Annotated in this window: 52 protein-coding genes, 1 tRNA gene and 1 pseudogene (1 of these 54 running past the window's edge); 31 read left to right on the plus strand and 23 right to left on the minus strand. The window is 71.6% G+C overall.

What is annotated here, in order from left to right:
* Positions 1 to 35 precede the first annotated feature (35 nt).
* Entirely contained in the window at positions 36 to 1,223 is a 1,188-nt protein-coding gene (locus tag M3B01_RS04480) for a hypothetical protein (protein WP_259789737.1), read from the minus strand.
* A gap of 121 nt (positions 1,224 to 1,344) precedes the next feature.
* Entirely contained in the window at positions 1,345 to 4,305 is a 2,961-nt protein-coding gene (gene leuS, locus M3B01_RS04485) for a leucine--tRNA ligase (protein WP_259789738.1), read from the minus strand.
* 412 nt (positions 4,306 to 4,717) lie between these two features.
* On the opposite strand from leuS, the gene M3B01_RS04490 reads away from it, so the two are divergent.
* Positions 4,718 to 5,812, plus strand: a complete 1,095-nt coding sequence (locus M3B01_RS04490) for an ROK family protein (protein WP_259789740.1) — start codon at positions 4,718 to 4,720, stop codon at positions 5,810 to 5,812.
* 87 nt (positions 5,813 to 5,899) lie between these two features.
* Here M3B01_RS04490 and M3B01_RS04495 read toward each other — a convergent pair whose 3' ends face one another.
* Both M3B01_RS04495 and panD read right to left on the minus strand, forming a co-directional pair.
* A complete protein-coding gene (locus M3B01_RS04495) occupies positions 5,900 to 6,826 on the minus strand; it encodes an AEC family transporter (RefSeq protein WP_259789742.1) in 927 nt (308 codons plus the stop codon).
* Positions 6,827 to 6,852: 26 nt separating this feature from the next.
* Positions 6,853 to 7,260, minus strand: a complete 408-nt coding sequence (gene panD / locus M3B01_RS04500) for an aspartate 1-decarboxylase (protein ID WP_259789744.1) — start codon at positions 7,258 to 7,260, stop codon at positions 6,853 to 6,855.
* Positions 7,261 to 7,317: 57 nt separating this feature from the next.
* On the opposite strand from panD, the gene M3B01_RS04505 reads away from it, so the two are divergent.
* Together M3B01_RS04505 and M3B01_RS04510 are read left to right on the plus strand one after the other, a co-directional pair.
* Entirely contained in the window at positions 7,318 to 8,955 is a 1,638-nt protein-coding gene (locus M3B01_RS04505; protein ID WP_259789746.1) for a DEAD/DEAH box helicase, read from the plus strand.
* Entirely contained in the window at positions 8,952 to 10,346 is a 1,395-nt protein-coding gene (locus M3B01_RS04510; RefSeq protein WP_259789749.1) for an L-serine ammonia-lyase, read from the plus strand. Before M3B01_RS04505 ends, M3B01_RS04510 begins: the two co-directional genes overlap by 4 nt.
* On the opposite strand, the gene M3B01_RS04515 is transcribed toward M3B01_RS04510, so the two are convergent.
* Genes M3B01_RS04515 through M3B01_RS04525 form a run of 3 tightly spaced genes read right to left on the minus strand, consistent with a single transcriptional unit; the run spans position 10,327 to position 13,380 of the window.
* Positions 10,327 to 11,451 (minus strand): AMP-binding protein, encoded by a 1,125-nt coding sequence (locus M3B01_RS04515; RefSeq protein ID WP_259789750.1) that lies wholly within the window; start codon positions 11,449 to 11,451, stop codon positions 10,327 to 10,329. The genes M3B01_RS04510 and M3B01_RS04515 overlap by 20 nt on opposite strands.
* Positions 11,448 to 12,272, minus strand: a complete 825-nt coding sequence (locus M3B01_RS04520) for an SDR family oxidoreductase (protein ID WP_259789753.1) — start codon at positions 12,270 to 12,272, stop codon at positions 11,448 to 11,450. Before M3B01_RS04520 ends, M3B01_RS04515 begins: the two co-directional genes overlap by 4 nt.
* A 46-nt stretch (positions 12,273 to 12,318) precedes the next feature.
* Positions 12,319 to 13,380, minus strand: a complete 1,062-nt coding sequence (locus M3B01_RS04525; protein ID WP_259789829.1) for an NADH:flavin oxidoreductase/NADH oxidase — start codon at positions 13,378 to 13,380, stop codon at positions 12,319 to 12,321.
* 233 nt (positions 13,381 to 13,613) lie between these two features.
* Between M3B01_RS04525 and M3B01_RS04530 the strand changes: the two genes are divergently transcribed.
* Both M3B01_RS04530 and acs read left to right on the plus strand, forming a co-directional pair.
* A complete protein-coding gene (locus tag M3B01_RS04530; protein ID WP_259789754.1) occupies positions 13,614 to 13,991 on the plus strand; it encodes a hypothetical protein in 378 nt (125 codons plus the stop codon).
* Positions 13,992 to 14,124: 133 nt separating this feature from the next.
* A complete protein-coding gene (gene acs, locus M3B01_RS04535; RefSeq protein WP_259789756.1) occupies positions 14,125 to 16,110 on the plus strand; it encodes an acetate--CoA ligase in 1,986 nt (661 codons plus the stop codon).
* Here acs and M3B01_RS04540 read toward each other — a convergent pair.
* From M3B01_RS04540 to M3B01_RS04550, 3 genes are read right to left on the minus strand one after another with little or no spacing between them, the layout of a single operon-like run.
* A complete protein-coding gene (locus tag M3B01_RS04540) occupies positions 16,094 to 17,044 on the minus strand; it encodes a DUF4097 domain-containing protein (RefSeq protein WP_259789758.1) in 951 nt (316 codons plus the stop codon). The two genes, acs and M3B01_RS04540, sit on opposite strands and share 17 nt — an antisense overlap.
* The gene (locus M3B01_RS04545; protein WP_259789760.1) at positions 17,044 to 17,697 is read right to left on the minus strand and encodes a response regulator transcription factor; all 654 of its coding nucleotides are present in this window, start codon (positions 17,695 to 17,697) and stop codon (positions 17,044 to 17,046) included. The genes M3B01_RS04540 and M3B01_RS04545 overlap by 1 nt, the downstream gene beginning before the upstream one ends.
* Positions 17,694 to 19,046 carry a sensor histidine kinase gene (locus M3B01_RS04550; RefSeq protein WP_259789762.1) on the minus strand — a complete coding sequence of 451 codons (1,353 nt, stop codon included), beginning with the start codon at positions 19,044 to 19,046 and terminating at the stop codon, positions 17,694 to 17,696. The genes M3B01_RS04545 and M3B01_RS04550 overlap by 4 nt, the downstream gene beginning before the upstream one ends.
* 113 nt (positions 19,047 to 19,159) lie before the next feature.
* Between M3B01_RS04550 and M3B01_RS04555 the strand changes: the two genes are divergently transcribed.
* The 4 genes from M3B01_RS04555 (at position 19,160) to rlmB (ending at position 23,481) form a co-directional block, all read left to right on the plus strand.
* Positions 19,160 to 20,368, plus strand: a complete 1,209-nt coding sequence (locus M3B01_RS04555) for a LacI family DNA-binding transcriptional regulator (protein ID WP_259789763.1) — start codon at positions 19,160 to 19,162, stop codon at positions 20,366 to 20,368.
* An 89-nt stretch (positions 20,369 to 20,457) separates the two neighbouring features.
* Complete coding sequence (locus M3B01_RS04560; RefSeq protein ID WP_259789765.1) at positions 20,458 to 20,940, plus strand: phage holin family protein; 483 nt, start codon at positions 20,458 to 20,460, stop codon at positions 20,938 to 20,940.
* A 64-nt stretch (positions 20,941 to 21,004) separates the two neighbouring features.
* Entirely contained in the window at positions 21,005 to 22,459 is a 1,455-nt protein-coding gene (gene cysS, locus M3B01_RS04565) for a cysteine--tRNA ligase (RefSeq protein ID WP_259789767.1), read from the plus strand.
* Positions 22,460 to 22,485: 26 nt separating this feature from the next.
* Entirely contained in the window at positions 22,486 to 23,481 is a 996-nt protein-coding gene (rlmB, locus tag M3B01_RS04570) for a 23S rRNA (guanosine(2251)-2'-O)-methyltransferase RlmB (RefSeq protein WP_259789768.1), read from the plus strand.
* Here rlmB and M3B01_RS04575 read toward each other — a convergent pair.
* The 3 genes from M3B01_RS04575 to M3B01_RS04585 form a co-directional block, all read right to left on the minus strand.
* Positions 23,408 to 24,199, minus strand: a complete 792-nt coding sequence (locus M3B01_RS04575; RefSeq protein ID WP_259789769.1) for a YitT family protein — start codon at positions 24,197 to 24,199, stop codon at positions 23,408 to 23,410. The genes rlmB and M3B01_RS04575 overlap by 74 nt on opposite strands.
* Entirely contained in the window at positions 24,196 to 25,449 is a 1,254-nt protein-coding gene (locus M3B01_RS04580) for a DUF4032 domain-containing protein (protein WP_259789770.1), read from the minus strand. The genes M3B01_RS04575 and M3B01_RS04580 overlap by 4 nt, the downstream gene beginning before the upstream one ends.
* Before the next feature lie 91 nt (positions 25,450 to 25,540).
* Positions 25,541 to 26,626, minus strand: coding sequence for an ABC transporter ATP-binding protein (locus M3B01_RS04585; protein WP_193866065.1), 1,086 nt, complete (start codon positions 26,624 to 26,626; stop codon positions 25,541 to 25,543).
* A 189-nt stretch (positions 26,627 to 26,815) separates the two neighbouring features.
* Here M3B01_RS04585 and M3B01_RS04590 point away from each other — a divergent pair, with 189 nt between their 5' ends.
* Together M3B01_RS04590 and M3B01_RS04595 are read left to right on the plus strand one after the other, a co-directional pair.
* Complete coding sequence (locus M3B01_RS04590) at positions 26,816 to 27,550, plus strand: peptide deformylase (protein ID WP_259789771.1); 735 nt, start codon at positions 26,816 to 26,818, stop codon at positions 27,548 to 27,550.
* Between the two features lie 39 nt (positions 27,551 to 27,589).
* The gene (locus tag M3B01_RS04595; protein WP_259789773.1) at positions 27,590 to 28,324 is read left to right on the plus strand and encodes a hypothetical protein; all 735 of its coding nucleotides are present in this window, start codon (positions 27,590 to 27,592) and stop codon (positions 28,322 to 28,324) included.
* Between the two features lie 95 nt (positions 28,325 to 28,419).
* Here M3B01_RS04595 and M3B01_RS04600 read toward each other — a convergent pair whose 3' ends face one another.
* The 4 genes and pseudogenes from M3B01_RS04600 to M3B01_RS04615 all read right to left on the minus strand — a co-directional run bounded on the left by M3B01_RS04600 (position 28,420) and on the right by M3B01_RS04615 (position 33,861).
* Positions 28,420 to 29,163 carry an MIP/aquaporin family protein gene (locus M3B01_RS04600; RefSeq protein ID WP_259789775.1) on the minus strand — a complete coding sequence of 248 codons (744 nt, stop codon included), beginning with the start codon at positions 29,161 to 29,163 and terminating at the stop codon, positions 28,420 to 28,422.
* Between the two features lie 287 nt (positions 29,164 to 29,450).
* A pseudogene (sucB, locus tag M3B01_RS04605) lies at positions 29,451 to 30,845 on the minus strand (2-oxoglutarate dehydrogenase, E2 component, dihydrolipoamide succinyltransferase); the annotation flags it as partial.
* Positions 30,846 to 30,878: 33 nt separating this feature from the next.
* The gene (gene lpdA / locus M3B01_RS04610; protein ID WP_259789777.1) at positions 30,879 to 32,282 is read right to left on the minus strand and encodes a dihydrolipoyl dehydrogenase; all 1,404 of its coding nucleotides are present in this window, start codon (positions 32,280 to 32,282) and stop codon (positions 30,879 to 30,881) included.
* 121 nt (positions 32,283 to 32,403) lie between these two features.
* Positions 32,404 to 33,861: a leucyl aminopeptidase gene (locus M3B01_RS04615; protein WP_259789779.1), complete on the minus strand. Its 1,458-nt coding sequence runs from the start codon at positions 33,859 to 33,861 to the stop codon at positions 32,404 to 32,406.
* 129 nt (positions 33,862 to 33,990) lie between these two features.
* Here M3B01_RS04615 and M3B01_RS04620 point away from each other — a divergent pair, with 129 nt between their 5' ends.
* From M3B01_RS04620 to M3B01_RS04630, 3 genes are all read left to right on the plus strand, one after another.
* Positions 33,991 to 34,353, plus strand: a complete 363-nt coding sequence (locus M3B01_RS04620; protein WP_259789781.1) for a hypothetical protein — start codon at positions 33,991 to 33,993, stop codon at positions 34,351 to 34,353.
* Positions 34,350 to 34,763, plus strand: coding sequence for a hypothetical protein (locus M3B01_RS04625; RefSeq protein WP_259789783.1), 414 nt, complete (start codon positions 34,350 to 34,352; stop codon positions 34,761 to 34,763). Before M3B01_RS04620 ends, M3B01_RS04625 begins: the two co-directional genes overlap by 4 nt.
* Before the next feature lie 156 nt (positions 34,764 to 34,919).
* Positions 34,920 to 35,996 (plus strand): quinone-dependent dihydroorotate dehydrogenase, encoded by a 1,077-nt coding sequence (locus M3B01_RS04630; protein WP_396123335.1) that lies wholly within the window; start codon positions 34,920 to 34,922, stop codon positions 35,994 to 35,996.
* Here the strand turns inward: M3B01_RS04630 and M3B01_RS04635 are convergent.
* Genes M3B01_RS04635 through M3B01_RS04645 form a run of 3 tightly spaced genes read right to left on the minus strand, consistent with a single transcriptional unit; the run spans position 35,980 to position 37,670 of the window.
* A complete protein-coding gene (locus M3B01_RS04635) occupies positions 35,980 to 37,023 on the minus strand; it encodes an L-idonate 5-dehydrogenase (RefSeq protein ID WP_259789787.1) in 1,044 nt (347 codons plus the stop codon). The two genes, M3B01_RS04630 and M3B01_RS04635, sit on opposite strands and share 17 nt — an antisense overlap.
* A gap of 12 nt (positions 37,024 to 37,035) precedes the next feature.
* Entirely contained in the window at positions 37,036 to 37,359 is a 324-nt protein-coding gene (locus M3B01_RS04640; RefSeq protein WP_259789789.1) for a hypothetical protein, read from the minus strand.
* Entirely contained in the window at positions 37,359 to 37,670 is a 312-nt protein-coding gene (locus tag M3B01_RS04645) for an Nramp family divalent metal transporter (RefSeq protein WP_259789790.1), read from the minus strand. The genes M3B01_RS04640 and M3B01_RS04645 overlap by 1 nt, the downstream gene beginning before the upstream one ends.
* A gap of 205 nt (positions 37,671 to 37,875) precedes the next feature.
* Between M3B01_RS04645 and M3B01_RS04650 the strand changes: the two genes are divergently transcribed.
* The 10 genes from M3B01_RS04650 (at position 37,876) to M3B01_RS04695 (ending at position 47,529) form a co-directional block, all read left to right on the plus strand.
* Entirely contained in the window at positions 37,876 to 39,246 is a 1,371-nt protein-coding gene (locus tag M3B01_RS04650; RefSeq protein ID WP_259789791.1) for a replication-associated recombination protein A, read from the plus strand.
* 133 nt (positions 39,247 to 39,379) lie between these two features.
* Positions 39,380 to 40,006: a 30S ribosomal protein S4 gene (gene rpsD, locus M3B01_RS04655; RefSeq protein WP_259789792.1), complete on the plus strand. Its 627-nt coding sequence runs from the start codon at positions 39,380 to 39,382 to the stop codon at positions 40,004 to 40,006.
* A gap of 147 nt (positions 40,007 to 40,153) precedes the next feature.
* Entirely contained in the window at positions 40,154 to 42,856 is a 2,703-nt protein-coding gene (gene alaS / locus M3B01_RS04660) for an alanine--tRNA ligase (protein WP_259789794.1), read from the plus strand.
* Positions 42,853 to 43,392: a Holliday junction resolvase RuvX gene (ruvX, locus tag M3B01_RS04665; RefSeq protein WP_259789796.1), complete on the plus strand. Its 540-nt coding sequence runs from the start codon at positions 42,853 to 42,855 to the stop codon at positions 43,390 to 43,392. Before alaS ends, ruvX begins: the two co-directional genes overlap by 4 nt.
* Positions 43,389 to 44,549: an endolytic transglycosylase MltG gene (gene mltG, locus M3B01_RS04670; RefSeq protein ID WP_259789798.1), complete on the plus strand. Its 1,161-nt coding sequence runs from the start codon at positions 43,389 to 43,391 to the stop codon at positions 44,547 to 44,549. Before ruvX ends, mltG begins: the two co-directional genes overlap by 4 nt.
* 23 nt (positions 44,550 to 44,572) lie before the next feature.
* Entirely contained in the window at positions 44,573 to 45,397 is an 825-nt protein-coding gene (locus tag M3B01_RS04675) for a shikimate dehydrogenase (protein WP_259789800.1), read from the plus strand.
* Positions 45,398 to 45,560: 163 nt separating this feature from the next.
* Entirely contained in the window at positions 45,561 to 45,941 is a 381-nt protein-coding gene (locus tag M3B01_RS04680; RefSeq protein ID WP_259789801.1) for a hypothetical protein, read from the plus strand.
* Between the two features lie 103 nt (positions 45,942 to 46,044).
* Positions 46,045 to 46,130: transfer RNA gene (locus tag M3B01_RS04685), tRNA-Leu, on the plus strand.
* Positions 46,131 to 46,189: 59 nt separating this feature from the next.
* On the plus strand, positions 46,190 to 46,657 hold the full coding sequence (locus tag M3B01_RS04690) for a tRNA (cytidine(34)-2'-O)-methyltransferase (RefSeq protein WP_259789803.1): 468 nt from the start codon (positions 46,190 to 46,192) through the stop codon (positions 46,655 to 46,657).
* Entirely contained in the window at positions 46,654 to 47,529 is an 876-nt protein-coding gene (locus M3B01_RS04695; RefSeq protein ID WP_259789805.1) for an RNA methyltransferase, read from the plus strand. The genes M3B01_RS04690 and M3B01_RS04695 overlap by 4 nt, the downstream gene beginning before the upstream one ends.
* Before the next feature lie 7 nt (positions 47,530 to 47,536).
* Here M3B01_RS04695 and M3B01_RS04700 read toward each other — a convergent pair whose 3' ends face one another.
* Positions 47,537 to 48,052: a hypothetical protein gene (locus tag M3B01_RS04700; protein WP_259789807.1), complete on the minus strand. Its 516-nt coding sequence runs from the start codon at positions 48,050 to 48,052 to the stop codon at positions 47,537 to 47,539.
* Positions 48,053 to 48,122: 70 nt separating this feature from the next.
* Positions 48,123 to 48,419, minus strand: coding sequence for a DUF5703 family protein (locus M3B01_RS04705; RefSeq protein WP_259789808.1), 297 nt, complete (start codon positions 48,417 to 48,419; stop codon positions 48,123 to 48,125).
* A gap of 71 nt (positions 48,420 to 48,490) precedes the next feature.
* On the opposite strand from M3B01_RS04705, the gene M3B01_RS04710 reads away from it, so the two are divergent.
* The 3 genes from M3B01_RS04710 (at position 48,491) to mshC (ending at position 51,271) form a co-directional block, all read left to right on the plus strand.
* On the plus strand, positions 48,491 to 48,889 hold the full coding sequence (locus M3B01_RS04710) for a DNA primase (RefSeq protein ID WP_259789810.1): 399 nt from the start codon (positions 48,491 to 48,493) through the stop codon (positions 48,887 to 48,889).
* A gap of 221 nt (positions 48,890 to 49,110) precedes the next feature.
* On the plus strand, positions 49,111 to 49,983 hold the full coding sequence (locus tag M3B01_RS04715) for an undecaprenyl-diphosphate phosphatase (protein ID WP_259789812.1): 873 nt from the start codon (positions 49,111 to 49,113) through the stop codon (positions 49,981 to 49,983).
* Between the two features lie 34 nt (positions 49,984 to 50,017).
* Complete coding sequence (gene mshC / locus M3B01_RS04720; RefSeq protein WP_259789814.1) at positions 50,018 to 51,271, plus strand: cysteine--1-D-myo-inosityl 2-amino-2-deoxy-alpha-D-glucopyranoside ligase; 1,254 nt, start codon at positions 50,018 to 50,020, stop codon at positions 51,269 to 51,271.
* Positions 51,272 to 51,307: 36 nt separating this feature from the next.
* On the opposite strand, the gene M3B01_RS04725 is transcribed toward mshC, so the two are convergent.
* Positions 51,308 to 52,117 carry a PAC2 family protein gene (locus tag M3B01_RS04725; RefSeq protein ID WP_259789815.1) on the minus strand — a complete coding sequence of 270 codons (810 nt, stop codon included), beginning with the start codon at positions 52,115 to 52,117 and terminating at the stop codon, positions 51,308 to 51,310.
* A 34-nt stretch (positions 52,118 to 52,151) separates the two neighbouring features.
* Between M3B01_RS04725 and M3B01_RS04730 the strand changes: the two genes are divergently transcribed.
* The 4 genes in view from M3B01_RS04730 to dop are tightly spaced (at most 44 nt apart) and all read left to right on the plus strand, a layout consistent with a single transcriptional unit that may run on beyond the window.
* Positions 52,152 to 53,297 (plus strand): M50 family metallopeptidase, encoded by a 1,146-nt coding sequence (locus tag M3B01_RS04730; protein WP_259789816.1) that lies wholly within the window; start codon positions 52,152 to 52,154, stop codon positions 53,295 to 53,297.
* A gap of 44 nt (positions 53,298 to 53,341) precedes the next feature.
* Positions 53,342 to 54,454 (plus strand): tRNA (adenine-N1)-methyltransferase, encoded by a 1,113-nt coding sequence (locus M3B01_RS04735; protein WP_259789818.1) that lies wholly within the window; start codon positions 53,342 to 53,344, stop codon positions 54,452 to 54,454.
* Between the two features lie 19 nt (positions 54,455 to 54,473).
* Positions 54,474 to 56,030: a proteasome ATPase gene (gene arc / locus M3B01_RS04740; protein WP_259789830.1), complete on the plus strand. Its 1,557-nt coding sequence runs from the start codon at positions 54,474 to 54,476 to the stop codon at positions 56,028 to 56,030.
* Positions 56,027 to 56,414, plus strand: partial view of a depupylase/deamidase Dop gene (dop, locus tag M3B01_RS04745; protein ID WP_259789820.1) — the 5' end (the start) only. Its footprint extends 1,337 nt past the window's final position; the window shows 388 of its 1,725 coding nt (coding positions 1-388); the start codon lies at positions 56,027 to 56,029; the stop codon falls past the right edge of the window. The genes arc and dop overlap by 4 nt, the downstream gene beginning before the upstream one ends.

Genomic DNA, 56,414 nt, shown 5'->3' on the forward strand with positions numbered 1-56,414 from the left:
GTGCCGGGCGACGGCGGCGGTGCCCGGGAGGCGGATCAGGCCGGCTGATCCCACGGGGTCGGCAGATACCGGTAGCGCAGGTCCAGGAACCGCTGGGCCGAGGTGGCCTCGTCCCAGGCCTCCACATGGGAGTCGATCGTCTCCGCCGTGCCGCGCAGCGAGTCGCTGACGGCCGGCGGGGCGATCGGGTCCAGTGCGTCCGCAGTGGCCTCCAGACTGGTGGAGGCGAAGCCCGCCATGCTTCGCAGCGGCGTGGCCGTGACGATGTCGATCTGGGACTCGGCGTGGCGCATCAGGCCCATCTCTGCCTCTCGCGCAGCGCCCAGCACATCACCCTCCTGCAGGGCCCCGCCGACTGCGCCGGCGGTGTGGAACGTGTTCCCGATCTGCGCATCCACCCCGCCCAGCACCTGACCGAGCACGGAGTCCTCCCCGAGCACCACACCGGAGGAGGCGTGCATGATCTTCACCGGGGCGAGTGCTCCCGTGTAGCGGCCGTAGCCGGCATCGATCATGCCCTGCTCGGCCCAGCCGATCACCTCACCGACAGCCTCGTGGCCTCGCATGGCCGTCTGCAGGTGCTGGAGCACGGGCACCTGCCCGATGACCGAGGATCGCACGGGCTGGCCGTCCGCAGTGATGGAGATGTCCGGAGCGGTGGCGCCGGAGGGCTCCGGGAAGCGGGGCACGGGCGCGCCACCCCCGGGGTCGATCAGCGGGTGGTGCAGGCCCGGATCCCACCACGGGGGCTGCCAGTCGATGTCCTTGAGCTTCTCGCGCAGCACGCGACCGAGCCCCGCCGGATCCGGATGGGCCAGCGGCCCGAACGGGTTCGACCAGCCCGGCCCGCTGAGCGGACGGGCAGGATGCGGGACACCGGTGACTGGCGCTCCGGAGGGACTCGTGCCGTCGTGCCCGCCCGCGGGCCCGTTGCCGCCGGTCGCACCGGTGCCCCCGGAAGGGGCGCTGGCCTCTTCCTGCTCCTTGCCCTCGGCCCGGATCAGCTCCAGGAACCTGCTCAGCTGCCGCCCGGCCTCGTACCCGGCCAGCAGGAAGGCGGAGAGCCGTGCCTGGAAGTGCTGGGCGTCCGGCCCGTACCACTCCAGTGCCGGCCCGGCGGCGGCGATGTCATCGAGCAGTGCGGTGAGGGCGGCGGCCTGCCCGGTGCCGAGCTCCGCCCATCGGTCGATGTCGGTGGTGTCGCATCCCCAGAAGGTGTTCATGCGATGAATCTAGGGACGAGCACAGCCCCGGGTCCTGGACGGACCCGGGGCTGTGGACAACCGGTCGTTGGGGAGGAACCTCGAGCCGGCCAGGACGGGGCACGACTGGCCGGGCCGGACCTCACACCACGATGTTCACCAGCTTCGGAGCGCGCACGATCACCTTGCTCACGGCCTGACCGTCGATGAGCTGCTGCACCCGCTGCTCGGCCATCACCATCGACTCCAGCTCGGACTCGGAGATCTCCGGATCCACCTCCAGCTTGTGGCGCACCTTGCCCTTGATCTGCACCACGCAGGTGACGGCATCGGCCTTGACCAGCTGCGGATCGGCCACCGGGTACGGCTCACGGGCCAGGGACCGTTCGTGGCCCAGCTTCGACCACAGCTCCTCGGCCAGGTGCGGGGCGAACGGCGCGGTCATCAGCACCAGTGGCTCCAGCGCCTCCCGGGGGGTGCTGCCGGAGGCTCCGGCGTCCTTGGTCAGGTGGTTGACCAGCTCGATCAGCTTGGAGATCGCGGTGTTGAACTGCATCTCGGCCATGTCGCGACTGACACCGTCGATGGTGCGGTGCACCGCCTTGGCGGTGGCGGCCTGCGCCGGCTCCTCACCGATCCGCAGCTCGCCGGTCTCCTCGTCGACCACCAGGCGCCACAGGCGCTGCAGGAAGCGCTGGGAGCCCACCACGGCGCGGGTCTCCCAGGGGCGGGACAGGTCCAGCGGCCCCATCGACATCTCGTACACGCGCAGGGTGTCGGCTCCGTACTCGGCGTACATGTCATCGGGTGCCACCGAGTTCTTCAGCGACTTGCCCATCTTCCCGTACTCCTGGGTGACCTGCTCGCCCCGGTGGGTGAAGGTGCCGTCGGCCTCCGTCACCACCTCATCCGCCGGGACGTACACGCCGCGGGCATCGGTGTAGGCGTATGCCTGGATGTAGCCCTGGTTGAACAGGCGGTGGAACGGCTCCTGGCTGGAGACGTCCCCGCGGTCGAACAGCACCTTGTGCCAGAACCGCGCGTACAGCAGGTGCAGCACGGCGTGCTCCACGCCGCCCACGTACAGGTCCACACCGCCCACGCCGCCCGGGGTGCGCGGGCCCAGCCAGTACTGCTCGTTGACCGGGTCCACCAGCTGCTCGGAGTCGGTGGGGTCGATGTAGCGCAGCTCGTACCAGCTGGAGCCGGCCCAGTTGGGCATGGTGTTGGTCTCGCGGCGGTAGCGGCGCGGACCCTCGCCCAGGTCCAGCTCCACCTCCACCCAGTCCTCGGCGCGGGACAGCGGGGTCTGCGGCTCGGTGTCGGCGTCGGTGGGGTCGAAGGTGCGCGGCGAGAAGTCGGTGACCTCCGGCAGCTCGATCGGCAGCATCGACTCCGGCAGCGCGATCGGCACCTCCGGCTGCTCCAGGTCGTACACGATCGGGAAGGGCTCGCCCCAGTAGCGCTGGCGGGAGAACAGCCAGTCGCGCAGGCGGTAGGTGGTGCGGGCGGTGCCGAAGCCCTTCTGCGTCACGTACGCGGTGGCGCGGTCCTTCGCCTCGTCCTTGTCCAGGCCGTTGAGGTCGATCTCGGCGTTGGCGGAGTTGATCTTCACGCCGTCCCCGGTCCACGCCCCGCCGGCGAAGTCCTCCGGCGGCTGCACGGTGCGGATCACCGGCAGGTCGTAGGCGGTGGCGAAGTCGAAGTCGCGCTCGTCCTCCGCGGGCACCGCCATGATCGCGCCGGTGCCGTAGCCCATCAGCACGTAGTCCGCGGTGAACACCGGCAGCGTGCGGCCGTCCATCGGGTTGACCGCCGTCAGCCCGGTGAACACTCCCGTCTTGGCGCGGCCCTCCCCGGTGCGCTCCTCCTCGCCGGTGGCCGCGGCGCGCGCCTGGTACGCCGCAACGGCCTCACGCGGGGAAGCGGCGCCGTCGGTCCAGCTCGCCGGGACGCCCGACGGCCAGGCGGCGGGCAGGGCGCCCACGTCCGCCAGCAGCGGGTGCTCCGGGGACAGCACGCAGAAGGTGGCACCGAACAGGGTGTCGGCCCGGGTGGTGAACACCTCGAAGGTGGGGGAGTCGCCGTCGACCGCATCGGGAGCGCCGCTCGGGCCGGAGGTGCCCTCCAGTCCATTCACGGGGAAGGCGATCTGCGCGCCGTGGCTGCGGCCGATCCAGTTGCGCTGCATGGAGCGCACCGACTCCGGCCAGTCCATCCGGTCCAGGTCGTCGATCAGGCGGTCGGCGTAGGCGGTGATGCGCATGTTCCACTGCCGCAGTCGGCGCTTGAACACCGGGAAGTTGCCGCGCTCGGAGCGGCCCTCGGCGGTGACCTCCTCATTGGCCAGCACCGTGCCCAGACCGGGGCACCAGTTCACCGGGGTGTCGGAGACGTAGGCCAGGCGGAAGGCGCCGACCAGCTCTTCCAGCTCCACCTCGTTCGCCTCGGCGGGGGAGCGGCCCGTCCACCCCGACGGCAGCTCGATGTTCAGCCGATCGGCCAGCGCGACCGGATCGATGGCACCGGAGCGCAGGCCCTCCCGCAGCTCGGAGACAGGGCGAGCACGGCCCACGATCCCGTCGGCGTTCTCAGCATCCGGGTCGTACCAGGAGTCGAAGATCCGCAGGAAGATCCACTGCGTCCACTTCATGAACTCCGGGTCCGTGGTCGCGAAGGAGCGACGCGGGTCGTGGGACAGCCCCAGGCGGTGCAGCTGCCGGGCCATCGTGGCCACGTTCTCCTCGGTGGTGATGCGCGGATGCGTGCCGGTGGCGATCGCGTACTGCTCCGCGGGCAGCCCGAAGGCGTCGTACCCCATCGTGTACAGCACGTTGCGACCCAGCATGCGCTGGTGGCGGGCCACCACGTCGGTGGCGATGTAGCCCAGGGGGTGACCCACGTGCAGGCCCTTGCCCGAGGGGTACGGGAACATGTCCATGATGAAGGTCTTCTCGGGCAGGTCCGCAGGGTCCGTGCCGTCCGAGAGCGGGCCCACCGGGTTGACGGCGGCGAACGTGCCCTCCGCGTCCCAGCGCTGCTGCCAGTGCTGCTCGATGCTGTCCGCCATGGCGGCGGTGTAGCGGTGCGGTGCCTCGGTCATGGTGATGCGTCCGTCCTTCAGCAAGTGGTCGATTCCTCCGCCGGGCGGCTCCCGGCATGAAAAAACCCCCGCACAGGCGAGGGGAGCCGCGTCGATGACCGCCCAGGGCGGACCTGATCCGACGCGGCTACGGAAGGAGCAACCGGATGTCCATGGGCTCAGTGTACGCGTGCCCCGGACGACATGCGGAACCCGGTCGAGGGGCGGAACGCGGCGCGCCGCGGGGGGAGCGAGCCCAGCGCGGGGCGGGGAAAGCGGGCCCAGCGCAGGGCGGGCGGAGCGGGTACCGCAGCAGAGACGCCCCGGCCGACCCTGTGCGGGCCGACCGGGGCGCCACCCGGCACCAGAGCTCAGCTGTCCCTCCCGGCAGGCCGTCTCGCTGATCACCCGCCGGCTGCTCGCCGAGGGGCTGGTGGAGACGGCGGGACGACAGGTCAGCGGTCGCGGGAAGCCGAGCACGCTGCTGCGCGTGGTGGCCGACTCGCGGCTTGCGATCGGGGTGCACCTGGATCCCGCCTACGTGTCCGTGGTGGTGTGCGATCTGCTGGCACGCCCGCTGGCCGGCACCCGGCTCCCCGCGCCCTCCGACGATCCAGCGCAGGACATCCGGCAGATCGGGGAGGCCATCGACCAGCTGGCGGCCCGCATCGGCGCGGTGCGGCCGCCGCAGCAGCCAGGGCAGGGCAGGAACGGCCGCCGGCTGCTGCTCGGCGTGGGGATCGCGGCCCCGGCCGCGCTGGATTCGACCACCGGCGTCGTGATCGATCCCCCGTGGATCCCGGGCTGGCGGAACGTCGCCGTGGTCGATGCCCTGCAGGCGGCCACCGGGTTGCCCTGCCTGTTGGACAAGGACACCAACGCCGTTCTCACGGGCGAGATCTGGACCGAGCACCTGCCCTCCGATGAGACGGTGCTGTACATCTACGTGGGCCACGGGGTGGGCTCCGCCGTGAGCGGGGGGAGGCAGGTGCATCGCGGCGGCACCACCCAGGCGGGGGAGATCGGGCACCTGCCCATCGGCCGCGCCGATCGTCGGTGCACCTGCGGAAGGCACGGGTGCCTGAGCCTCTACACCGACGCCCTGCGGCTCATGGAGCGGGCTCGCGAGGCAGGCGTGCACCTGCCTGCCAATATTCCTGTCCCGCACGCGATGGAGGTCATCGGAAAGAGCGCAGGTGCTGGGCATCAGGGGGCCTGCTCCGTGATCCGTGAGCACGGTGCCGCTCTCGGGGAGGCGCTCCAGATCCTGGTGGGCATCCACGACCCCGACCGCATCATCGTGGGTGGCCCGACCTGGATGCACCTGCGCGAGCACGGGATGCCGCCGATCCGGGAGGCACTGGCCGAGTGGACGCAGCAGGGGAGAGCGGAGCCCGACAGCTCGCGGCTCGGCAACGAGGCCGGTGCGGTGGGGGCGGCCAGCCTGTTCCTGGACCAGGAGCTGGCCCCGGAGACACCCACCGCCGCGGCAGGGCAGCCCGTGGGGCGTCCCGTCGCGGCGGTGTGAGGGTGCGGGTGAGCCGCCGACCGGCCCGCCGGCCGGCTTTCAGGCGACGGCGTTCTCGCTGGTCCACCGGGAGTGGAAGGTGGCTGGTCAGGCCCCCAGGGCGAAGGCCAGCACCAGCAGCACCACCACGGTGCCGACGGTGGTCACCAGCACCGTGTCCCGGGCGAGGTTCTCGGCGGCCTCGTAGCGAGCCGCAGCCACGAACACGTTCTGCGCGGTGGGCAGTGCGGCCATCACCACCACCTCGTACAGATCCTGCCCCCGCAGGCCCAGCGCGGCGCCGATCCCCAGGGCGATCAGCGGCATCACCACGAGCTTGGTGGTCGAGGACGCCGCGATCAGGCCCCGGTAGCCGTCGTCCCGGGCGAAGGGCCGAGAGCCGTACAGCGACAGTCCGTAGGCCAGCAGCATGGCCGGGATCGCCATGTCCGCGAGGGAGCGCACTGGCTGCAGCGCCACCTCCGGCAGCTGGACCCCCGCTGCCGAGAGCGCCAGTCCCACGGCCGAGGCGATGATCGTGGGATTGGCCAGGATGGTGCGCGCCACCCCGGCCGGGCCCGGTCGGCGCTCCTGGGTGAGGGAATGCAGCACGAACAGGTACAGCGGGGTGTACACCGCCTGCTGGAACAGGATCACCGGGATCGCGTGCGAGATGTCCCCCAGCACATAGAGGGCGATCGGAAAGCCCATGTTCGCGGCGTTGACCACCGATCCGCTGATCGCCGCGACCACCAGGTCCACACCCCGCCGGGAGGTCAGCACCCGCAGTGCGACCAGCAGCACTGCGCCCGTGCTCAGGCCCGCGAGGGCCGCCACCAGCATGGGGGTCGACAGCACCTCGGCGGGCTCGGACTGCAGCAGCCCCACCAGCACCAGGGCAGGAGAGGCCAGGAAGAAGGTGGTGCGGTTCAGCACGTACCGCGCGTGCGGGCCCAGCACGCCGGTGCGGGCCGTCAGCCAGCCCACCCCTATCAGGGCCCAGACGATGAAGAAGCCGCTGAGGACGCCCGACACGGCTCAGATCCCCGAGCGGGCCTGCATCAGCGGCTGGCGACCTGGCCCGGCATGCCGGGCACGGGCTGAGCGGGATCGTTGCCGATCTGCACGATGCGGTTCTCGCCGTCCACGTGCACCACGGTGGGCTGGTGGCTGCGCGCCTCGGCGTCCTCGAACATGCCGTAGGCGATGATGATCACCAGATCCCCGGGCGTCACCAGGTGGGCGGCCGCACCGTTGATGCTGATCTGGCCGGACCCGCGCTCGCCGGTGATGGCGTAGGTCTCCAGGCGCGAGCCGTTGGTGACGTCCACGATGGAGACCTGCTCGTTCTCCAGGATCCCGGCGGCCTCCAGCAGGTCGGCGTCGATCGTCACCGACCCCACGTAATGGAGGTCGGCCTGGGTGACGGTGGCCCGGTGGATCTTGGAGGTCATCATTGTGCGCAGCATCGTCCCCAGTCTCGCATGCGCGATGATGGGTACCGCCCCACCGTCAGGAGAATCACGATGCCCAAGGCACGCCGCCGATCGGCCCACCGTTCCCAGCGTTTCGAGGACATGGCCCTGCCCGAGGAAGTGCTCGGTGTCCTCACCGAGCAGGGGCTGGACCGTGCCTTCGAGATCCAGGAGGCGATCCTGCCCGATGCCCTCGCCGGCCGCGACGTGCTGGCCCGCGCGGAGACCGGCTCCGGCAAGACCCTCGCCTTCACCCTGGCGATGACCTCCCGCTTCCGGGGCCGCAAGGTCCACCGGCGCCGTCCCCTCGGGGTGGTGCTGGTGCCCACCCGTGAACTGGCCGTGCAGGTGGTGGACACCATCCACCCCTTCGCCCGGGCACTGGGGATCAGGGCCCAGCTGGTGGCCGGCGGGATGAACATCGAGAAGCAGGCCGATGCGGTGGCCCGGGGGGTGGAGATCATCGTGGCGACCCCGGGCCGGCTGATCGATCTGGCCGAGCGCGGCGCCCTGATGCTGGACCGTGTGGAGACCACGGTGATCGACGAGGCCGACCACATGGCCGACCTCGGCTTCCTGCCGCAGGTGCGGGACATCCTGGCCGCAGTCCCCATGGGCACCCAGAAGATGCTGTTCTCCGCCACCCTCGACGGTCAGGTGGAGGAGATCGTGGATGCCTTCCTGGTGGATCCGGTCTCCCACGAGACCGTGCCGGTGGCGGCGGCGGTGGCCACCATGCAGCACCACGTGCTGGCCATCGATCCCTCTGCCAAGCGCGAGGTCACCGCGCGGTTGGCCGCGCGGCGGGGCCGCACCCTGCTGTTCACCCGCACTCAGCTGGGGGCCGAACGCGTGGCCCGGGAACTGGTGGAGGTGGGCATCGCGGCAGCCGCCCTCCACGGCAGCAAGCAGCAGGGCCTGCGCACCAATGTGCTCGCCGGCTTCCGACAGGGAGCCTTCCCCGTGCTGGTGGCCACCGACGTGGCCGCCCGCGGCCTGCACATCGACGACGTCACCATGGTGGTGCACGTGGATCCGGCCGACGACGTCAAGGAGTACGTGCACCGCTCCGGTCGCACCGCCCGGGCGGGTGCGGAGGGCACCGTGGTCACCCTCGCCCTGCCCCATCAGGTGGCGAAGACCCGCTCCGTGGTCGAGGGCGCCAAGGTGGAGCCTGGCTGGGACGAGGTCGCGGACGCCGAGGCCCCGGTGCTGGCCGCGCTCGGCGGGCGCCGTCCCTCCGGGGAGCCGGTCGAGGACCCGGCCATGACGAAGTACAAGGGCGCACCCCGCAAGCTCGACCTGACCCGCGGTGGCCGCCGCGCCGGTGCCGACGCTTCCCGTGCCGAGGAGCGCCGGGCCAATGAGGAGCGTCGCGCCTCCTGGGAGGAGGATCCCGCATCGCGTCCCGGAGCGGCGCCCCGCAGCGGAGGCGGACGCCGTGGCCGGAGCGGAACCGGCCGGGGCGGGCAGAGCGGTACCGGCCGGGGCGGGCAGAGCGGAACCGGCCGGGGCGGGCAGAGCGGTACCGGCCGGGGCGGGCAGAGCGGTACCGGCCGAGGCGGGCAGAGCGGTACCGGCCGAGGCGGGCAGAGCGGAACCGGCCGGAGAGGCAGCGCGGGGCGCGGGCGTCCCGGTCGTGGTGGTCAGGGCGGCGCCGGCCGCGGCAGAGGGAAGGGATCGCGATGAGCATCAGTTTGTTCGACCTGTTCAAGATCGGTATCGGGCCCTCCAGCTCCCACACGGTGGGTCCGATGCGGGCCGCGGCGATGTTCGCCAGCCAGATGCTGGAGGACCAGCAGGTGGCCCCGCGCCTCGCCGACGTGGCCGTGCACCTGTACGGCTCTCTCGCCGCCACCAGCCACGGTCACGGGACGCTCGATGCCGTGGTCATGGGCCTGGAGGGTGCGGACCCCGAGACGGTGGACCCGGTGGCGGGCCGGGAACGGGTGGCCACGATCGAACGCGAGGGCGGGCTGCTGCTGGACGGCCGGGTGCCGGTCTCCCTGCGTCCCAGCAGCATCGTGCTGCACCCCCTGACCTTCCTGCCCCAGCACTCCAACGGCATGACCTTCATCGCGCTGGACGCCGACGGTGAGGAGCTGCTGCGACGCCCCATGTTCTCGGTGGGCGGCGGCTTCGTGGTCGACGAGGCCGACATGGACCAGTCGATGGCGGACGTCGCCTCCGAGGAGCAGGGCAGTGCCATCTTCACCACCGGCGCCGAGCTGCTGCGGGTGTGCGAGGAGCGCGGCATCTCGATCTCCGAGGCGATGCTGATGCGGGAGCGGCAGTGGCGCAGCGACGAGGAGATCCGCACCGGGGCACTGGAGATCTGGCGCACCATGAGCGAGTGCATCGAGCGGGGTGTGCGCACGCACGGCGTACTGCCCGGCGGCCTGGAGGTCAAGCGCCGCGCAGCCTCCTGGTACGAGTCGCTCAGCGCCGAGGACCCGGTCAAACTGCCCATGAACGCCTTCGAATGGGTGTCCCTGGCCGCGCTTGCCGTCAACGAGGAGAACGCCGCCGGTGGCCGCGTGGTCACCGCCCCCACCAACGGTGCCGCCGGCATCATCCCGGCGGTGATGCACTTCGCCACCACGTACATCCAGGGTGTGGACCCGGACGAGATCGCGGTGCGGTTCCTGCTGACCGCCGGCGCGATCGGCTCGCTGTACAAGGAGCACGCCTCCATCTCGGGTGCCGAGGTGGGCTGCCAGGGCGAGGTGGGATCGGCCTGCTCGATGGCGGCCGCGGCCCTGTGCGAGGCGATGGGCGGCAAGCCCGCCCAGGTGGAGAACGCCGCGGAGATCGCCATGGAGCACAACCTCGGCCTGACCTGCGACCCGGTGGCGGGCCTGGTGCAGGTCCCGTGCATCGAGCGCAATGCCATGGCCGCCGTCAAGGCAATCACCGCCGCCCGCTTTGCACTGCGCGGCACGGGGGAGCACTTCGTGTCCCTGGACACGGTCATCGAGACCATGCGCCAGACCGGAAAGGACATGAACGAGCGCTACAAGGAGACGGCCATGGGCGGCCTGGCCGTCACCGCGGTGCCGGTCAGTCGCCCGGACTGCTGAGCAGCACCACCTCGCGGGGTACCGCGGCCGCACCCAGCCGGTCCCGCACCAGGGAGCGCAGCTCCTGGCCCGTCGGCACGGCGGCCTCGCCCGGTGATGGCGTGACCTCGGCGACGGTGCGCGCCCCGAAGCGCTCGTCCTCCACCACCCGCAGGCGCACTGCCGCCACGCCCGGATGCGAGACCAGCAGGCGGGCCACCGCTCGCGGGTCGTGCAGCATCCCCCCGGAGGAGACGGTGCCGTCGGCCCGGCCGGTCACCAGTACCCGGCCCTGCTTATCGAGGTGCCCGCGGTCGGTCACCAGCTCCTTGCCCCCGGTGAAGGGGGTGCGCACGATCAGCAGACCGTCCTGTGCGCGGATCCGCACCCCGGCCAGCGGCCGCCCGTCCACGGCGATCGGACCGGTCTCCGTGGTGCCGTACACGTCGTGCACCCGCGCCCGGAAGTGCCGGGCCAGATCCGCGCGCAGCGCCGCAGGCAGCACGTCGGAGCCGGAGATCACCCGGGGGATCTGCAGGGGACGCCCGCGAGCATGCTCCTGATCAGCGGCGAGGACGTCCGCCAGGTGCACGGGGACGCCGGTCAGCAGCTGGGGGCGCTCGCGGTGGAGCAGCTGCACGCGCTGGGCCGGGCGCAGGTGGCTCAGGTCCACCAGAGGCGAGCCCAGCACCAGTGCCCCCAGACCCACCAGCAGGCCGTGGCCGTGCACGCCCGGGGCGGCGCTGGCGATGCTGGCGCCGCCGCGCAGCCCGATCCGACGGGCCAGGTCCCTCAGGGTGCGCAGCTGCGCCGCCGAGAGCGGTCCCCGGCGCTGCAGGTGGGGAGGGCCGGTGCTGCCACTGGACCGCATCTCCAGCTCGTCGCCGGCGGTGAGCGCAGTGGCCAGGACCTGCCGCAGCGGAGCGTCGGGGGGCAGCTCGGCCACCTGCGGCGGGCAGCGCGGCACGGACCGTGCGGAGGTGGCCGTGCGGCCGCGGTGCATCAGCGCGGTGATCCCGTCGAGGTCGCGCGCCGTCAGCTCTCCCTTGGCGTCGGTGAGGACCACCCGGCGGGGCTGCAGACGGGCCCGCAGGCGCAGGGCGGTGCGCGCCTGGAGGATCCTCATGACCGACGCTCCGCAGCCCGGTGTCGCAGCGAGCGGAACGGGCGGGCCGATCGGTCGCGGCGGAGCAGCCGGGCGACCCAGCCCTGGCCCCTGCCGGCCAGGTGAGCGGAGCGCGCCGGTGCGGCCTGGGACACCACGGCCCCGATCCGCACCCACCACGGCGAGATCAGGCTGCGATCGCCGTCCAGGGCCCGCAGCACCATCGCCGCTGCCTGCTCCGGGCTGAGGGCGGCCCGAGGATCGGAGCCGTAGGTGGGGGCGGCCATCGCGGTGGCCACCAGCGGCATCTCCACCACGCAGATGCCCACGCCGCGGGCGGAGGCCTCCGGGCGCAGGGCGCGCAGCCAGGTATCCAGCCCGCTCTTGGTGGCCGCGTAGGCGGCCCAGCCCGGGGTGGGGATGCGGGTGGCTGCGCTGGTGACAGCCACCACCCGGCCGCTTCCACGGGCGCACATCGGCTCCAGCAGCGCCAGGATCAGCGTGGCCGGGCCCAACAGGTTGGTGCCGGCCAGGCGCACCAGGTCATGGGGCCGCCCGAAGGTCTCGCGCAGGCCGCGATGGATCGAGTGCCCGGCCAGCGCGATCACCGCCCCGGGCACACCGTCCTCCAGGATCGCTGCCGCCATGCGTGAGACCGCTTCCTGGTCGCGCAGGTCGCAGGCATGGACGGTGGCGGTCCCGCCGGCCTCGCGCACACGCGCCGCCAGGGCCTGCAGGCGTGCCTCGTCGCGGGCCGAGAGGACGAGGTGCTCACCGCGCCGGGCGAGGGCGAGGGCCAGGGCGGTGCCGATGCCGCCGGTGGCACCGGTGAGGACGATCATGCGATCAGTCCACCACACCCGGGAGCGCTCGCGGGCGCGCCGCGCCTCACCAGGAGCCGCGGCGGTACGGGCCCGGGTACAGCGAGCCGTCGCGCACCCCGAGCTCGTGGGCGGCGCGCTGCGGCCAGGCGGGCTCGCGCATCGCCACGCGCCCCAGTGCCACCGCGTCCGCGTCGCCGCGCTCGAGGATCTGCTGCGCTCCGTGGGGGTCCGTGATCAGCCCGACGGCGGCCACGGGGATGTCCGTGGCCTCGCGGATCGACCGGGCGAACCCCACCTGGTACTCGGCCTTGACCGCGATGTCGGCGATCACGGCACCACCGGTGGAGACGTGCAGGGCATCCACCCCGATCCGGGACAGGGCGCAGGCCAGCTCGATGGACTGCCGGGTGTGCCAGCCGCCGTCGATCCAGTCCGTGGCGCTGATCCGCACGATCAGCGGCTTGTGCGCGGGCCACACCTGCCGGACGGCCTCGGCGATCTCCAGCGCGAGCCGCCTGCGCCCCGCATCGTCGCCGCCGTACTCGTCGCTGCGGGTGTTGACCAGGGGGGAGAGGAACTCGTGCACCAGGTACCCGTGGGCGAAGTGCAGCTCCACGGCGTCGAAGCCGGCCTGTTCAGCGCGGCGGGCGGCAGTCACGAAGTCGTCGATCAGAGCGGTGATCCCGGCCCGATCCAGGACCTCGGGCGGATCGAGGCCGGGGAACGGCTCGTCGGTGGGGCCCACCGTGCGCCAGCCTCCGGCGAGCTCGGGGATCGTGCCGTGGCGGCCGGCGTAGCGAGGCAGGGACGGCCAGGTCGAGGCCTTGCGGCCCGCGTGGGCGAGCTGCACCGCGACCTTCGCTCCCTGTGCCTGGCAGAAGGAGACGATGCGGGACCAGGAGTGCATCTGGTCGTCGTTCCACAGACCGGTGTCCTGCGGCGAGATGCGGCCCTGCGGACACACGGCAGTGGCCTCGGTGATCAGCAGTCCGAACCCGCCGGCGGCACGGGCACCCAGGTGCATCAGGTGCCAGTCGGTGGGGATCCCGTCCTTGGCCTCGACCGAGTACTGGCACATGGGGGCCAGCCAGATGCGGTTGCGGACCTTCAGCTCCCGCAAGGACATCGGGGTGAACAGGGCCGGGGTGACATCGGCGGGCGAAGCACTGCGCGGAAGCTCGGCCTCCGTCGCCCTCGATGCCGGGGGAGTGCTGCGCACCGGAGGGCGGCGCGCGGGGCCGACGGGAGCGAGTTCAGGGACCATGGTCCCTCTACGGTAGCGCGTCTGCAGGACTGGAATGCCTGGTCTGCGCACTGCGGGAGACTCTGCCGCTGCGCTTCACCGACGACGCCCCCGCCATGATCGCGTTCCTGCGCACCCTCGGCATGGCGCCGGTGGTGACCACCGAGGGCGGCACCTTCGCCGAGATGGTCGCCGGCGGCGGGGCCGCGTCATGGTGCACCCAGTGGTGGCAGGCGCTGTCCGCCCCGGGCGCGGGCACGATCGGCCTGCACGCCCCCGGTGGAGAGGACGACCGCGTCTCGCGCCCCTCCGGCACCGAGTTTGGGGACATCGCCCTGGTGCGCCTGGGATTCGAGACCGCCGAGGACCTCGATGCGCTTGCCGCCCGACTGCGGGACGCCGGCCACGACGCCCGGGTGGTGGAGGACGAGGTGCGGTCCGTCCACGTCACCGACCCCGACGGGAAGCATCTGGAGATCCACCCGCGAACCTGACCGCGCCGACCCGGTGATCGCACGGCGGATCCGGCTCTGTGTCTCAGGTCTCAGTGCGATAGCGTGGGCGCGATCAGCAACGACCACCGCCGCGGGACCATCCTGCGGGATCCAGACGCAGCAGGAGAGCCAGATGCCCGACGCCCCCACCGGTGCCGACGCCACGCCCCAGGAGCAGGAGGAGCAGGCGGTCTACCCGCCGCCCTCGGAGTTCGTCGAGCACGCCGTGGCCCGCCCCTCCCTGTACGGCGAGGCCGAGCGCGACCGCCTGGCCTTCTGGCGCTCCCGCGCCTCGGTGCTGAGCTGGAAGACCCCGTTCACCCAGACCCTGGACTGGTCGAACCCGCCGTTCGCGAAGTGGTTCGCCGACGGCACCCTGAACGCCTGCTACAACTGCGTGGACCGCCACGTGGAGGCCGGCCACGGCGAGCAGGTGGCGCTGCTGGCGGAGTACGAGGACGGCAGCGACGCCCGCTACACCTACGCCCAGCTGCACGAGGAGGTCTCTCGCATGGCCAACGTGCTGGGCGATCTGGGCGTGCGCACCGGCGACCGGGTGGCGATCTACCTGCCCATGGTCCCCGAGGCCGTCATCGCCATGCTGGCGTGCGCCCGCATCGGCGCACCCCACTCGGTGGTGTTCGGCGGCTTCTCCTCCGATGCACTGCGCTCGCGCATCGAGGATGCCGAGGCGACCGCGGTGATCACTGCCGACGGTCAGTTCCGCCGCGGCAAGGCCCTGCCCCTGAAGAGCGCCGTGGACGAGGCCCTCGCCAAGGGCGGGGATTCCGTCCAGAAGGTGCTGGTGGTGCGCCGCACCGGCGGCGAGGTGGAGTGGACTGAGGGGCGCGACGTGTGGTGGTACGAGGCGCGCGAGAGCGCCTCCACCGAGCACGAGCCCGTGTGGGTGGAGGCCGAGCACCCGCTTTTCATCCTCTACACCTCCGGCACCACCGGGAAGCCCAAGGGGATCGTGCACACCACCGGCGGCTACCTCACCCAGGCCGCCTACACCCACCGCGCGGTGTTCGACCTCAAGCCCGGCAGCGACGTCTACTGGTGCACGGCGGACGTGGGCTGGGTGACCGGCCACACCTACGTGGTGTACGGGCCGCTGGCCAACCGGGCCACCCAGGTGATCTACGAGGGCACCCCGGACACCCCCCACCAGGGCCGCTGGTGGGAGGTGGTGGAGAAGTACAAGGTCACCCTGTTCTACTCCTCGCCCACCGCGATCCGCACCGCCATGAAGTGGGGCGAGGAGATCCCGGGCCGCTTCGACCTGTCCAGCCTACGCCTGCTGGGCAGCGTGGGCGAGTCCATCAACCCCGAGGCGTGGCGCTGGTACCACCGGGTGATCGGCGGGGGGCGTTGCCCTATCGTGGACACCTGGTGGCAGACCGAGACCGGCGCCATCATGATCTCCCCGCTGCCGGGGGTCACCTCCGCCAAGCCCGGCGCCGCCCAGGTGCCGCTGCCGGGCATCCGGGCCGACGTCCTCAACGACGCCGGGGACCCGGTGGCCGACGGCGATGCCGGCTACCTGGTGCTCACCGAGCCGTGGCCGGCGATGCTGCGCGGCATCTGGGGTGACGACCAGCGCTTCAAGGACACCTACTGGTCACGGTTCCCGGGCCGCTACTTCGCCGGTGACGGTGCCAAGAAGGACGAGGACGGCGACATCTGGCTGCTGGGCCGGGTGGACGACGTCATGAACGTCTCCGGGCACCGCCTGTCCACCACCGAGATCGAATCGGCCCTGGTGGCCCACGACTGGGTGGCCGAGGCCGCGGTGGTCGGCGCCAGCGACGAGACCACCGGGCAGGCCGTGGTGGCCTTCGTGATCCTGCGCGAGGAGGCACTGGAGGAGGTCGAGGCCGCCGGCGGTGCGGAGAAGGCCGCCGAGGCCCTGCGCCTGCACGTGGGCCGGGAGATCGGGCCGATCGCCAAGCCCAAGAAGGTGCTGCTGGTGACCGAGCTTCCCAAGACCCGCTCCGGCAAGATCATGCGCCGACTGCTGCGCGACGTCGCCGAGAACCGTCAGGTGGGGGACACCCAGACCCTGGCGGACTCCTCGGTGATGGACCTCATCCAGCAGGGGTTCACCGGGAGACGCTGATATCACCGAGGCTGGTGGTGATCGACACGGTGCCGATCACCTCACCCTCGCCCGTCAAGAACGCCGGGTCCACGTCCACCGTTCCCACGTCGGAGCCGGCCCGGACCACGCGCCGTGCGGTGCCGGGGGCGGTCATGGACACCTCTCCCACATCGTTGGTGACGGTCACGTCCCCCTCCGCGTCCAGGGGCAGGGCGATGTCCACGTCCCCGAGACTGGAGGTCACCGTGATCCCCCCGGGCACGGACGCGACGGGAGCGAGCTCCACCGAGCCCACATCGGCCTGCACGGTGATCCCCCCGGGGGCGTCGACGCTGCTCAGGCGCACGTCACCGACGTCGGAGGTCGCGGAGATCGAGGCGAACTCGCCGGCGGCGTCGATCCCGCCCACGTCGGCGCGAAGGTCCACCGCCATGCGGTGCCCCTCGGGCACCAGCACGAGCAGGTCGCGGTGCTCGTCGAGCAGGCCGCCGAAGCGGTTCATGCCGGGCTGGCTGACGGTGACTCGCGGGCCCTCGGCCGAGCCCTCGACCGCGACGCGAGCACGAGCGGTCTCCTCGGGGCCGGGCAGGTCGGTGCTGCCGGGATCGACCAGGGCCAGGGTCACCTGATCCACGTCAGGCGAGGCGGCCAGGCGGACGTCGGCCACGCGGGTGCTGAGAGTGAGCGACCGCGGTCTCCCCAGCTCATGGGTGGCTGCCACCTCGCCGAACCCGCGGTTGATGGCCCAGGAGGTCACGGACACCCCGGCCAGGGCCAGCAGTGCCAGGACCAGGAGGGCGGCGGCCACCGCCGTGGAGACGGCGCGCCAGGCGCGACCACCGCCGGGGGAGGGCGTGAGGCGCCGGGCCGGCTCGGTCCGCACCCGCGGGGACGGTGCACGGTCGAGCGTGGGGTCGGCGGCCGGTTTGAGGGGTGCGGTGGGGACGGTCATCACTGGTCCTCCGTCTCGAGATAGCGCAGCACCGCCATGACACGGCGGTTCTCGCCGTCCACGGGGGGCAGGTCGAGCTTGGTGAGCAGGGACGAGATGTGCTTCTCGACGCTGCCGGCGGAGACGAACAGCGCATCGGCGATCGCCTGGTTGGAGCGTCCCTGCGCCATCAGCGCCAGCACCTCGCGCTCGCGGGGGCTGAGGGTCTCGAGTGTGCGGCGCCGACGGGAGCGCACGAAGATCTGCTGGACCACCTCCGGGTCCAGCCAGGTGCCGCCGGAGCCGACCGTCTCCACCACCCCCAGGAAGTCCTCGACGTCGGCCACGCGGTCCTTGAGCACGTAGCCCAGTCCGCGGGGGGAGTCGGCGATCAGCTCGGAGGCGTAGCGCTCCTCGACGTACTGGGAGAGCACCAGCAGCGCCGCCTCGGGGTCCTGCTGGCGGATCAGGGTGGCCGCACGCACGCCCTCGTCGGTGAAGGTGGGGGGCATGCGCACGTCGATCACCGCCAGGTCCGGCCGGTGCGCGCTGACGGCGCTCAGCAGCGCGGTGCCGTCCCCCACCGCGGCGACCACCTCATGGCCTGCATCCGTCAGCAGCCGTTCGAGGCCGGCGCGCAGCAGCACGGCGTCGTCGGCGATCACGATCCTCATCGGAGGGCCTCCTGGGTGGGGGTGGGGGCGTCCGTCGACGGCGCCCGGGCGGGTTCATGGTCGGACTGCTCGCCGGTGCCGAGCCCGGGGCGGGCGTCCAGGGGGATCACGGCCCGCAGGACGGTACCGGTGCCGGTGGGGGGAGCGGTCAGTTCCAGACGGCCACCGGTGGCTCGCACCCGGTCGGTGAGCCCCGCCAGGCCGGTGGAGACGCCGTCACGGTGCACCCGGGCTCCGCCGCGGCCGTCGTCCTCGATGCGCACCAGCAGGGTTCCTGCCTGTTCGGTGAGGGAGACCGCGGCCCGCGTGGCGTCGGCGTGCTTGGTGATGTTGGTCAGCGCCTCGGCCACCACGAAGTACGCGACGGCCTCGCGCTCGCGGTCCAGGCGGGTCTGCAGCTCGATAGTCAGGTCCACCGGGACGGAGGAGCGGGCCGCGAGGGCGGACAGCGCCGCGTCCAGTCCGCGGTCCTCGAGCACCGCGGGGTGGATGCCGCGGGCGAGCTGGCGCAGGTCCGCCATGATCCCCTTGGCCTCCGCATGGGCGTGGGAGACCAGGTCGGTGGCGCGCTGCGGATCGGTGGCGATCGCGCTCCTGGCCATGCCCAGGGTCATCGCCATCGCCACCAGGCGCGGCTGGACGCCGTCGTGCAGGTCCCGCTCGATCCGTGCGCGCTCCTGAGCGGCGGCGTCGACCGCGCCCTGGCGGCGGTGGGTCAGCTCGACCACCTGCTCGCGCAGGTCCTCCTCGGAGCCGGAGATCATCACCCGGGCCAGGCCCCTGTCCGCCAGGGCGCCCACCACGGCGGCGAGAGCACCGAGCACCAGGGCGGTCAGGGAGATCAGCACCAGCGCCCAGGCGGGCACGGTGATGGTGCCCAGGGTGAGGGTGCCGTGGACGAGGGCGAGCTCTGCGGCCACCCACCACACCCACAGCAGGGTCAGCAGGCACAGCAGGAAGAACGACGCCGAGAGCATCGCCAGGTGGTGGTGCAGCACCCCTCGCCAGAAAGGACCGGAGGAGAGGTCCAGCCAGAGGTCGTGCAGCCAGCCGCCCAGCCCGGTGCGGGTGCTGCGGCGCCGGGCGGGGACGATCACGTCGATGCCGTGCACCCCGGCCGCACGATGTTGCTCGTACCGGTTCGCCAGCTGCATCAGCACCGCCCATGGGATCAGCAGCAGCAGGCCGCTGCCGGCGGCGAACAGCGACCCCACGCCGGTCAGGAACAGACTGATGCTGATCCAACCCCAGGTGAGGCCCAGCAGGCCCTCGACGACGACCACGGCCAGGGACGGCAGTCGCAGCCGTGGTCGGTGCACCGGGGCGGTGTCGGCGGTGGTGAGGTCCATGGCACTGACACTAGGCCGCCCGGGGCGCGGTTCCCACGGGGAGGTCCCGTCGAAGCAGTGGGGGAAATCCCCCAGGGGCGGCGGCCCCGTGCGGAGTGCGATTGAATGTGCCCATGAGCAACGATGCGAGCAGCCCCTCCCACGACATCATCGATCCCGCCGCCGACGGCGCCTCCCCCGACGGCGGAGGCCCCGCGGGGATCGACGGCTCCACCGGCCAGGTCGTGGAGCAGGAGGACAAGGTCGCCGAGTCCATCGCCCAGGACGAGGGCCCCACACGGGGCACCCTGCGCGATGTCGCCGACTCCCTGGGCATCTCCAGCGCGGTCGCGCTGCGCGCCCTGCGCGGCACCGACGACATCCGCCCGCTGATGGCCACCCGGGTGCGGGAGGCCGCCGAGCGCCTGAACTTCCCGCTGGAGGAGCTGGCCGACGAGGACTCCCACCACGGCGTGGTGGCCGTGCTGGTCAACACCATGCGCAACACCTGGATCTCGGACCTGGTGCGTGCCATCCGCATCGAGCTGACCGCCACCGGGCGCTCCGCCGTGGTGGTGCCCACCCGCCGCCGCGTGCCCGAGTATCCCGTCGCCGCCGACACCGAGGCCATCGAGTCCCTGGTGCGGCTCGGCGTGGACGGCTTCCTGATGATCTCGGACCTGGCCGACATGGACAGCGTGCTGGAGGCCACCGGGGACCGGCCCTTCGTCGGCATCGGCTGCTCGCGCGACTTCGTGGGGCGCTTCGACACCGTGCGCATCGACGACGAGGTGGGCCAGGGCCTGCTGGTCGACCACCTCGTGGGGCTGGGCCACACCGAGATCGCCCATGTCGGCGGGGTCGGTGCCGAGGTGGCCCGTGAGCGCGCCGATGGCTTCCGCAAGGCCATGGAGCGCCACGGCCTCAGCGAGACGGCGCGCGTCGAGCCCGGCGACTTCACCGAGCAGGTGGGCCACACCGCCGGTTCGATGCTGCTGCGCGGCAGCCGGGTCCCCACTGCCATCACCTGTGCCAACGACCTGACCGCGATCGGGGTGCTCTCCGCCGCCCGGGAGGCAGGGTACGAGGTGCCTGAGCAGCTGGCCGTGGCCGGCTACGGCAACACCTCCCTGGCCGCCTCCGGCATCGCCCAGCTCACCAGTGTGGACCCCAACTCCGATCGGCTCGGTGCGCTGGCCGCTCAGTTCCTGGTGGACCGGGTCTCCGGCCACGTGGGACCCGCCCGTGACGTGGCCGTGGCGCCCTCCATCGTGGTGCGCCGCTCCAGCTCCGCCGGACCCCGCCCCGCCCAGGAGCGCCGCAAGCGCATCTCCGTGGACTGAGGTGTGCCCGCCCACCCTGCGGTGGGTGCACACCCCGGCACGTCCTGCACGACCTGAACTGCCCCTCCCTCCTGCGATAGGCTCCGCTCATGATCAACACCACGAACGACCCGAGCACGCCGCCCACCCAGCGGTCCATCGGCGAGCTCGTCCAGTCCATCCGGGACGAGCTCCTCGGCGTCGTCCACCACGAGATCGACATCGCCAAGAAGGAGTTCACGGCGATCGCGATCAAGGCCGGGATCATCGCGGCCTGCGCCGCGGTGCTGCTGTTCCTGCTGCTCTCGGCCTGGGTGATGCTGCTGTTCTTCGCCGCCACCGGTCTCGAGGCCCTCGGCATGCCCTACTGGGGTGCGTTCCTGCTGATCGCCGGCGTGTTCATCGTGCTGAGCCTGATCGCCGGCCTGGTCGCCTTCCTGGTGTTCAAGCGCATCAAGGCGCCCACCACCACGATCGAGACCGCCCAGAGCGCGGTGGGCGCCGTGCAGGGCAAGCGCCGCAGCAACGCCGTCTCCTACGACGACACCTTCGAGGAGCTCTACGGCAAGAAGGTCAGCGCCCGCACCGAGTGAGCTGCGTGCTGCCCGGCACGCCGGGGAGCACGCACGCCTCCATCAGGGCAGTACCCTGGTGCGCGTGAACCTCCAGCTGCACGACACCGCCACCCGCACCACCGCACCCTTCACCCCGGTGCGCGAGGGGGCGGTGTCGCTGTACGTGTGCGGCCCCACCACGCAGGGCGCGCCGCACCTGGGGCACCTGCGCACCTTCCTGGCCTTCGACGTGCTGGTGCGCTGGCTCGAGCGCAGCGGGCTCGCCGTCACCCACGTCCGCAACGTCACCGACATCGACGACAAGATCCTGACGAAGTCGGCCGAGGCCGGCGCCGAGTGGTGGGCCTGGTCGCTGCGCTTCGAGCGCGAGTTCCAGGACGTGCTGGACCGCCTGGGCAACCGCCGCCCCACCTACGAGCCCCGCGCCACCGGCCACGTGCCCGAGATGATCGAACTGATGGAGCTGCTGATCGAGCGCGGCCACGCCTACGCCGACGGCAACGGCTCGGTGTACTTCGACGTGGGCTCCCATCCCACCTACGGCTCGCTGACCCGGCAGTCCCTCGAGGACATGCAGGACGCCGGTGAGCAGATGGAGCCGGGCAAGCGGGATCGCCGCGACTTCGCCCTGTGGAAGGCCGCCAAGCCGACCGAGCCCGCCACTGCCTCCTGGGACACCCCGTTCGGGCGCGGCAGGCCGGGCTGGCACCTGGAGTGCTCCGCCATGAGCCGCAAGTACCTGGGGGAGACCTTCGACATCCACGCCGGTGGCCTGGACCTGCGCTTCCCGCACCATGAGAACGAGCAGGCCCAGTCCCATGCCGCCGGGTACGGCTTCGCCCGCACCTGGATGCACGCCGGGGTGCTCACCGTGGACGGCCTGAAGATGGGCAAGAGCCTGGACAACTTCGTCACCGCCGCGGATGCCCTGGGCGCCCACCTAACCCCGGCCGTGCGCCTGGCCCTGGTCTCCGGCCACTACCGGGCCACTGTGGAGTACAACGCCACCGCCATGCGCGAGGCCGAGGTGGTCTGGGAGCGCTTCACCGCCACCGCTCGCCGTGCCGCGGAGCGCCTCGGTGCCGAGCACCCCCTGACCCGGGCGGGTGCCGCCGAGGCGGGCCTGGCCGAGGTGGACTTGCCCGAGGCTTTCACCGCTGCCATGGACGACGACCTCACGGTGCCCGAGGCGCTTGCCGTGATCCACCGGGAGCTCTCCGCCCTGAACACCGCCCTGTCCACCCCCGGCGGCGATGCCGAGCAGGTGGCGCAGGGCCTGGGACGGCTGCGGGCCATGCTGGACGTGCTGGGCCTGGACCCGCTGGGGGAGACCTGGACCGATGCCGGCACCGCCGGGAACAGCGATCACGAGGCGCTGGACGCCCTGGTGCGCACCCAGCTCGCGGCCCGAGCCACCGCCCGCGCCGCCAAGGACTGGGCACGAGCCGACGAGATCCGCGACGCCCTGACGGCGGCGGGGATCCGCGTCGAGGACGGCCCTGACGGCGCCCGCTGGTCGCTCGAGAAGCAGAACTGATCGCCCCGCGCGATCGAGGAGGAACGATGGCAGGCAACAGCTCACGCCGCGGCGCCGTGCGCCGCACCAAGAAGGGTGCGACCGTCGGCTCCGGCGGGGTGCGACGGCGCGCACTCGAGGGCAAGGGCCCCACCCCCAAGGCCACCGACCGGCCCGGCCACAAGGCCTTCGCCGGCAAGGCCGGATCGGAGGGCGGCGGGGCGAAGGGAGCGGGCACCCGCGGGACCGGTGCCGGCCGCGCGAAGGGGCGTCGCGACGGCTCCCGGCCCGGCAGCGACCAGGTGGCCGGCCGCAACTCCGTGCTGGAGGCCCTGCAGGAGGACGTCCCCGCCACCCAGCTCACTGTGATGCAGCGCCTGGACATGGACGAGAGGGTGCGGGAGATCCTGCGCCTGGCCGGGGCGCGCAGCCTGCCCATCGCCGAGGCTTCGCGCACGGATCTGGACCGACTCACCGACCACGCCGTGCACCAGGGCGTGGCCCTGACCATCCCCGCCTACGAGTACGCGGATGTGGACGAGCTGCTGGACATCGCCCGCGATGCCTTTGAGCCTCCGCTGCTGGTGGCGCTGGACGGCATCACCGACCCCCGCAACCTGGGCGCCATCCTGCGCTCGGCCGGCGCTTTCGGTGCCCACGGCGTGATCCTGCCGGAGCGCCGCAGCGCCGGCATGACCGCGAGCGTGTACAAGGTGGCCGCCGGTGCCGCCTCGCGCGTGCGCGTGGCCCAGGTGACCAACCTCAACCGGGCACTGGCCTCCCTCAAGCAGCAGGGCGTGTTCGTGCTGGGCCTGGACGCCGGCGGTGACGTCACCACGCGCGACCTCGAGCTGGGCACGGAGCCGGCCGTGCTGGTGGTGGGTGCCGAGGGCAAGGGCCTGTCCCGCCTCGCGAGGGAGACCAGCGATCAGGTGGTGTCGATCCCCATGGGGGAGGCCACCGAGTCGCTCAACGCGTCCGTCGCCACCGCCATCGCCCTGTACGAGATCGCGGGGGTGCGGCAGGCGAAGGGCCGGGCCTGAGCACGGGCCTGCCGCCCACCGTGCGCACCGGGATCGTCACCCACGGCAGCGCCAGCTGGATCACGGGGCCCAGCCCCAGGGCGTAGACGGCCGTGCCCACCCCGATGGGCCCGCCCAGCAGCCAGCCGGTACCCAGCACCGCCACCTCCAGGGCGATCCTGATCGGGCCCACCGGCCGGTCCAGGACCCGGCTGAGCCCGGTCATCAGCCCGTCCCGGGCACCGGGTCCCAGCTGCGCGCCGATGTACATGGCGGCCGTGATGCCGTTGACCGCCACGCCCGCCAGCAGCATCACCACAGCAACGGGCAGGTTCGGGGCCTGCGGGAACACGGCCATGCCGAAGTCGATGCTCACGCCCACCCAGATCGCGTTGGCGATGGTGCCGATGCCCACCTGCTGCCGCAGCGGGATGAACGCCAGCAGCACCACGAAGCTCACCGCGATGCTGAGGGTGCCCACGCTGGCCCCGATGCGGTCGGCCAGCGCCGCGTGCAGCACGTCCCAGGGGGCGCCGCCGAGGCCCGAGCGCAGCAGCAGCGCCAGCGACAGCCCGAAGCCGGTCAGTCCCGCCCCCATGTGCACCAGCCGCCACGGAAGGCGGTCCACGTGCAGCTGGTCGCGCAGCGAGAGGTTCTCCAGCGGCGCGGCGCCACGAGCCGTCGTCGCCCTGCGCCGCCTCCGGGCGCCCCGACCCCCCGCAGGGGACCGCGTGCTCACTGCCCCTCGGGCTGGGTGAAGATCGGCAGGGCGGAGGTCTCGGTGGTCACCAGCGACTTCTCATCGGGCCGGTTCGTCAGCACGTTGTAGATGTAGTCCCAGGTGGCGTGGTCGAAGCTGACATCGCTGCCGGAGCGCTCGGAGAGGAACCACTTGTGCTCGAGCACCTCGTGGAAGAACTCCGGCAGCTCCAGCTTGGAGCGCAGGTGGCGGGGGATCGCCCGCACCACGGGCTCGTACACCCGCTGCAGCCACTCGTGGGCCACGAACTCCTCTTCCTCCTCCTGCTGCTCGGTGGCGGCCCGGTAGGAGTCCAGGTCGTTCAGCAGGCGGCGGGCCTGGTTCTCCTGTGCGTCGATCCCCGTCAGGCGCATCAGGCGGCGGGCGTGGTGCCCGGCGTCCACCACCTTGGGGCGGATCGACAGGCTGGTGCCGTCCAGGTCCGTGGTGATCTCCAGCTCGCCCACGTCGAAGCCCAGGGAGTTCAGCTTCTCGATGCGGGCGGCCACCCTCCAGCGCTCGTCGGCCGAGAAGCGCTCCCGGGAGGTGAGGGCATCCCACAGGTCGTTGTAGCGGCGCACCAGGTCATCGCCCACCTCGACCACGTCGGCCTCCGGGTCGAACTGCTCCCCGGCCTGGAGGTCCAGCAGTTCGCCGATGATGTTGGTGCGGGCCAGGTCCAGGTCGTAGGCGCGCTGGCCGTCGGTGAGCTGCTCGTGCAGACTGCCCGTCTCCACGTCCACGATGTACGCGGCGAACGCGCCCGCATCGCGCCGGAACAGGGTGTTGGACAGCGACACGTCCCCCCAGTAGAAGCCCTCCAGGTGCAGTCGCACCAGCAGCACCGCCAGTGCATCCAGCAGGCGGTGCGCGGTGCCGGCCTGGGAGACCTGGCTGAACACGGCGCGGTAGGGCAGCGAGAACTGCAGGTGCCGGGTGACCAGCACGGCGTCCAGCGGCTCGCCCTCGGGTGTGCAGCGCCCCGAGATCACCGCGAAGGGCGCCACGGCCGGGATGCCGAGCCTCCCCAGCACCCGCAGCATCTCGTACTCGCGGCGGGCCAGGGCGTGGTCGATCTCCTTGAGCGCCAGCACGCGGCCGGAGATCCGCACGAAGCGCACCACGTGGCGGGAGATGCCGCGGGGCAGGGCGGCCAGGATGTCCTCCGGCCACTCCTCCAGCGGGCGGTCCCAGGGCAGGTCCAGCAGGGCCGGATCCGCACGGGACGCAGTGATCTCCAGGGGCGTCATGCCCCCATTCTGCCCTCTTCCGCGGCGCGGTCCCGCATATGACGACGGGCGCCCGGCCGAAGCCGGACGCCCGTCGAGCGATCAGGTGAGGTCAGTCACCCAGGCGCTGGCCGTTGGCCACGTCGAACAGGTGCAGGTGGCCCTGCTTCGGGCGCAGGTGCACCGTCTCGCCCTTCTGCGGAGGACGGCGACCGTCCACACGCGCGATGAACGGCTTGGCGGTGTCGGCGCTACCGGCGAGACGGCCGTAGATGTAGGCGTCCGCGCCGAGCTCCTCGACCACGTCGACCTCGACCGGCAGGCCCTCGCCCTCACCGGCGAGCTCCAGGTCCTCGGGGCGCACGCCCACGGTGACGGAGTTCTGGTCGGTGCCGGACAGGGTGGCGCGGTCCACGGGCAGCACGGTGCCACCGAACTGGACGCCCTGGTCGGTGAGGGTCTGCTCGATCAGGTTCATCGCCGGGGAACCGATGAAGCCGGCCACGAACACGTTGTTCGGGTGGTCGTACATGCGGCGGGGCGAATCGATCTGCTGGAGCACACCGGCGTTGAGCACCGCCACGCGGTCGCCCATCGTCATGGCCTCGGTCTGGTCGTGCGTGACGTACACGGTGGTGACACCGAGGCGGCGCTGCAGCGAGGCGATCTGGGTACGGGTGGACACGCGCAGCTTGGCGTCGAGGTTCGACAGCGGCTCGTCCATGAGGAACACCTGCGGGGAGCGCACGATCGCACGGCCCATGGCCACACGCTGGCGCTGACCGCCGGAGAGGGCCTTGGGCTTGCGGTCCAGGTACTCGGTGAGGTCCAGGATCGCCGCGGCGTCCTCCACGCGCTTGCGGATCTCCGCCTTGTTGACGCCGGCGATCTTCAGGGCGAAGCCCATGTTGTCGGCCACGGTCATGTGCGGGTACAGCGCGTAGTTCTGGAACACCATCGCGATGTCGCGGTCCTTCGGCGGGACGTCGGTGACGTCACGATCGCCGATCAGGATGCGGCCCGCGTCGATCTCCTCGAGGCCGGCGAGCATGCGCAGAGAGGTGGACTTGCCGCAGCCCGAGGGGCCGACGAACACGAGGAACTCACCGTCGCCGATCTCGATGTTGAGGCTGTCCACCGCCGGGCGCTCCTGGCCCGGGTAGATGCGCGAGGCATTGTCGAATGTCACTGTTGCCATGGTGTTTCCCTTCACCGGCAGGTACGTGCCGGACGTTCCGTTGTGAAGTGCTGCTCACCGGTCTGCGCTCTCGCGAGGAGGTGCGCCGTTGCACCGGTCGGCACAGTCTACAGCAGGTGGGGGACTCGTCCCGTGCCGAAGGGCTGGTGGGACTGCCGTGTCGGGGATCGAGCCGGGGATACTGGCCCGGTGGACATCGCACAGCTCACCCGGAAGATCCTTGACCGCCGTGCCGCCCCGCAGGGGCCCGTGCCGATCGTGCAGGCCGGTCACCCCGCCCTGCGCAGACGACCCCTGGCAGCCCGCGGCCGCCTCGATGCCGCGCTGCTGCGCGAACTGGTCGAGGCCATGACCGTCACCATGCGCGAGGCCCCCGGTGTGGGGCTCGCGGCACCCCAGATCGGCTTGCCGCTGCGCCTGTACGTGATCGAGGACCGCTTCGCCCCCGAGGAGCAGTCGGCCCAGCAGCAGGGGGTGCCCGAGCAGGGGGCCGACCTGCAGGATCCGCTGGAGCGCACCCCGGTGCCCCTGCGCGCGTTCCTGGACCCCGAGGTGGAGCTGCTCGGCGAGCAGGCCGTCTACGCCTGGGAGGGGTGCCTGTCGGTCGACGGCTGGCAGTCGATCGTGGCGCGGTCGCGCCGGGTGCGTCTGCGCGCCGTCGAGCTGCTGGCCGACGACGAGCTGCGCGAGATCGACGAGGAGTTCGTGGGATGGCCCGCCCGCATCGTGCAGCACGAGACCGACCACCTGGCCGGGATCCTCTGCCACGACCGCGGCGTCCCGCGCTCCTTCGTGCAGGCCGGGTACACCGCCCTGTACGAGGACATGCCCGAGGCGGTGCGCCGGCTGGGCCTCGAGGGGGAGATCACCCGATTGGGGACCGGCCAGGTGCTCGTGGAGCGCACGCCAGGGGAAAAGCGATAGCTTGACCCCTGTCCACGACCCCCTCGTAAGGAGCCCCCGGTGAGCCCCAGCACCCCTGACCCGGAGCAGCAGGACAGCCACGCCGACGGCGAGTTCGTCGAGCAGATCGACGAGCGCTGGATGTCGCTGATCGACACCGCCCTGAAGGTGCAGACCCCCCTGGCCCGCAGCTACGTGTCCCGCCTGCGCGCCAAGCACCCCGGCGCCACGCGGGAGGAGCTGCTCGAGCACGTCTCCGATTGCTTTACGAACCTGCTCACCGTGACCGGTGCAGGCGTGGGCGGCGTCGCCGCCCTGCCCGGCATCGGCACCGCCGTCGCCGTGGGCGTGAGCGTCGGTGAAGGCGTCTCCTTCGCCGAGGCCTGCGCCTTCCTGACCCTCTTGGCCGCCGAGATCTACGGCGTCGACATGCGCGACAAGCAGACCAGGCAGCTGGTGATGACCGCGGTCCTGGACGGTGAGCACGGGACGGAGATCGTCGCCAAGGCCCTGGGCAAGCAGGGCCTGCAGTGGAACGCCGTCCTGGGCGGCAGCGGCCGCGTGCCTGCCCTGGTGAACAAGCAGATCACCCGGTACGTGCGCCGCCGGGTGTTGGCCCGCAGCGGTGGTCTCTGGCTGGGACGCCTGCTGCCCTTCGGGGTGGGTGCCGTCATCGGCGGCGTCGGCTCCCGCACCGTGGCACGCTCCGTGGTCGAGGCGGTCGAGGAGATCTTCCACCACGCTCCCACCATTGAGGGCGAGCTGGCCGGGGATCGCCGCTCTCTGGAGAGCTGACACGGGGAGCCCCCGCGGCTGGACGCAGCGGAGCCCCCCCCCCCCCCGGGGGCGGGGGGGCGGGGCCCGCCCGGGAAGGACGGCCCCCGCACAGGTCAGGCGAGGATCTTCGCGGCGAGGCCCGCGAGGATGCCGCCGATGATCGGGCCGACGATCGGGACCCACGAGTAGCCCCAGTCGGAGCTGCCCTTGCCCGGGATCGGCAGGATCGCGTGCGCCAGGCGGGGGCCCAGGTCACGCGCTGGGTTGATGGCGTAGCCCGTGGGCCCACCGAGAGAGGCGCCGATGACGAGCACCAGCAGGGCCACGGCCAGCGGGCCCAGGCCCGAGGGGGTGGCACCGAACATGATGATCACGAGCACCAGCACGAAGGTAGCGATGATCTCGGTGACCAGGTTCCAGCCGTAGGAGCGGATCTCCGGACCGGTGGAGAACACGCCCAGGATCTTGCCCTGGTCCTCCTCCACGTCGAAGTGCTGCTTGTAGGACAGCCACACCAGTACGGCGCCGATGAAGGCACCGATGAGCTGCGCGACCAGGTAGGCCAGCACGTTGGGGATGGTGCCGGGGATGGCCGCCAGCCCGGCGTCGGGGTTGCCGGCGAACATGTCCGAGCCGTTGGCCAGCAGGCCCAGGGTGACGGCCGGGTTCAGGTGCGCGCCGGTCTTGTAGGCCACGTAGACACCGGCGAACACGCCGAGGCCCCAGCCGAAGTTGATCATCAGCCAGCCGCCGCCGAAGCCTTTGGTCTTGGCCAGGATGTTGTTGGCGACCACGCCGCCACCGAGAAGCAGCAGCATGGCGGTGCCGGCGATCTCGTACAGGAAGATCGTTCCCATAGGTTCTCCTCATTGAGCCCCCGGGGCCGCGTCGGTGTGGCCCGGGGTACCCCGCAGAGTATGCGCTCGTACGGGGGTCTGTCATGGTGCGCCGGTCGGGTGACCTGCGCATGTCCTCCCGCCGGGGATGGCGGGATGTGGCCCCTCGAAGGGGCCGGTCCTGGGGGAGAGGTGGGGGGGCCCGGGGCGCCGGCCCCGGGGGGGGGGGGCCCCCGCCCCGCGGGCGCCCCCCCCGGGGGGCCCGCCCCCCTGCCGACCTCAGAGCCGCCTCAGGGCGACCCCACTGCTCACAGACCGAGCTCGGCCTCGAACGCGCCGTCCTCGAGGCGCTTCTTCATGTGGGTGAGGAAGCGCGCGGCATCGCCGCCGTCCACCAGTCGGTGGTCGTAGGAGAGGAACAGGTACATCATCGAGCGGATGGCGATGGAGTCATCGCCCTCGGCGTTCTGCACCACGGCCGGACGCTTGACGATGGTGCCGCAGCCCAGGATGCCCACCTGCGGGTTGGGCACGATCGGGGTGTCGAACAGGGCACCACCGGAACCGGTGTTGGTGATGGTGAACGTCGCACCGGAGAGATCGTCCGGCCCCAGCTTGTTGTTCTTCGCCTTGCCGCCGAGCTCGCCGATCTGACGGGCCAGACCCGCCAGGTTGAGATCGCCGGCGTTCTTGATCACCGGCACCACCAGGCCGCGCTCGGTGTCCGCTGCCATGCCGATGTTCTCGGAGGCGTTGTACTTGATCATGTCGCCGTCGATCTCGGCGTTGATCTTCGGGTAGGTCTTCAGCGCCTCCACCGCGGCCATCATGATGAACGGCAGGAAGGTGAGCTTGGCGCCCTCGCGCTGGGCGAAGGCGTCCTTGGCCGCACTGCGCAGCTTCGCCACGCGGGTCATGTCCACCTCGACGGCGGTGGTGAGCTGGGCCTGCGTCTGCAGGGACTCCACCATGCGCTTCGCGGTGATCTTGCGGATCCGGCTCATCTTCTCCTCGGTGCCGCGCAGCGGGGAGACCTCGACCTTCGGGGCCTGCTTCGGGGCCTGAGCAGCAGGGGCTGCCTGCTGCGTGGCCGCCGGAGCGGATGCGGCCTGCTCGGCGGCGTCGATCGCCTCCTGCACGTCCTGCTTGCGGATGCGACCGCCCAGGCCCGTGCCCTTGACCGAGGACAGGTCGATACCGGCCTCGGAGGCCATCTTGCGCACCAGCGGGGTCACGTAGCCGGAGCCCTCGGCACCGCTGACGGAGTCCGCGGCCTTCGGCGCGGAGGCGGGAGCCGACGGATCCTGCTTCTCCTCGCCCTTGGGCGCCTCGGTCTTGTCCTCGGCAGGCTCGGACTTCTTCTCCTCCGCCTTCGGCTCGGGCTTCTCCTCGGACTTCTTCTCCTCGGAGGGCTCGGGCTTCTCCTCGGCCCTGGGGGCGTCGTCGGCCGGCTCCTCGGAGGAGGCGGCGCTCGCGTCACCCACGACCGCGAGCACGGCACCGACCTCGGCGTCGGAGTCCTCCTCGACCCGGATCTCCAGCAGGGTGCCGGCCACGGGGGAGGGGATCTCGGTGTCGACCTTGTCGGTGGAGACCTCCAGCAGGGGCTCGTCCACCTCGACGGTGTCGCCCACGGACTTCAGCCACCGGGTGACGGTGCCCTCGGTGACGGACTCGCCCAGTGCGGGCATCTTCACGGTTTCGGACATGATGTTCTCCTTCTGGTGGCGTCAGGCTCAGGCGTGGGCGTGCAGGGGCTTGCCGGCGAGGGCCAGGGCGGCCTCGCCCATGGCCTCGTGCTGCGTGGGGTGGCCGTGGACCAGGGAGGCGACGTCCTCGGGGTAGGCCTCCCAGTTGACGATCAGCTGCGCCTCGCCCATCAGCTCGGACATGCGCGAGCCGACCATGTGGACACCCACGATGGGGCCGTCCTTCTCACGGACCAGCTTGATGAAGCCGGTGGTGCCGAGGATCTGGGACTTGCCGTTGCCGCCGAGGTTGTACTCGTAGGTCTGCACGGCGTCGTCGCCCAGCTGCTCCTTCGCCTGCTTCTCGGTCAGTCCCACGGAGCCGAGCTGCGGCTCGCAGTACGTGATGCGGGGGATCCCGGACTCCACGATCGGGGCGGGGTTCTGCCCGGCGATGAGCTCGGCCACGAAGATGCCCTGCTGGAACCCGCGGTGAGCCAGCTGCAGGCCGGGCACGATGTCGCCCACGGCGTAGATGCCGGGCACGCTGGTCTCCAGCGTCCCCTTGTCCGCCAGCACGAAGCCGCGATCCATCTCGATGCCCTGCTCCTCGTAGCCGAGGTCCTTGGTGACGGGGCCACGGCCCACCGCCACCAGCAGGTAGTCGCCCTCGAAGACGGTGCCGTCGGCCAGGGTGACCTTGACGCCGGAGTCGCTGGGCTCCACCTTCTCGGTGAACACCCCGAGGGAGAACTTGATGCCGCGCTTCTTGAAGGAGCGCTCAAGGGCCTTGGAGAGGGACTCGTCCTCGTTGGCCACCAGGTGGGGCAAGCCCTCCACGATGGTCACCGACTCGGCGCCGAGGGACTTCCACACCGAGGCGAACTCCACGCCGATGACGCCGCCGCCCAGGATGATCGGGTTCTTCGGCACCTCGGGCAGCTGCAGCGCGGCCTCCGAGTCCAGGATCCGACCGCCCAGCTCGATGCCCGGCAGGGTCTTGGAGAAGGAACCGGTGGCAAGGACGATGTTCTTGCCGGTCAGCACCCGTTCGCCGTCGCCGGTCTCCACGGTGACCTGGTTCTTGCCGGTGAGGCGGCCGAAGCCCTCGACGTACTCGACGTCACGGGACTTCACCAGGCCCTGCAGGCCCTTGTAGAGACGCCCGATGACCTTGTCCTTGAAGCCGAGCACCTTCTCGACATCGACCGCGTTGAGGGAGATGTCCAGGCCGAGGTCCTTGCCCTCCGAGGGGGCGTCGGCGACCTCGCCGACGTGGAGCATGGCCTTGGTGGGGACGCAGCCGCGGTGCAGGCAGGTGCCGCCGAGCTTGTCCTTCTCCACCATGGCGATGGTCAGACCGAGCTGGGCGCCGCGCAGCGCAGCCGCGTAGCCCCCGCTGCCACCCCCCAGGATCACGACGTCGAACTGGTCAGTGGTCGTTGCAGCCACCTGTGTGCTCCCTCGCTGAGTGATGATCGCGGCCTGTGCGCCCGGCCCAACCGGACGGCGCCGCCTTCGAGACCCATGCTAGGGCACGAGGCGGCGCCGTACGGTGTGCTCGGACGTTCGGTCAGCTGGCGCGGTCCTCGATCACCTGCAGGACTGTGCGCACGCTCATACCGGTGGCGCCCTTGCCCATGTAGCCCAGCGGTGCGGTGGAGAACGCGGGGCCGGCGATGTCGAGATGAGCCCATTCGGCCTCTCCCACGAACTCCTTGAGGAACACTCCGGCGGACAGCGCGCCGCCCCAGCGCTCACCGATGTTGCGCAGATCCGCGACCCGACCCGTGAGGTCCGCACGCAGCTCGGCCGGGAACGGCAGCGGCCAGAACGGCTCGCCTGCCTGAGCCGATGCCTCCATCACCGCCTCGCGCGCGGCCTCGGTGCCCATCACCGCGGCGGTGCGCTTGCCCAGCGCCACCATCGCCGCGCCCGTGAGGGTGGCCACGTCCATCACCAGGTCCGGCTCGGTGGCGACGGCGTCGACGAGGGCGTCGGCCATCACCATGCGACCCTCGGCGTCGGTGTTGAGCACCTCGACGGTCATGCCGTTGCGCATGGTGACGACGTCACCGGGACGCTGTGCGCCGCCGCCCGGCATGTTCTCGGCCAGTGCGAGGAAGGTGGTGATCCTCACGCCCAGGCCCAGGCGAGCCGCGCCCACGGTGGCGGCCAGCACGGTGGCGGCGCCGGTCATGTCGGAGGTCATCTCGTCCATGCCCGCAGCCGGCTTGATGGAGATGCCGCCGGTGTCGAACGTGATGCCCTTGCCCACCAGGGCGACCGACTGAGCGGCGCCCTCGGGCGCGTACTCCAGGCGCACCAGGCGCGGCGGGCGGCTGGAGCCCTGGCCCACGCCGATGATGCCGCCGTAACCGCCCTCGGCCAGCTCCTTCTCGTCCAGCACGGTCACGGTGATCGGCAGATCCTCCACGAGCTCCTGGGCCCGACGGGCGAACTCGGCCGGGTAGAGCAGGTTCGGGGGAGTGTTGACCAGGTCCCGTGCGATGCCCACGGCTCCGGCGAGCACGTCCGCCCGCTCCGCGGCCGTGGTGGCTGCGGATTCGTCCTCGGCGAGCACCACCAGCGACTGCACAGCGGGCTTCGCCTTGGAGGACTCCGACTTGTGGGCGTTGAAGGCGTAGGCGCCGAGCGCAGCCCCTTCGATGGCCGCGGCGAGCTGCTCGGCGCTGCCCCCGGGCAGTGCGAGGGCGGCGGTGCCGACGCCCGTCAGCACGCGGGAGGCGGCGCCGTACGCGAGGCGCAGATCCTCCGCCGAGACCTCGTCCAGCGAGGAGGCGCCCACGCCGACCAGCAGCAGGGACCCGGCAGCGGCGAGTGAGAAGGAGGGGATGCGGTGCACGTCGCCGCGGGCGCTGCTCGGCTCCAGAGCGGCGATCGCCTCGGTGACCTCGGGTGCACCGGGAACTGTGGCGGGGGAATCGTCCTTCCCGCTCAGCAGCGGGAGGATGAGGACGTCGGCCTCGACGTCGTGCACGGAAGCTGTGGACACACTGATCATTGGCATGGATCTATCGTAGGCGTCGGCCCCGACACCCCGTTCGGTCGCTGGCCGCCCGTGGGGCGGGCGAGCGGATGGCCGCAGCATCGACACCCGGATCCACCCGATCCCGGGCCGAGGAGGACGACGCCACCCATGCAGGTGCTGATGATCGTGCTGTACGTGGTGTGCGGACTGACTGCGGCCCTTGCGGCCTACTACACGTTGCGCGACCTCGCCGCGGACCTGGTGCTGCTGGGCGCGGTCGCCCTGGTGCTGGTGGTGTGGGTGGTGCTCGGGCTGGGGCTGGTGATGCGCGACCTCGGCGGCGGGGAGGTGACCGACCCGGTCACGTTGTACGGATACCTGCTCACAGGGGTGGTGCTGCCCATCGGGGGCGCCTGGCTGGGCATCTGGGAGCGCACCCGCTGGGGGAGCCTCGCCATCGGCGTGGTCGCCGTGACCCTGACCGTGCTGGCGATGCGACTCGAGCAGATCTGGCCGGGAGGGTTCGCATGAGCCCTCACGGACCGACGGGCGCGCGCGCATCCCGCTCGCGAGGCTTCACCACGGTGCTGGTGATCGTCTACGGCATCTTCGCGATCTCCGCGACCGCCCGCAGCCTGGTGCAGATCCTGCGCGACTTCGATGCCGCACCGCTGGCCTACTCGCTCTCGCTGCTGGCGGCGATCACCTACATCGCGGTGACGGTCGCGCTGGTGAGGGGCCGGGACGGATCCCGGGCAGCCCTGTGGCTGGTGGTGCTGGAGCTGGTCGGCGTGGTCTGCGTGGGAACGGTGAGCGTGCTGGCACCCTCTCTGTTCCCCGACGACACGGTGTGGTCCGTCTACGGCATCGGTTACGGGTTCATCCCGCTGCTCCTGCCCGTGGTCGCGCTGACCTACCTGATGCGGAAGCGCTCGCGCTGATCCCCCGACGACAGCGCCGCCTCACCACCGTTCGGTCGCCGCATCCCCGTGCACGCGATGCCGTCGGGAATCGTTCGCAGGACGAAAGGGGCGCGCGGTGCCCCGCCGAGCACGTACCGTGACCCCGTGATCTCCCCGACTCCTGCCTCCCGCGGTCTGTACCCGCTCGTGTTCCGCCACGTGCTGCGCCGCATCGACCCCGAGCGCGCGCACCATCTCACCGTGGACGCCCTCCAGCTGGTCTCCGCCCTGCCCGGAAGCGGCCTGCTGCTGAGGGCGCTGTTCCGCGTGCCCGACCCGGTGCGCGCCGCGGCCGAGGGGCCCGAGGTGCTGGGTCTGCGTCACCCCCACGCCTTCGGTCTCGCCGCCGGGTTCGACAAGGACGGCGAGGTGCCGCTGGCTCTGCTGGACCTGGGCTTCGGCCACGTGGAAGTGGGGACGGTGACCGCGCGTCCGCAGCCGGGCAACCCCGCACCGAGGTGCTTCCGCCTGGTGGAGGACCGCGCACTGATCAACCGCATGGGGTTCAACAATCGCGGTGCTGCCCAGCTGGCCGAGCGGCTCTCGCGCGTGCGGCGCAGCGAGCGCGGGCAGCGCGCCGTGATCGGCGTGAACATCGGCAAGTCCAAGTCCACCCCGCTCGAGGACGCGGCTGAGGACTACCGCTTCTCCGCCCGCACCCTGGCCCCCTACGCCAGCTACCTCGCCGTGAACGTGTCCAGCCCCAACACTCCCGGCCTGCGCGACCTGCAGTCCGTGGAGTCGCTGCGGCCCGTGCTGAGGGCGGTCCTCGAGGAGGCGGCCCGCTCCGAACGGCGGCTGCGTCGTGCCGTGCCGGTGCTGGTGAAGATCGCTCCCGACCTCCATGACGATGACGTGCGGGAGGTGGCGCGTCTGGTGGCCGAACTGGGCCTGGCCGGCGTCATCGCCACCAACACCACCATCGAGCGTCCCCAGAGCCTGCGCGAGGACCGCGCCCGGATCGAGCGCATCGGTGCCGGTGGGCTCTCCGGCCCCGTCCTGGCGGGCCGTTCCGAGGAGGTGCTGCGCCTGCTGCGCGAGGAGCTGCCGACAGGCTCCGTGGTGATCAGCTGCGGTGGGGTCACCACCGCGGCCGATGTCACCGCACGCCTGGCCGCAGGCGCCGACCTGGTGCAGGGCTACACGGCACTGATCTACGAGGGGCCCTCATGGCCGGGTCGCATCGCGAGGGCGCTCACCGCAGGTCGATGAGCACCTTCGAGGATCCGGTGGAGCGATCCGCTGCGATCTCGAAGCCCTCGACGGCCCTGTCCAGCGGGACCGTGTGGGTGATCAGCGGGGACACGTCCAGACCTCCCGCCATGGCCTCCAGGGCGCCGCTGATCTCGTCGACGAAGCGGTAGGAGCCGCGGTACTCGATCTCCCGGGTGACGATCCCGCCCAGGCTGGCCTGCACCTCGCCGGCCGGGAGGTTCCCCACCTGCACCAGCACGCCACCGCGGCGCACGGCTGCGACCACCCCGCCCAGGGCGCGGGGTGCGCCGGAGGCCTCGATCGCCACGTCCACGTCGGCGGGCAGTGCGTCACCGGCGCCGACGTCGACCGTCCCGTCGGCGCCCATGGCACGGGCGATCTCCAGCGCGGCCGGGGAGAGGTCGGCCGCGACGACGCGATCGGCACCGGCCAGCCTGGCCGCTGCCACAGCGAGGGCCCCGATCGGGCCGGCCCCGTTGACCAGCACGCTGCGACCGGAGACGTCACCGGCGCGGGCGACGGCGTGCAGGGCGACCGCGAAGGGCTCGGCCAGGGCCGCGTGCTCCAGGGTGACGCCCGCGGGCACCGCCCGCAGCTGGTCCGGGCGCACGGCGCGCAGGGTGGAGAAGCCGCCCTGCTCGTGCGGATCGAACGCGGCCGAGCCGAAGTAGCGGACCTGCGGCCACAGGTTGGTGCGATCCGCGATCTCGGCCGGCATCCGGTACCGGCCGACGAGGGTGGCCGGGTGCACGGTCACCGCGGAGCCGGTCCCCAGCCCGGCCGCTTCCACCGCGGCGAGGGCGTCCTCGCCGACCGCCTCGATGGTGCCGGAGACCTCATGGCCGAGGATCAGTGGATCCTTCAGCACCGCGGTGCCGCTGATGCCGCTGCGCCAGTAGGCGATGTCGGAGCCGCAGATGCCACCGAAGGACATCCGCAGCAGCACCTCGTCGGGCGTCGGGACGGGATCGGGCACCTCCTGCACACGGAGGTCACCGGGGGCATGGACGACGACGGCGAGCATGGTGCTCCCTTCTCAACCGAGCAGGTCGGCAATCGTGCTGTAGAGGCCGATCACGCCGGCCAGGATCACCAGCGGCAGCGGGGAGCGCACGATGGTGCCGAACAGACCCCACAGGATGGGCAGCACGATCATGATCCAGCGCATCCAGCGGTCGCGGACCTTCTGGTCCTCCCAGTCGAAGGCCCCGAACACCGCCAGCGTATTGCCCACCTGCCGCCCCAGGCTGGGCACGTTGGCGATGATGGTCTTGAACAGCGCCGTGCCCGCACCGATCAAGAACACCACCGCACCCCACCGGCCGACCGCGGAGTCGAAGATCGAGGCGATCGTGGTCATCAGCCGGAGACCGCGACGCGGCCGGTGGAGATGGTCCAACGGCCCAGCTCGATCTGCACCCACACCTTCACGAAGGTCGAGACCAGCACCAGCCACAGCAGCAGGAAGCCCACCTGGGCGCCCAGGGTGGTGGCGGTCAGCAGCTCGCCGGAGCCCACCACGGCCGCAGAGGTGATCATGCCTGGGCCCAGGAACTTCAGCGCGCCGCGGAAGGTGCGGGGCGGATCCTGGATGTCCGCCGGATCGAGCTCGTAGGGGTCGCGGATACGCGCGGTGTCCAGCACCGGGTCGCTGGGGGTGGAGTGCGTCATCGCGTCCGTCCTCGGTGAGTGCTCGGCCATGGACCGCCGTCGGTCGAAGCCGTTCGACCGCCGTCGGTCGATCCAGGAACAGTAGCGACGGCCGCGGGGACCGGCCGGTAGGTTCCCCTCCGTTGCCAATCGGGATGCGCGCCACAGGAGGGCGGCTCCCGCTCGTGCCGGTCCGCCTGTCACAGGGGCGGACTACGCTGGGGGGATGGAGGAGGACCTGTTCTCGCTGGCGGGCGATGCACCCGCCCCGCGCACCCTCTCCGACCGCAATCGGGACCATCGTGCGCCGCTCGCGGTGCGGATGCGCCCGCGCTCGCTCGACGAGGTCGTCGGCCAGCACGCCGCTCTCGAGCCCGGCAGCCCGCTGCGCCGACTGGTGGCCGCCGACGACTCCCGCACGGCCCCCTCCTCGGTGATCCTATGGGGGCCGCCCGGCACCGGCAAGACCACGCTCGCGTACGTGGTGGCCAGCTCGGGCGATCGCGAGTTCGTGGAGCTCTCGGCCGTGCTCGCCGGGGTGAAGGAGGTGCGCGAGGTGGTGGACCGCGCCCGCTCCCGCCTGCGCACCACCGGCAAGGAGACGGTGCTGTTCGTCGACGAGGTGCATCGCTTCTCCAAGTCCCAGCAGGACGCCCTGCTGCCCAGCGTCGAGAACCGGTGGGTGACCCTGGTGGCCGCCACCACCGAGAACCCCTACTTCTCCGTGATCTCACCCCTGCTGTCCCGCTCGATCGTGCTCACCCTGGAGCCGCTGGCACGGGAGGACCTCGACGAGCTGGTGGACCGCGCCCTGACCTCACCGCGGGGGCTGGACGGCGCGGTGACCCTCGCCGACGACGCCCGGGAGGCCCTGCTGCGCCTGGGTGGCGGGGACGCCCGCAAGATCCTCACCTCCCTCGAGGCCGCGGCCGCGGCGGCCCTGATGAAGGACTCCCGTGAGGTCGACGCCGCCACGCTGGCCCAAGCGGTCAACCGCGCGGCCCTGCGCTACGACCGGGCAGGGGATCAGCACTACGACGTGACCAGTGCGTTCATCAAGTCCATGCGCGGCAGCGACGTCGACGCCTCCCTGCACTACCTGGCCCGCATGATCGAGGCGGGGGAGGACCCCCGCTTCATCGCGCGCCGCGTGGTGATCGCGGCGAGCGAGGAGGTGGGGATGGCCGACCCCACCGCGCTGCAGGTGGCGGTGGCCGCGATGCAGGCGGTGCAGATGCTGGGCATGCCCGAGGGGCGCATTCCCCTGGCGCAGGCCGTCGTGCACATCGCCACCGCCCCGAAGTCCAACACCTCCTACAAGGCGATCGACGCGGCCATCGCCGATGTGCGCGCGGGCAAGGCGGGCCCCGTGCCCCCGGCGCTGCGGGACGCCCACTACTCCGGTGCGAAGGACCTGGGCCACGGTGAGGAGTACGTGTACGCACACGACGCGCCCCACGGGGTCGCCCCCCAGCAGTACCCGCCGGACGAGCTGATCGGCGTGGACTACTACCGGCCCGGCACCCACGGCGCGGAGGCCGAGGTGGCCCGCCGGGTGGACGCGCTGCGCCGGATCGTCCGCGGGGGGCGAGCGTGAGCGACTGCACAGGGAAACCGGGGACGACCTGCGCCGCCGAGCTTTGAGCTGCGCCCCCGGCTGGGGTAGTCTGAGCGGCTGAATCCGCGGCTGCAAGACTGGATTCACACCACGCGAACAAGAGGTATACCTCGTGACCAACGTCACCCGTGCGCGCCGTCAGGCGCGTCTGTCCCGAGCCCTCGGGCTCCCGCTCACGCCGAAGTCGATCAAGTACTTCGAGAAGCGCCCGTACCCCCCGGGCGAGCACGGCCGCGCCCGTCGCCGCACCGAGTCGGACTACGCCGTGCGTCTGCGCGAGAAGCAGCGTCTGCGCGCGCAGTACGCCCTGCGCGAGAAGCAGCTGCACCGCGCTTACCTGGACGCCCGCAAGGAGTCCGGCCTGACCGGTGAGAGCATGATCGAGCTGCTCGAGATGCGCCTGGACGCCCTCGTGCTGCGCGCCGGCTTCGCCCGCACCATCCTGCAGGCCCGCCAGGCCGTGACCCACCGTCACGTGCTGGTCGACGGCAAGCTGGTGGACCGCCCCTCTTTCCGCGTGAAGCCGGGGCAGACCATCCAGATCAAGCCCAAGTCGCAGGCCATGGAGCCGTTCCAGATCGCTGCCGAGGGCGGCAACGCCGATGTGCTGGCCTCCGTGCCCTCGTACCTGTCGGTGGAGCTGGCCGAGCTCAAGGCCAAGCTGGTCTCCCGCCCCAAGCGCGCCGAGGTCCCCGTGACCTGTGAGGTCCCGCTGGTCGTCGAGTACTACGCTCGCTGACGCATTCCGCTTCAGCCCAGGCTCACGAAGGCCCCGGCAGGCGTACTCCGGTACCCTGACCGGGGCCTTCGCGTCCGAACAACAGCTCTTCCCCCGCATGCCCGTGAGCATGCGCTCCCGTGGGACCGCTCCAGGAAGGACACCCCCATGCGTGCATCTGAGGTCCGTCGTCGATACCTCGATTTCTTCGAGAAGCGAGGGCACCAGGTCGTGCCCAGCGCCTCCCTGGTCTCCTCGGACCCCTCGATCCTGTTCACGATCGCCGGGATGGTCCCCTTCATCCCCTACATCGTCGGGACGGAGCGCGCACCCTGGCCGCGGGCCGTCAGCGTGCAGAAGTGCATCCGCACCAACGACATCGAGAACGTGGGCCGCACCACCCGCCACGGCACCTTCTTCCAGATGGCCGGGAACTTCTCCTTCGGGGACTACTTCAAGGAGGGCGCGATCGAGCTGTCCTGGGAGCTGATGACCACGCCCCAGGAGCAGGGCGGCTACGGCCTGGACCCCGATCGCATGTGGATCACCATCTGGGAGCAGGACGAGGAGTCCAGGAAGGTCCTGATCGACAAGATCGGCCTGCCCGCCGAGCGCATCGTCACCCTGCCGCGCGAGGAGATCTTCTGGGACACCGGCCAGCCCGGCCCGGCCGGCCCCTGCGGCGAGTGGCACTACGACCGCGGCCCCGAGTACGGGCCCGAGGAGGTGGGCGGGGCGCACCGCGAGTGGCCCAGCGAGGAGGCCTCGGACCGCTACCTGGAGATCTGGAACCTGGTGTTCGACCAGTACCTGCGCGGTGCGGGATCGGGCAAGGACTACCCGCTGCTGGGCGAGCTGGACTTCAAGTCCATCGACACCGGCATGGGCCTCGAGCGCGTGGCGTACCTGCTCCAGGGCAAGGACAACATGTACGAGATCGACGAGGTCTTCCCCGTCATCGAGAAGGCCCAGGAGCTCTCCGGCCGCCGCTACGGCGCCGATGAGGAGGACGACGTCCGCTTCCGGGTTATCGCCGACCACGTGCGCAGCGCACTGATGCTGTGCTCGGACGGCGTGCGCCCCGGGAACGAGGGGCGCGGCTACGTGCTGCGCCGACTGATCCGCCGCGCGGTGCGCTCCATGCGCCTGCTGGGCCACGATCGCCCCTCGATGCCCGAGCTGCTTCCCGTGTGCCAGGCCGTGATGGCCGACTCCTATCCGGAGCTACGCACCGAGTTCGCGCGCATCAGCGAGACCATCTACACCGAGGAGGAGGCGTTCCGTCGCACCCTCGCCACCGGCACCAGCATCTTCGACCAGGTCACCGGTGCCGTGAAGGAGGAGGGCGGCCGCACCCTGGCCGGTGAGGACGCCTTCCGCCTGCACGACACCTACGGCTTCCCCATCGACCTGACCCTGGAGATGGCAAGCGAGGTGGGCCTGACGGTCGACGAGGAGGGCTTCCGCACTGCGATGCAGGAGCAGCGGGAGCGCGCCCGCGCCGATGCGGCCTCGAAGAAGTCCGGACACACCGACACCGCCCTGTACAACCGGTTGCTCACCCAGCGCGGAGGGAACGTCCCGTTCCTGGGCTACACCGAGTCCACCGTGGCCACCTCCGTGGAGTCGGTGCTGGTGGACGGCGGCCTCGTGGACGAGGTCCACGCTCCTGCCGACGTCGAGGTCGTCCTGGCCGAGACACCCTTCTACGCCGAGGCCGGCGGGCAGCTCGCAGACCAGGGCCGCATCTCCCTGGACAGCGGAGGCATCATCGAGGTGGACGACGTCCAGGCGCCCGTCAAGGGTCTGATCGTGCACCGCGGTCGCCTGGTCGAGGGTGCCGCGAGCCCGGGCTCCGGCGCGATCGCCGCCATCGACACCGAGCGCCGCGGCGCCATCGCGCGCGCACACACCGCCACCCACATGGTCCACGAGGCCCTGCGCGAGGAGATCGGGGAGGGCGCCACCCAGGCCGGCTCCGAGAACTCGCCGGGCCGGATGCGCTTCGACTTCCGGTACGGCCAGAGCGTGCCGCGCTCCGCCCTCGAGCAGATCGAGGGGCGAGTCAACACCCTCCTGCAGGACGAGCTGGAGGTCACCGACACCCAGATGCCGCTTGACGAGGCCAAAGCCCTGGGCGCCCAGGCCCTGTTCGGCGAGAAGTACGGGGACATCGTGCGCGTGGTGTCCATCGGCGGGGACTGGTCGCGCGAGCTGTGCGGCGGAACCCACGTGCCCACCACCGGGGCGATCGGTGCGATCCAGCTGATGGGGGAGTCGTCGATCGGCTCCGGCGTGCGTCGCGTGGATGCACTGGTGGGCCTGTCGGCCTACCGTCACCGCGCCAAGGAGCACGCGATGGTGTCCCAGCTGGCCGAGATCCTCAAGGTGGGCAGCGACGAGATCCCCGAGCGTGTCCGCGCGCTCACCCAGCGCATCAAGGACATGGAGAAGCAGCTGGCCGCGATGCGGGGGGCCCAGCTGCAGGCCCAGGCCGGCCAGTTGGTCGCGCAGGCCACGGAGGTGGCCGGTGTGCGGATGCTCACCTACGATGCCGGGGCGGGCGTCTCCGCCGGAGACCTGCGCACCCTGGTCCAGGACCTGCGCTCCCGCCTCGGCGAGGACGTGCCGGCCGTGATCGCCGTGGCGGGACACGAGGACTCCCGCGCCTCGCTCGTCGTGGCCACCAACGCCGCTGCCCGTGAGCAGGGCCTGGCCGCCGGCAGCCTCCTGCGCGCCGGTGCCGAGGCGATGGGAGGCCGCGGCGGCGGAAAGGCCGATATGGCACAGGGCGGTGGCGGCGATCCCGAGCGCGTCGAAGCAGCCCTGGAGGCCGTGCGCACCGGCGTCACCTCGACCGCGTCGGCATGACCGGGAGCCTGCCCCGCGGCGTCCGGCTCGGTGTCGACGTCGGTGACGTCCGCGTGGGCCTGGCACGCAGCGACCTCGACGGGATGATCGCCACCCCGGTTCAGACGGTTCCGCGCGGGGAGGCGGTCGCCCGGGTGGCGTCCGAGGTGGCCGCCAGCGGCGCCCGTGTCGTCATGGTGGGACTGCCCCGCTCGCTGTCGGGACACGAGGGGCCCGCCGCCGGCAAGGCGAGGGCGTTCGCGGCCGAGCTGGTCGCTATGGTGTCCGGCACCGGTGACCACATCGAGGTGCGTCTGCTCGACGAGCGCCTCACCACGGTGTCCGCTCACCGGGCCCTGCACGACTCAGGACGTCGCGGTCGGAAGCACCGCGAGGTCGTGGACCAGGTGGCAGCCGTGATGATCCTCCAGCAGGCGCTGGACGTCGAACGGTCCACCGGGGCCCGGGCAGGCGAGCTCGTCCGCACCGAACCCGGTGACCCCCACCATCCCCCGGCCCCGCCGGCTCCCGGAACCCATCAGGAGGACTCCGCATGAGCGACGAGGACGCCTTCCTCGAGGACATCGTCGAGGACCAGCACGCCCGCGGCACGCACCGTCGGGGATCCCGTCGCGGTGGCCGCCGCAGTGGCGGTCTGCGGGCGCTGATCCCGATCCTGCTGGTGGTGGTGGTGCTGGGCGGCCTCGCCTTCGGCGGATACCAGGGCTACCGGTGGCTCACCTCCAACGTGAGCGTCGAGGCCGAGGAGCAGGACTACCCCGGCCCCGGCACCGGTGAGGTGGTCATCGAGGTGGCCCAGGGTGACACTGGCACCGACATCGCGAGCACCCTCGTCGAGGAGGGCGTGATCAAGTCGGCCGGGCCCTTCATCACCGTCTTCTCCAACACCCCGGAGGCCTCCTCCATCGAGCCGGGCCTGTACCGCGTGAAGAAGGAGATGAACTCCTCCGACGCCCTGAGACTGCTGCTGGATCCGGCCAGCCTCGCCGCACACCGGGTGATCGTCCCCGAGGGCCTCCGGCTGGAGCAGATCTGGCCGATCCTCTCGGAGAGCACGGACATCCCGGTCGAGGAGTTCGAGGCCGCGGCGAAGGACTACACCTCCCTAGGGATGCCGGAGAACCCCGCGAACAGTCCCGAGGGCTACCTGTGGCCGGGACGCTACGACATCCCCGAGGACGCGACCGCCAGCGACGTGCTGTCGATGATGTGGGGCCGCATGGAGGAGGAGCTCACCAAGCGCGAGATACCCGAGGACCAGTGGCACCGCACCCTCACCATCGCCTCCCTCGCCGAGCTCGAGGTGCGCAACGCCGAGGACTACGGCAAGGTCGTGAGGACCATCCTGAACCGCCTGGAGGGCAAGGGAGAGGCCGGGGGCAGCCCGATGCCCCTCCAGTTCGACTCCACCGTGCACTACGTGACGGGCAAGGAGGCCAGCGTGGGCACCACCGATGCCGAGCGCGCCACCGACTCGCCGTACAACACCTACGTCCACACCGGCCTGCCTCCCGGCCCGATCGCCTCGCCCGGTGGTGCCACCCTGGATGCCACCCTCAACCCGCCTGAGGGCGCCTGGCTCTACTTCGTCACGGTCAACACTGACACCGGTGAGACGAAGTTCGCGGAGACCTGGGACGAGCACACCGAGAACGTGCGCGAATGGCAGCAGTGGGCCGACAGCAAGGGCTGACCCCTGGGGCGCGCCGTTTCGGGGTGATCGGATCCCCGATCCGGCACTCGCTGTCCCCGCTGCTGCATCGCACCGCCTATGCGGTGCTGGGACGCGAGGACGTCGTCTACGAGCGCTTCGAGGTCCCTGCTGGTGGCCTCGCCGCCTTCCTCGCCGCGGGGGAGGGACGCGGGCTCGATGGTGCCAGCATCACCATGCCGGGCAAGCCGGAGGCCTTCGCACTGGCCGATCTGCGGGACGGCACCGCGGCGAGGCTGGGCATCGCCAACACGCTGCTGCGGCTGCCCGGCGGCGGTTTCCGGGCGGAGAACCACGATGTGCACGGAATCGTGGCGACCCTGCGCGACCACGGCGTGCGGGAGCCCGCCGTGGGTGCCGTGATCGGCTCCGGCGCGACCGCACTGAGTGCCGTGGCCGCACTGCTGGACCTGGGCGCCCGGCAGCTGCTGCTGACAGCGCGCACCCGCACCAAGCTGGCACCGCTGAGCGAGCTGGCAAGGGCAGCGGGCGCCCGGGTGACGGTGGTGCCCTGGGGGGACGCGGCACAGGTGCTGGCCGCCGACGTGGTGATCAGTGCACTGGCCCTGGAGGGGGCCACGGGGCTCGCCGATGCGTGGCACAGGGCCGGGGTGAGCGACGTGCCTGCAGTGTTCATGGATGTGCTGTACGACCCGTGGCCGGCTCCGTTGGCGTGTCTGCTCGGGGCGGCCGGCTCCGAGATCGCCGACGGCCTGGAGATGCTGGTGCACCAGGCGGACATGCAGCTGCGGTCGATGCTCGGCATCAGGGAGGCGCCCCGGGCGGAGATGCTCGCGGCGGCTCGGGCGCACCTGGCGGACCGGGCCTGACCGGAGCACGGCTCCGCACGCGCGGAGCGGACAGTCGGGACAAAGCGGTCGGGCCGGTCCGATGTGGTTGCCCCAGCGGGTAAAGCCGAAGTAAAGTCGAGCAGCGGCACGTGCCGCATGCACGAGCCGCACGGCGGTCGTCCCGAGCGCGAAGGAGTGACTCATGGACCGAGATCGGGGAGCAGTCCTGCAGGTGGGTGGATCTGCGCAGACCGTGGGCGCGACAGCCCTGGCCGAGCCCCCGCTCATGATCCTTCCCGGTCGCTCCACCCCGCTGCTGCGGCGCTGCACCGCCCTGGCCACCCGCGCCCGTGTGGACCTGCTCGTCACCACCCGCCCTGCCGACTGCGCGGAGCTCAGCGAGGTGCTCGCCGAGCTGGCGGCATGGGAGGGTGGTCAGCTGATCGATCCCGATCCGACCATGCTGGCCCTGGCGGCCGCCGCGCTGCAGGACCTCGTCGAGCGTCTCGACGAGCCCCACCTGCTCTCCATGGGCGACACGATCTCTGCTGCACTGGGCGTGCTGCGAGGCGCGCTCTCCTGAACGATCGCGTGATGGTCGCCACGAAGCTGCTGGCAGGCGTCAGGGAAGGGGCTCGCGACCCTGCGTGCGTGCTAGAGTTTCCACGTCGCAAAGGCGACCACCTGTCCGGGTGGCGGAATTGGTAGACGCGCTAGCTTGAGGTGCTAGTGCCCGCTTTAGGGCGTGGGGGTTCAAGTCCCCCCTCGGACACGTCGTCACGAAGGGCCCCGGTCGCACGCACCGGGGCCCTTCGTCGATCAAGGAGTCACATGGTCCACGTCTTCCTCCACGAACCGGTGATCGCCGGCAACACCGGCAACGCGATCAGACTGGCCGCGGTCACAGGTGCACGGCTGCACTTGATAGAGCCACTGGGCTTCGACTTCGAGGACGCCAAGCTGCGGCGGGCGGGCCTGGACTACCACGACCTCGCCGATGTGCACATCCACCCCGACCTCGACGCGGCGCTGGCCGCTGTCCCGAACTCGCGGGTGTTCGCCTTCACCTCCCACAGCGAGGTCACCTTCGATCGCATCGAGTACCGGCGGCAGGACGTCCTGCTGTTCGGCACCGAGCCCACGGGGCTTCCCGAGCACGCCATGGCGCACGAGAGGGTGACGGAGCGGGTGCGGATCCCCATGCTTCCCGCCCGGCGCTCCCTGAACCTGGCCAACGCGGCCTCGATCGCGGTGTACGAGGCGTGGCGACAGCTGGGCTACGACGGGGCGGGCGCGTGAGGCTTCCTGCACGGCTCGAGCGCCGCAACGCCCTCTTCCAGCAGTGGCAGTCCCTGCTGACCAACCGCACCAAGCGCACCCGCACCGGCGAGATGATCGTGCACGGCGTGCGGCCCATCACGCAGGCGATCGCCCACGGGCACGAGATCCGGGCACTGCTCAGCGACGGGCGCCTCGAGCAGTCGCGGTGGGCGCGCGAGCTGCTGCAGGATCCGCCCGCACCGGTGGTGGAGGTGGCATCGGAGCTGATGGCCGAACTGGGACAGCGCGATGACGGCCCCCCGGAGCTCCTGGCCATTGCGGCCGTGCCCGCGGACGACCTGGGCAGGCTGGATGCACGGCTATCCGGCGAGGGAGGCGGCCATGTCCGCGGCAGCGGGAACGGCACCGGCACCGGGCTGGTGGTGGCCTTCGACCGGCCCACCTCGCCGGGGAACATCGGCTCCCTGGCGCGCAGCGTCGATGCACTGGGCGGGCACGGGCTGGTGATCACCGGCCGCAGCGCGGATGCCTGGGATCCAGCCGCGATCCGCGCCAGCACCGGTTCGGTGTTCGCTGTACCTGTGGTGCGCCTGGACTCCCACCGCGACCTGTGGTCGTGGGTGGAGGGGCGCCGCGGGGCGGGGGAGCCCTGGCAGGTGGTGGGCCTGGAGGAGGCCCGCGGGCACGAGCTCGCCGACACCGACCTCACGGTGCCCACCGTGCTGGTGGTCGGCAATGAGACCATCGGCCTCAGCGCCGGGTGGCGCGAATCCTGCGATCAGCTAGCCGAGATCCCCATGACCGGCAGCGCCAGCTCGCTGAACGCCGCTGTGGCCGGTTCCATCGCCCTGTACGAGGTGGCACGGCAGCGAGGGCCCTCCGGCTCCTGAGGAGACCTCACGCGGATCCCAGGGCACCGGCGACGAGCGGGGAGGCCAGCAGCCCGAGGAACGGGCCGGCCAGCAGCACAGGTCCGAAGGGGAAGCGCTGGCCCGCTCGTCCCGAGGCGATCAGCACAACCGCACCGACCACCCCGCCCAGCACCGCGATGCCCAGGATCGCCCCGATCAGCACCTCGCCGCCGAGGGCCGTGGACATCAGCATTACCACCGGCACCGTCTTCGCATCCCCCATGCCCAGCAGCGGGGGAGCGGCCAGGGCCACCAGCACTGCCCCCAGGCCCAGCACCACCGCGATCACCAGCGCCCCGCGCAAGGATCCCCGTACGGAGGGGTCCGCCACGGAGGCGAGCAGCAGCCCGGCGGTGACAGCGGCCGTCATGCCTGCGACCCAGGGATTGGGCAGTCGCTGCTGGACGGCGTCGATGCGGGAGAGGACCACCGCCGGAGGCAGGTACGCCACCAGCAGCACCAGCAGTGCCGCAGGTGGGATCGCGGGGACCAGGAGTGGCATGCGCCCATTCCAGCAGAGCGCGCACCGCGGCGCCCGGCCCCGGTGGCGATTGTGGACGCCGAGAGGTCGATCAGGCCGTCAGCGGCCCGCTCAGCGTGGACTGGACCCGGATGATGCGCCGACGCATCCAGACCTTCTTCTGCCCACCCATGTAGATGCGGGACCGGGCCAGCTCCCACCGGCCGTACTCCGCCTCCTCCGTCAGCACCGACCGCACCGCCCCGATGGAGGTGCGCCGCGGCACGGTGATGATGCGGAACTCGTAGTCCTCGGGGCGCCGCCCCTTCTCCAGCGGCAGATCCTTCTCGCCTCGTGGGTCGCGCACATGGACCACCCGGGCCATGGGTGGCTTCTGTCCTGCGGGCACCGGGCTCCTCCCGTCGTGGATGATCGATCGATGACTGTCCATTCTGACCCCGGACGGGGTACGGTCCAACCATGAACACGGATCCTCGCTCCGCTCTTGCTGCGCTGATCGCCGCCCTGGAACGCCACTACGAAGCCGCAGCCGCCTCCCGTGGCGACAGCGATCCCGCCCTCGAGGCCGCCACCGATCGTCTCACCACGGCCTTCGATGCCTACGACGACGCGCTGTTCGACACGTACGACGTGGCAACCCCGCTGGTCGTCTTCGACGGCGAGGACGACTTCGACGACGACGACCTCGAAGATCTCGACGACCTCGAGGACGACGATGACGACTTCGACGACGATGACGACGACTTCGACGACGAGGACGATGACGACTTCGACGACGATGAGGACGACGACGATGAGGACGGCGACTACGACGACGATGACGACGATGACGAGGACCCGGTGATCTCTCGGCGCTGATCCCTCCACGGGATCTGCATCTCATCTTCACCTCGCAGCGCCACGCGGCACCCGGGCAGCGGCCGGGCGCCGCGTACTGTGTCCAAGGGGCCGGCGGCCCCCGGCTTCGGGGCCTCATATCCTGAGCGTCGGCTTCCGAGCGTCGACTCCGGAGCTTCGGCCGCCACCTCGAGCCCGTCCCTCGCGCATCCCGTGTGCGCCCAGCATTAGGAGCAGTGCCGGTGTCCTTCCTCGAAGCGATCATCCTGGGCATCGTGCAGGGCCTGACCGAGTTCCTCCCCATCTCCTCCAGCGCGCACCTGCGCGTGGCCGGAGAGCTCCTGGAGCCCGGTCAGGAGCCCGGTGCAGCCTTCACCGCGATCGTCCAGCTCGGCACCGAGACCGCGGTGCTGATCTACTTCTGGAACGACATCACCCGCATCATCGGCACATGGTTCAGGGCACTGGCCGGGAGGATCCCGCACTCGGACCCGGATGTGCGGATGGGCTGGATGGTGATCATCGGCTCGATCCCCATCGGCGTGCTCGGTCTGCTGTTCGAGGACCAGATCGACCACTCCCTGCGCAACCTGTACATCACCGCCACCATGCTGATCCTCTTCGGCCTGCTGCTGGGCGTGGCCGATCGCATCGCGCCGCAGCGCAAGGAGCTGAAGGACCTCACCGTGCGCGACGGCATCCTGTATGGCCTGGCCCAGGCTCTGGCGCTGATCCCCGGGGTCTCCCGTTCCGGCGGCACCATCACCGCGGGCCTGCTGATGGGGTACTCCCGGCAGGCCGCTGCACGGTACGCGTTCCTCCTGGCGGTTCCCGCCGTGTTCGCCTCGGGCTTCTACAAGGCCGCCCAGGAGGTCCCCGCGCTGCTGACCGCCGACGGCCGCGCCGCTGCTGCGGCAGCCGGCGAGCCCTCCCTGGTGGCGATCGTCGTGGCCACGGTGGTGTCCTTCGCGGTGGGGTACGCGGTCATCGTGTGGTTCATGCGACTGATCGAGAACCGCTCCTACATGCCCTTCGTGCTCTACCGGGTGATCGCCGGCGCGCTGCTGCTGGTCCTGCTGTGGGCCGGTGTGATCGATCCTCTGGCCGGGGGCTGAGAGTTCCCGCGCCGAACCTCCGTATGATCGACGGGTGCCCACCTGGACCTCACCGGCGATCACGCCCCTGCCCGGATCCGACATCCCCCCGCGGTTGCACGACACCCGCACGGGGCGGGTGACACCGCTCATCCCCCTCACGCCCGGGCATGCCCGGTTGTACGTCTGCGGCATCACGCCCTACGACTCCACGCACCTCGGACACGCCGCCACCTACCATGCCGCCGACCTCATGCGTCGCGCGGCCCTGGACGCCGGATGGCAGGTGGACATGGCCCAGAACATCACCGACGTGGACGACCCCCTGCTCGAGCGCGCCGCCCGGGACGGCATCGAGTGGCAGGACCTCGCGCGCGAGCAGACCGAGCTGTTCACCTCCGACATGGAGGCGCTGCGGATCATCGCCCCGGAGACCTACCTCTCGGTGAGCGAGTCCATGGACGCGATCATCGCCGCCGTGCAGACCCTCCACGACCGGGGCCGGGCCTACCCCGTGCAGAACGCCCCGGACGAGGCCGCGGGTCCTGACTGGTACCTGGACCTCTCCATCGACGGTGCCCTGGGGGACGTCTCCGGATGGAGCCGACAGCAGATGCTGAGCGTGTACGCGGATCGCGGCGGCGACCCGGAGCGGCCGGGCAAGCGCGATGCGCTGGATCCGCTGCTGTGGCGAGCGGCGCGCAGCGGTGAGCCGTCCTGGAATGCCGGGCACCTGGGGGTCGGACGGCCGGGCTGGCACGTGGAGTGCGTGTGCATCGCCGAGCACGGGCTGGGCCTGCCCTTCGACGTCCAGACCGGCGGCAGCGACCTGATCTTCCCCCACCATGACCTCTCAGCGGCGCACGCTGCCGCCCTCGGCCGCGGCTTCGCCTCGCTCTACCCGCACACCGGGATGGTGGCCTACCAGGGCGAGAAGATGAGCAAGTCTCTCGGGAACCTGGTGTTCGTGCACCGACTGGTGGGCGAGGGCGTCGACCCGATGGTGATCCGGCTGGTGCTGATGGCCCACCACTACCGTGCCGACTGGGAGTGGACGGACCAGGAGCTCGAGCGGGCCACCGCCCGCCTGGAGTCCTACCGGGCCGCCGCTGCCCGAGGCGGGTCCCACCCCTTCACCGTGGAGGTCCTGCGCCGGGCACTGCGCGAGGACCTCGACACCCCCACGGCGCTCACCGTGCTGGACGCCTGGGCGGCCGGCGAGCACGCCCAGCAGGAGATGCCCGCAAAGGCCCCCGATGACGTGGCCTCCGCGGTGGACGCACTGTTCGGGCTGGCCCTGCGGGGCTGAGCGGCGCCCCGGGATGTTCGCGCGGCTGGTGCCGGGTCAGTCCGTGTCGCGCCTGCGACGCAGGAACTGCTCGAACTCCCGCGCGATCGCATCGCCGCTGGCCTCCGGCAGCTCAGCGGCGTCCTGCGCCCTTTCCAGGCGCCGCACGTAGTCGGCCACGTCCTCGTCGGTGCGCGCCAGCTCGTCCACCCCGCGCTCCCAGGCCGCGGCGTCCTCCTCCAGCTCCCCCAGCGGGATCGGCGCGGTGATGCGGTCCTGCACCTCGCGGATCAGGCCGAGCACCGCCTTCGGGGAGGGCGTCTGCGCCACGTAGTGGGGGACCTGGACCCAGATGCTGGTGGTGCGCAGACCAGCGCTGGTGGTGCGGCGGGCCAGCACCGTCGGCACCCCCACGGGCCCCTCGTAGAGGCTCTCCTCGCCTACGCTCTCCGCAGCCCCCGGCTCCACCCGGCAGCTCACGGGCAGAGGCCGCGTGTGCGGGGAATCGGCCAACAGGGACCCCAGGGAGATCACCGAGCTGACGTCCAGCAGCTGCATCTGCTCGAGCACCTCGTCGCAGAAGCGCTTCCAGTGCAGGCTGGGCTCCGGGCCCAGCACCGTGACGATCTCCGGCCCCCGGGGCGGCTGGACGATCCGCAGCTCGGTGTCCGGCCAGTCCAGCACCCGCAGCCCCTCCTCGGTGGTGCGCACCTCGGGGCGGTTGACCTGGAAGTCGATGTAGTCCTCGGCATCGACGGCGCCGGCCGGCCGGGAGGGCCACACGCTCAGCAGGTGCTCGACGGCGCCGCTGGCCGCCTCGCCCGCGTCGTTCCACCCGCTGAAGGCGGTGATCGCGATACGACTCATCGAGCCATCATAGGCACCCGCTAGGGTCTCACCTGTGAAGAGCCCGTCCCTGCGTCTCGGCTCACTGCCGCCGATCCGCATCAGCGGCGGCACACTGGCGACCCTGCTGATCCTGGCCGTGGTCATCCACCCCGTGATCGCGCTCAGCGCGGTGGTGGGCCCCGGCGGTGCGATCGCACTGTCTCTGGGGATCTCGCTGTTCATGATCGTCTCGGTGCTGGTGCACGAACTGGCCCACGCCCTGACCGCCCGGTTGTTCGGGGCCACCGTGGACCACATCGCCCTGACGCTGTGGGGTGGTCATACCCAGTACCGCGCCGAGCGCATGGGCGGGCTGCCCTCGACGGTGATCTCCCTGGCCGGACCGCTCAGCAACCTGGGCCTGGCCGCGCTGTGCACAGGGATCGCCTCGCTCGTGCAGGGGGAGACGGGACCGAGCCCTGCCTCGCTGTTCTGGGAGAACTCGGCATGGCTGAACGTGGCCCTGGCCGTGTTTAACCTGCTGCCGGGCCTGCCGATGGACGGCGGCCGCGCCCTGGAGGCACTGCTGGGGACCGTGCTGCGCAGCCGCATCATCGGCACCCGGATCACCGCCTGGGTCGGCCGCGCGATCGCCGTGGCCGTGGTGGCCTGGCCGCTATGGAACCTCTCGCGCAGCACGAGCGTGAGCACCGGGTCGATGCTCACCCTGGTGTGGGCCCTGCTGATCGCGGGCATGCTCTGGCACGGTGCCTCCCGCGCCCTCGAGGCCGCGAACCTCGAGCATCGCATCCAGAACCTGGACGCGGCCCGGCTGGCCTCGCCGGTGGTCCTCGTCGCCGGGGCGCTGCCGCTGTCCCGTCTGCCGGAGGTGCTCGTCGCGGGCCAGGAGGCAGCGGGGGCATCGCTGGACCCGTCCGCCGTGATGGTGCTCGAGGACGGGCCGCCACCGCGCGCCCTGCAGATCGATCCTTCGGCCCTGGGCTCGGTGCCCCCGGACCAGCGCAGGCACGTGCCCGTCAGCGCCGTTGCCGCGCCCCTGGGCACGGTGGGGGAGCTGAGGGCGGGCATGACAGGCAGCCAGGTCGTCACCGCGATGCTGGCCCGGCCCCACCCCCTGTACCTGGTGCGGGAGGCCGACGGGACGGTGATCGGCGTGATCCGGAGCGCAGAGGTCAACGCTGTCCTGCGCGGACGCTGAACGGCGCCGGTGCCCGGCACGCCGATCGACCTATGCTGGAACGCATGACCTCCACGCCCCCGCTCCCCTCGGCCCCCGAGGGGGAGCCCACCGCCCCGGCCACCGCCGCACGCGAGGCCGGTGCTGCGCCCGAGGGCGGCGCGGCACCCGAGGCGAAGGGCCTGGACCGCACCGGGCCCTTCGAGCTCGGCGACAAGGTGCAGCTCTCGGACTCCCGGGGCCGCCTGCACACCATTACGCTCAAGCACGGCGGCCAGTTCCACACCCACCGGGGCGTGCTGCGGCACGACGACCTGATCGGCGTCGAGGACGGCGTGGTGATCGCCGACACCGCCGGCAACCAGTACCAGGCACTGCGGCCCCTGTACGCGGACTACATGCTGTCCATGCCGCGAGGCGCCGCGATCATCTACCCCAAGGACTCCGCCCAGATCCTGATGTGGGCGGACATCTTCCCCGGCGCCCGGGTGCTCGAGGCCGGAGTGGGCTCCGGAGGGCTGACCACCGCACTGCTGCGAGCCGTGGGCGAGCACGGCAGCGTGCACTCCATCGAGCGCCGCGAGGACTTCGCCTCCGTCGCCCAGGAGAACGTGCGCACCTATTTCGGTGCCGACCACCCGGCATGGACCCTGAGCATCGGCGACTTCCAGGACGTCGCCCTGGACTTGGCCGCCGACGGTCCGGCCGCGGACCGCGTGGTGCTGGACATGCTGGCCCCCTGGGAGTGCGTGGACGCGGCCGCGCGGGCCCTGGTCTCCGGTGGGGTGTTCCTGGCGTACGTCGCCACCGTCACCCAGCTGTCGCGCACCGCCGAGGCGCTGCGCGACCACGGCGAGTTCACCGAGCCCCACGCCTGGGAGTCCTTCGTGCGGCCCTGGCACCTCGAGGGCCTCGCGGTGCGACCCGAGCACCGGATGAACGCCCACACCGGCTTCCTGCTGACCTCCCGTCGCACCGCCCACGGCACCACCGCGCTGACCCGTGTCACCCGCCCGGCCCCCGGTTCCCGGGACGCCGAGGAGATCGCCCACCCCGACAACGAGGGCTTCGGCGGGGGTGGCGGCGAGTGGACCGCGAAGGACCTGGGGGAGCGCGGTGTGGCACCCCGCAAGATCAAGCGCGCCCTGCGCGACATCCGCCAAGGACGCGACCGATGAACGAGAGCACCCGATGACCATGAAGACCTACGCGGAGATGTCCGCGGAGCTCGACCGGTTCGCCACCCTCAACGACCGGCTCACCGCGTCCCTGCGCGCGGCCCGTGCCCAGATCGTGGACCTGAAGGCAGATCTGGAGCGGGTGGGCGACCCGCCCAACTCCTACGCCACCTTCCTGCGCCGCACCGAGGGCACCACCGTGGACGTGCTGCACAACGGGCGGCGCCTGCGCATCGCCACCAGTGCTGAGATCGACCTGGACGCCCTTCAGCCGGGCGCCGAGCTGCGCCTGAACGAGGCCCTCGCCGCGGTCGAGGTGGTCCCGCCCAGTGACGCCGGGAACATGGTGACCGTGATCGAGGCCCTGGCCGACTCGCGCGTGCTGGTGGCGGTGGCGCCCGACGACGTGCGGGTGCTGCGCCGTGCCGGATCCCTGGCGGAGGAGGTGCTGCACCCCGGTGACCACGTGCTGGTGGACCTGCGCGCCCAGCTGGTGATCGAGCGGATCGAACGGGCCGAGATCACCGACCTGGTGCTCGAGCAGGTGCCCGACATCTCCTTCGAGCAGATCGGCGGCCTAACAGAGCAGATCGAAGCGATCCGCGACGCCGTCGAGCTGCCGTTCCTGCAGCAGGACCTGTACCGCACCTACGGCTTGCGCCCGCCCAAGGGCGTGCTGCTGTACGGCCCGCCCGGCTGCGGCAAGACCATGATCGCCAAGGCCGTGGCCCACGAGCTCGCGGTGCGCTCCGCCGAGGCGCGGGACGTCCCGGTCGAGGAGGCCCTCCAGCACTCCTTCTTCCTCAACGTCAAGGGCCCCGAGCTGCTGAACAAGTACGTGGGGGAGACCGAGCGCTCCATCCGCCTGGTGTTCGAGCGGGCCCGGGAGAAGGCCACCAGCGGCCACCCGGTGGTCGTGTTCTTCGACGAGATGGAGTCGCTGTTCCGCACCCGCGGCAGCGGGCTCTCCAGCGACGTGGAGACCACGGTGGTCCCGCAGCTGCTGGCGGAGATCGACGGCGTGGAGACCCTTGAGAACGTGATCGTCATCGGTGCCTCCAACCGGGAGGACATGATCGATCCGGCGATCCTGCGGCCCGGGCGCCTGGACGTGAAGATCCGGGTGCGCCGCCCCGATGCGGAGTCCGGCCGGGAGATCCTCGCGCTGTACCTGGACGACTCGGTGCCCGTGCGCGGTGACCGCGACCGACTGCTGGACGAGGCGGTCCGTGAGATCTACGCGGACGGCCCGGAATCCGCCTTCGTGCGCTTGGAGTACTCCGACGGCACCGGCGAGGTGCTGCACTTCCGCGACTTCGTCTCCGGCGCCACGCTGCGCAACATCGTGGACCGCGCCAAGAAGAACGCGGTGAAGGACCAGCTGGCCACCGGACAGGTGGGCGTGGGCTCCGAGCACCTGGCCGCCGCCATCCGCAGCGAATTCGTGGAGAACGAGGACCTCCCCTCCGGCGCCCACCCCGAGGACTGGGCCCGGATCTCCGGTCGGCGCGGCCGCCGGGTCGATGCGGTGATCCCCCTGCAGGGCCGGCCCGAGCAGGAGGTGGTGGAGGCATGAGCCGCCGCCTGACCACCGAGCGCGTGATGGGCATCGAGACCGAGTTAGGCGTGCTGCACGCCGACCCGGAGGACCGCGCCCGCGCCGGGGCCGGCAGCTCCATCCTGCTGTCCCACCTCACCGTCGGCGCTTACGCCCTGCTGGACCCGGCCGAGGGCGAGCGCGGCCGGCGCGTGCGCTGGGACTACGGCGACGAGTCCCCGCTGCGTGACGCCCGCGGCTTCGAGATCCAGCGCGCCGCCGCCCACCCCACCCAGCTCACCGACCAGGTGCGCGACGCCCACGTGCCCAGCGTGGACCTCGACGCGCCCCTGCAGGGACCGGAGATCCCGCCCGAGGGCGAGGACGACGAGGTGCTCACCTGGGCCGCCCACCGCTCCATCG

Origin of the sequence: Brachybacterium sp. p3-SID957 (assembly GCF_025144775.1) — a bacterium.
GTDB classification, from domain to species: domain Bacteria; phylum Actinomycetota; class Actinomycetes; order Actinomycetales; family Dermabacteraceae; genus Brachybacterium; species Brachybacterium epidermidis.

Excerpts from the sequence above, each read along its gene's own strand:
- M3B01_RS04480 (WP_259789737.1), bottom strand. The coding sequence starts at position 1,223 with ATGAACACCTTCTGGGGATGCGACACCACCGACATCGACCGATGGGCG.
- leuS (WP_259789738.1), bottom strand. The coding sequence starts at position 4,305 with ATGACCGAGGCACCGCACCGCTACACCGCCGCCATGGCGGACAGCATC.
- panD (WP_259789744.1), bottom strand. The coding sequence starts at position 7,260 with ATGCTGCGCACAATGATGACCTCCAAGATCCACCGGGCCACCGTCACC.
- M3B01_RS04505 (WP_259789746.1), top strand. The coding sequence starts at position 7,318 with ATGCCCAAGGCACGCCGCCGATCGGCCCACCGTTCCCAGCGTTTCGAG.
- M3B01_RS04510 (WP_259789749.1), top strand. The coding sequence starts at position 8,952 with ATGAGCATCAGTTTGTTCGACCTGTTCAAGATCGGTATCGGGCCCTCC.
- M3B01_RS04515 (WP_259789750.1), bottom strand. The coding sequence starts at position 11,451 with ATGAGGATCCTCCAGGCGCGCACCGCCCTGCGCCTGCGGGCCCGTCTG.
- M3B01_RS04520 (WP_259789753.1), bottom strand. The coding sequence starts at position 12,272 with ATGATCGTCCTCACCGGTGCCACCGGCGGCATCGGCACCGCCCTGGCC.
- M3B01_RS04525 (WP_259789829.1), bottom strand. The coding sequence starts at position 13,380 with ATGTCCTTGCGGGAGCTGAAGGTCCGCAACCGCATCTGGCTGGCCCCC.
- M3B01_RS04530 (WP_259789754.1), top strand. The coding sequence starts at position 13,614 with ATGATCGCGTTCCTGCGCACCCTCGGCATGGCGCCGGTGGTGACCACC.
- acs (WP_259789756.1), top strand. The coding sequence starts at position 14,125 with ATGCCCGACGCCCCCACCGGTGCCGACGCCACGCCCCAGGAGCAGGAG.
- M3B01_RS04540 (WP_259789758.1), bottom strand. The coding sequence starts at position 17,044 with ATGACCGTCCCCACCGCACCCCTCAAACCGGCCGCCGACCCCACGCTC.
- M3B01_RS04545 (WP_259789760.1), bottom strand. The coding sequence starts at position 17,697 with ATGAGGATCGTGATCGCCGACGACGCCGTGCTGCTGCGCGCCGGCCTC.
- M3B01_RS04550 (WP_259789762.1), bottom strand. The coding sequence starts at position 19,046 with ATGGACCTCACCACCGCCGACACCGCCCCGGTGCACCGACCACGGCTG.
- M3B01_RS04555 (WP_259789763.1), top strand. The coding sequence starts at position 19,160 with ATGAGCAACGATGCGAGCAGCCCCTCCCACGACATCATCGATCCCGCC.
- M3B01_RS04560 (WP_259789765.1), top strand. The coding sequence starts at position 20,458 with ATGATCAACACCACGAACGACCCGAGCACGCCGCCCACCCAGCGGTCC.
- rlmB (WP_259789768.1), top strand. The coding sequence starts at position 22,486 with ATGGCAGGCAACAGCTCACGCCGCGGCGCCGTGCGCCGCACCAAGAAG.
- M3B01_RS04580 (WP_259789770.1), bottom strand. The coding sequence starts at position 25,449 with ATGACGCCCCTGGAGATCACTGCGTCCCGTGCGGATCCGGCCCTGCTG.
- M3B01_RS04585 (WP_193866065.1), bottom strand. The coding sequence starts at position 26,626 with ATGGCAACAGTGACATTCGACAATGCCTCGCGCATCTACCCGGGCCAG.
- M3B01_RS04600 (WP_259789775.1), bottom strand. The coding sequence starts at position 29,163 with ATGGGAACGATCTTCCTGTACGAGATCGCCGGCACCGCCATGCTGCTG.
- M3B01_RS04615 (WP_259789779.1), bottom strand. The coding sequence starts at position 33,861 with ATGCCAATGATCAGTGTGTCCACAGCTTCCGTGCACGACGTCGAGGCC.
- M3B01_RS04620 (WP_259789781.1), top strand. The coding sequence starts at position 33,991 with ATGCAGGTGCTGATGATCGTGCTGTACGTGGTGTGCGGACTGACTGCG.
- M3B01_RS04625 (WP_259789783.1), top strand. The coding sequence starts at position 34,350 with ATGAGCCCTCACGGACCGACGGGCGCGCGCGCATCCCGCTCGCGAGGC.
- M3B01_RS04635 (WP_259789787.1), bottom strand. The coding sequence starts at position 37,023 with ATGCTCGCCGTCGTCGTCCATGCCCCCGGTGACCTCCGTGTGCAGGAG.
- M3B01_RS04640 (WP_259789789.1), bottom strand. The coding sequence starts at position 37,359 with ATGACCACGATCGCCTCGATCTTCGACTCCGCGGTCGGCCGGTGGGGT.
- M3B01_RS04645 (WP_259789790.1), bottom strand. The coding sequence starts at position 37,670 with ATGACGCACTCCACCCCCAGCGACCCGGTGCTGGACACCGCGCGTATC.
- M3B01_RS04650 (WP_259789791.1), top strand. The coding sequence starts at position 37,876 with ATGGAGGAGGACCTGTTCTCGCTGGCGGGCGATGCACCCGCCCCGCGC.
- alaS (WP_259789794.1), top strand. The coding sequence starts at position 40,154 with ATGCGTGCATCTGAGGTCCGTCGTCGATACCTCGATTTCTTCGAGAAG.
- ruvX (WP_259789796.1), top strand. The coding sequence starts at position 42,853 with ATGACCGGGAGCCTGCCCCGCGGCGTCCGGCTCGGTGTCGACGTCGGT.
- mltG (WP_259789798.1), top strand. The coding sequence starts at position 43,389 with ATGAGCGACGAGGACGCCTTCCTCGAGGACATCGTCGAGGACCAGCAC.
- M3B01_RS04680 (WP_259789801.1), top strand. The coding sequence starts at position 45,561 with ATGGACCGAGATCGGGGAGCAGTCCTGCAGGTGGGTGGATCTGCGCAG.
- M3B01_RS04690 (WP_259789803.1), top strand. The coding sequence starts at position 46,190 with ATGGTCCACGTCTTCCTCCACGAACCGGTGATCGCCGGCAACACCGGC.
- M3B01_RS04700 (WP_259789807.1), bottom strand. The coding sequence starts at position 48,052 with ATGCCACTCCTGGTCCCCGCGATCCCACCTGCGGCACTGCTGGTGCTG.
- M3B01_RS04710 (WP_259789810.1), top strand. The coding sequence starts at position 48,491 with ATGAACACGGATCCTCGCTCCGCTCTTGCTGCGCTGATCGCCGCCCTG.
- M3B01_RS04725 (WP_259789815.1), bottom strand. The coding sequence starts at position 52,117 with ATGAGTCGTATCGCGATCACCGCCTTCAGCGGGTGGAACGACGCGGGC.
- M3B01_RS04735 (WP_259789818.1), top strand. The coding sequence starts at position 53,342 with ATGACCTCCACGCCCCCGCTCCCCTCGGCCCCCGAGGGGGAGCCCACC.
- arc (WP_259789830.1), top strand. The coding sequence starts at position 54,474 with ATGAAGACCTACGCGGAGATGTCCGCGGAGCTCGACCGGTTCGCCACC.